48 protein-coding genes (2 of these 48 cut by a window edge) are annotated in these 57,671 nt (G+C 73.3%); 29 read left to right on the top strand and 19 right to left on the bottom strand.

Going from position 1 to position 57,671, the window contains the following annotated elements:
- The 4 genes from H7X46_RS20000 to H7X46_RS20015 all read right to left on the bottom strand — a co-directional run.
- Positions 1-574 carry the 5' portion of a VOC family protein gene (locus H7X46_RS20000; protein ID WP_186360851.1) on the bottom strand. The gene continues 68 nt to the left of window position 1, outside the view, so 574 of the gene's 642 nt are visible here — the first part of the coding sequence; the start codon lies at positions 572-574; its stop codon lies off the left edge, out of view.
- Positions 575-729: 155 nt separating this feature from the next.
- Positions 730-1,443 carry a TetR family transcriptional regulator gene (locus H7X46_RS20005; RefSeq protein ID WP_186360852.1) on the bottom strand — a complete coding sequence of 238 codons (714 nt, stop codon included), beginning with the start codon at positions 1,441-1,443 and terminating at the stop codon, positions 730-732.
- A gap of 46 nt (positions 1,444-1,489) precedes the next feature.
- A complete protein-coding gene (locus H7X46_RS20010; protein ID WP_186360853.1) occupies positions 1,490-3,166 on the bottom strand; it encodes a (2,3-dihydroxybenzoyl)adenylate synthase in 1,677 nt (558 codons plus the stop codon).
- Positions 3,163-4,710, bottom strand: a complete 1,548-nt coding sequence (locus H7X46_RS20015) for an FAD-dependent monooxygenase (protein WP_186360854.1) — start codon at positions 4,708-4,710, stop codon at positions 3,163-3,165. Before H7X46_RS20015 ends, H7X46_RS20010 begins: the two co-directional genes overlap by 4 nt.
- A 215-nt stretch (positions 4,711-4,925) precedes the next feature.
- Between H7X46_RS20015 and H7X46_RS20020 the strand changes: the two genes are divergently transcribed.
- The 9 genes from H7X46_RS20020 (at position 4,926) to H7X46_RS30405 (ending at position 19,486) form a co-directional block, all read left to right on the top strand.
- Positions 4,926-7,082: a hydantoinase/oxoprolinase family protein gene (locus tag H7X46_RS20020; RefSeq protein WP_186360855.1), complete on the top strand. Its 2,157-nt coding sequence runs from the start codon at positions 4,926-4,928 to the stop codon at positions 7,080-7,082.
- Positions 7,079-9,382, top strand: a complete 2,304-nt coding sequence (locus H7X46_RS20025) for a hydantoinase B/oxoprolinase family protein (RefSeq protein WP_186360856.1) — start codon at positions 7,079-7,081, stop codon at positions 9,380-9,382. The genes H7X46_RS20020 and H7X46_RS20025 overlap by 4 nt, the downstream gene beginning before the upstream one ends.
- Positions 9,383-9,597: 215 nt before the next feature.
- Positions 9,598-11,238, top strand: a complete 1,641-nt coding sequence (locus H7X46_RS20030) for a cytosine permease (RefSeq protein WP_186360857.1) — start codon at positions 9,598-9,600, stop codon at positions 11,236-11,238.
- Positions 11,239-11,377: 139 nt separating this feature from the next.
- Positions 11,378-12,967: a hydantoinase/oxoprolinase N-terminal domain-containing protein gene (locus tag H7X46_RS20035; RefSeq protein ID WP_186360858.1), complete on the top strand. Its 1,590-nt coding sequence runs from the start codon at positions 11,378-11,380 to the stop codon at positions 12,965-12,967.
- Positions 12,964-14,088, top strand: a complete 1,125-nt coding sequence (locus tag H7X46_RS20040) for a DUF917 domain-containing protein (RefSeq protein ID WP_186360859.1) — start codon at positions 12,964-12,966, stop codon at positions 14,086-14,088. The genes H7X46_RS20035 and H7X46_RS20040 overlap by 4 nt, the downstream gene beginning before the upstream one ends.
- Positions 14,085-14,957: an FAD binding domain-containing protein gene (locus H7X46_RS30820; protein ID WP_222131369.1), complete on the top strand. Its 873-nt coding sequence runs from the start codon at positions 14,085-14,087 to the stop codon at positions 14,955-14,957. Before H7X46_RS20040 ends, H7X46_RS30820 begins: the two co-directional genes overlap by 4 nt.
- Positions 14,954-15,430, top strand: coding sequence for a (2Fe-2S)-binding protein (locus tag H7X46_RS20050; RefSeq protein ID WP_186360860.1), 477 nt, complete (start codon positions 14,954-14,956; stop codon positions 15,428-15,430). The genes H7X46_RS30820 and H7X46_RS20050 overlap by 4 nt, the downstream gene beginning before the upstream one ends.
- Complete coding sequence (locus tag H7X46_RS20055) at positions 15,427-17,751, top strand: xanthine dehydrogenase family protein molybdopterin-binding subunit (protein ID WP_186360861.1); 2,325 nt, start codon at positions 15,427-15,429, stop codon at positions 17,749-17,751. The genes H7X46_RS20050 and H7X46_RS20055 overlap by 4 nt, the downstream gene beginning before the upstream one ends.
- Before the next feature lie 13 nt (positions 17,752-17,764).
- Entirely contained in the window at positions 17,765-19,486 is a 1,722-nt protein-coding gene (locus H7X46_RS30405) for a CdaR family transcriptional regulator (RefSeq protein WP_186360862.1), read from the top strand.
- A 9-nt stretch (positions 19,487-19,495) separates the two neighbouring features.
- Here H7X46_RS30405 and H7X46_RS30825 read toward each other — a convergent pair whose 3' ends face one another.
- From H7X46_RS30825 to H7X46_RS20085, 5 genes are read right to left on the bottom strand one after another with little or no spacing between them, the layout of a single operon-like run.
- Positions 19,496-21,049, bottom strand: a complete 1,554-nt coding sequence (locus H7X46_RS30825; RefSeq protein WP_186360863.1) for a helix-turn-helix domain-containing protein — start codon at positions 21,047-21,049, stop codon at positions 19,496-19,498.
- Positions 21,046-22,101: a DUF917 domain-containing protein gene (locus H7X46_RS20070; RefSeq protein WP_186360864.1), complete on the bottom strand. Its 1,056-nt coding sequence runs from the start codon at positions 22,099-22,101 to the stop codon at positions 21,046-21,048. The genes H7X46_RS30825 and H7X46_RS20070 overlap by 4 nt, the downstream gene beginning before the upstream one ends.
- A 20-nt stretch (positions 22,102-22,121) precedes the next feature.
- A complete protein-coding gene (locus H7X46_RS20075) occupies positions 22,122-22,616 on the bottom strand; it encodes a (2Fe-2S)-binding protein (protein WP_186360865.1) in 495 nt (164 codons plus the stop codon).
- Complete coding sequence (locus H7X46_RS20080) at positions 22,613-23,497, bottom strand: xanthine dehydrogenase family protein subunit M (RefSeq protein ID WP_186360866.1); 885 nt, start codon at positions 23,495-23,497, stop codon at positions 22,613-22,615. Before H7X46_RS20080 ends, H7X46_RS20075 begins: the two co-directional genes overlap by 4 nt.
- Complete coding sequence (locus H7X46_RS20085) at positions 23,494-25,896, bottom strand: xanthine dehydrogenase family protein molybdopterin-binding subunit (RefSeq protein WP_370588871.1); 2,403 nt, start codon at positions 25,894-25,896, stop codon at positions 23,494-23,496. The genes H7X46_RS20080 and H7X46_RS20085 overlap by 4 nt, the downstream gene beginning before the upstream one ends.
- A 210-nt stretch (positions 25,897-26,106) precedes the next feature.
- Here H7X46_RS20085 and H7X46_RS20090 point away from each other — a divergent pair, with 210 nt between their 5' ends.
- Together H7X46_RS20090 and fgd are read left to right on the top strand one after the other, a co-directional pair.
- A complete protein-coding gene (locus H7X46_RS20090; protein ID WP_186360868.1) occupies positions 26,107-27,105 on the top strand; it encodes an LLM class flavin-dependent oxidoreductase in 999 nt (332 codons plus the stop codon).
- Positions 27,102-28,127: a glucose-6-phosphate dehydrogenase (coenzyme-F420) gene (gene fgd, locus H7X46_RS20095; protein ID WP_186360869.1), complete on the top strand. Its 1,026-nt coding sequence runs from the start codon at positions 27,102-27,104 to the stop codon at positions 28,125-28,127. The genes H7X46_RS20090 and fgd overlap by 4 nt, the downstream gene beginning before the upstream one ends.
- Before the next feature lie 53 nt (positions 28,128-28,180).
- On the opposite strand, the gene H7X46_RS20100 is transcribed toward fgd, so the two are convergent.
- Complete coding sequence (locus tag H7X46_RS20100) at positions 28,181-30,814, bottom strand: LuxR family transcriptional regulator (RefSeq protein WP_186360870.1); 2,634 nt, start codon at positions 30,812-30,814, stop codon at positions 28,181-28,183.
- 91 nt (positions 30,815-30,905) lie between these two features.
- Between H7X46_RS20100 and H7X46_RS20105 the strand changes: the two genes are divergently transcribed.
- From H7X46_RS20105 to H7X46_RS20145, 9 genes are all read left to right on the top strand, one after another.
- Complete coding sequence (locus H7X46_RS20105) at positions 30,906-32,147, top strand: NAD(P)/FAD-dependent oxidoreductase (RefSeq protein ID WP_186360871.1); 1,242 nt, start codon at positions 30,906-30,908, stop codon at positions 32,145-32,147.
- A gap of 106 nt (positions 32,148-32,253) precedes the next feature.
- A complete protein-coding gene (locus H7X46_RS20110) occupies positions 32,254-33,012 on the top strand; it encodes an ANTAR domain-containing protein (RefSeq protein ID WP_186360872.1) in 759 nt (252 codons plus the stop codon).
- 118 nt (positions 33,013-33,130) lie between these two features.
- Positions 33,131-34,750, top strand: coding sequence for a formate--tetrahydrofolate ligase (locus H7X46_RS20115; RefSeq protein ID WP_186360873.1), 1,620 nt, complete (start codon positions 33,131-33,133; stop codon positions 34,748-34,750).
- Between the two features lie 65 nt (positions 34,751-34,815).
- Positions 34,816-36,006, top strand: coding sequence for an alanine--glyoxylate aminotransferase family protein (locus tag H7X46_RS20120; protein WP_186360874.1), 1,191 nt, complete (start codon positions 34,816-34,818; stop codon positions 36,004-36,006).
- Between the two features lie 54 nt (positions 36,007-36,060).
- Complete coding sequence (folD, locus tag H7X46_RS20125) at positions 36,061-36,903, top strand: bifunctional methylenetetrahydrofolate dehydrogenase/methenyltetrahydrofolate cyclohydrolase FolD (RefSeq protein ID WP_186360875.1); 843 nt, start codon at positions 36,061-36,063, stop codon at positions 36,901-36,903.
- Between the two features lie 213 nt (positions 36,904-37,116).
- Positions 37,117-38,010, top strand: coding sequence for a glutamine amidotransferase (locus H7X46_RS20130; protein WP_186360876.1), 894 nt, complete (start codon positions 37,117-37,119; stop codon positions 38,008-38,010).
- A complete protein-coding gene (locus tag H7X46_RS20135) occupies positions 37,998-38,720 on the top strand; it encodes a glutamate synthase (RefSeq protein ID WP_186360877.1) in 723 nt (240 codons plus the stop codon). The genes H7X46_RS20130 and H7X46_RS20135 overlap by 13 nt, the downstream gene beginning before the upstream one ends.
- Entirely contained in the window at positions 38,720-40,039 is a 1,320-nt protein-coding gene (locus tag H7X46_RS20140; protein WP_186360878.1) for an FMN-binding glutamate synthase family protein, read from the top strand. Before H7X46_RS20135 ends, H7X46_RS20140 begins: the two co-directional genes overlap by 1 nt.
- A 93-nt stretch (positions 40,040-40,132) precedes the next feature.
- Positions 40,133-40,816 (top strand): XRE family transcriptional regulator, encoded by a 684-nt coding sequence (locus tag H7X46_RS20145; protein ID WP_186360879.1) that lies wholly within the window; start codon positions 40,133-40,135, stop codon positions 40,814-40,816.
- A gap of 6 nt (positions 40,817-40,822) precedes the next feature.
- On the opposite strand, the gene H7X46_RS20150 is transcribed toward H7X46_RS20145, so the two are convergent.
- The 7 genes from H7X46_RS20150 to H7X46_RS20180 all read right to left on the bottom strand — a co-directional run bounded on the left by H7X46_RS20150 (position 40,823) and on the right by H7X46_RS20180 (position 45,099).
- A complete protein-coding gene (locus tag H7X46_RS20150; protein ID WP_186360880.1) occupies positions 40,823-41,104 on the bottom strand; it encodes a hypothetical protein in 282 nt (93 codons plus the stop codon).
- The gene (locus H7X46_RS20155; protein ID WP_186360881.1) at positions 41,104-41,775 is read right to left on the bottom strand and encodes a hypothetical protein; all 672 of its coding nucleotides are present in this window, start codon (positions 41,773-41,775) and stop codon (positions 41,104-41,106) included. Before H7X46_RS20155 ends, H7X46_RS20150 begins: the two co-directional genes overlap by 1 nt.
- A gap of 1 nt (position 41,776) precedes the next feature.
- Positions 41,777-43,210, bottom strand: coding sequence for an APC family permease (locus H7X46_RS20160; protein WP_186360882.1), 1,434 nt, complete (start codon positions 43,208-43,210; stop codon positions 41,777-41,779).
- On the bottom strand, positions 43,207-43,413 hold the full coding sequence (locus H7X46_RS20165) for a hypothetical protein (protein ID WP_186360883.1): 207 nt from the start codon (positions 43,411-43,413) through the stop codon (positions 43,207-43,209). The genes H7X46_RS20160 and H7X46_RS20165 overlap by 4 nt, the downstream gene beginning before the upstream one ends.
- Positions 43,410-43,844 carry a hypothetical protein gene (locus tag H7X46_RS20170; protein WP_186360884.1) on the bottom strand — a complete coding sequence of 145 codons (435 nt, stop codon included), beginning with the start codon at positions 43,842-43,844 and terminating at the stop codon, positions 43,410-43,412. The genes H7X46_RS20165 and H7X46_RS20170 overlap by 4 nt, the downstream gene beginning before the upstream one ends.
- Positions 43,841-44,146: a hypothetical protein gene (locus tag H7X46_RS20175; RefSeq protein WP_186360885.1), complete on the bottom strand. Its 306-nt coding sequence runs from the start codon at positions 44,144-44,146 to the stop codon at positions 43,841-43,843. Before H7X46_RS20175 ends, H7X46_RS20170 begins: the two co-directional genes overlap by 4 nt.
- A 227-nt stretch (positions 44,147-44,373) precedes the next feature.
- Entirely contained in the window at positions 44,374-45,099 is a 726-nt protein-coding gene (locus H7X46_RS20180; protein WP_186360886.1) for a FadR/GntR family transcriptional regulator, read from the bottom strand.
- Between the two features lie 342 nt (positions 45,100-45,441).
- Between H7X46_RS20180 and glnT the strand changes: the two genes are divergently transcribed.
- From glnT to folD (H7X46_RS20215), 7 genes are all read left to right on the top strand, one after another.
- Positions 45,442-46,794, top strand: a complete 1,353-nt coding sequence (gene glnT / locus H7X46_RS20185) for a type III glutamate--ammonia ligase (protein WP_186360887.1) — start codon at positions 45,442-45,444, stop codon at positions 46,792-46,794.
- 65 nt (positions 46,795-46,859) lie between these two features.
- Positions 46,860-48,167: an FAD-dependent oxidoreductase gene (locus tag H7X46_RS20190; RefSeq protein WP_370588872.1), complete on the top strand. Its 1,308-nt coding sequence runs from the start codon at positions 46,860-46,862 to the stop codon at positions 48,165-48,167.
- Positions 48,168-48,330: 163 nt separating this feature from the next.
- Positions 48,331-48,582, top strand: a complete 252-nt coding sequence (locus H7X46_RS20195; protein WP_186360888.1) for a sarcosine oxidase subunit delta — start codon at positions 48,331-48,333, stop codon at positions 48,580-48,582.
- Positions 48,579-51,470, top strand: a complete 2,892-nt coding sequence (locus H7X46_RS20200) for a 2Fe-2S iron-sulfur cluster-binding protein (protein WP_255426179.1) — start codon at positions 48,579-48,581, stop codon at positions 51,468-51,470. The genes H7X46_RS20195 and H7X46_RS20200 overlap by 4 nt, the downstream gene beginning before the upstream one ends.
- The gene (locus H7X46_RS29930) at positions 51,463-52,137 is read left to right on the top strand and encodes a sarcosine oxidase subunit gamma family protein (protein WP_186360889.1); all 675 of its coding nucleotides are present in this window, start codon (positions 51,463-51,465) and stop codon (positions 52,135-52,137) included. The genes H7X46_RS20200 and H7X46_RS29930 overlap by 8 nt, the downstream gene beginning before the upstream one ends.
- Positions 52,134-53,039, top strand: a complete 906-nt coding sequence (gene purU, locus H7X46_RS20210) for a formyltetrahydrofolate deformylase (RefSeq protein ID WP_186360890.1) — start codon at positions 52,134-52,136, stop codon at positions 53,037-53,039. The genes H7X46_RS29930 and purU overlap by 4 nt, the downstream gene beginning before the upstream one ends.
- Positions 53,040-53,052: 13 nt before the next feature.
- Entirely contained in the window at positions 53,053-53,895 is an 843-nt protein-coding gene (folD, locus tag H7X46_RS20215) for a bifunctional methylenetetrahydrofolate dehydrogenase/methenyltetrahydrofolate cyclohydrolase FolD (protein WP_186360891.1), read from the top strand.
- A 32-nt stretch (positions 53,896-53,927) separates the two neighbouring features.
- On the opposite strand, the gene H7X46_RS20220 is transcribed toward folD (H7X46_RS20215), so the two are convergent.
- Both H7X46_RS20220 and H7X46_RS20225 read right to left on the bottom strand, forming a co-directional pair.
- Complete coding sequence (locus tag H7X46_RS20220; RefSeq protein WP_186360892.1) at positions 53,928-54,896, bottom strand: Ldh family oxidoreductase; 969 nt, start codon at positions 54,894-54,896, stop codon at positions 53,928-53,930.
- 34 nt (positions 54,897-54,930) lie between these two features.
- Positions 54,931-55,746, bottom strand: coding sequence for a GntR family transcriptional regulator (locus tag H7X46_RS20225; protein ID WP_370588873.1), 816 nt, complete (start codon positions 55,744-55,746; stop codon positions 54,931-54,933).
- A gap of 324 nt (positions 55,747-56,070) precedes the next feature.
- On the opposite strand from H7X46_RS20225, the gene H7X46_RS20230 reads away from it, so the two are divergent.
- Positions 56,071-56,763, top strand: coding sequence for a hypothetical protein (locus H7X46_RS20230; RefSeq protein ID WP_186360894.1), 693 nt, complete (start codon positions 56,071-56,073; stop codon positions 56,761-56,763).
- Positions 56,760-57,671 carry the 5' portion of an FGGY-family carbohydrate kinase gene (locus H7X46_RS20235; protein ID WP_186360895.1) on the top strand. 615 nt of this gene lie beyond the right edge of the window, so the window shows 912 of its 1,527 coding nt (coding positions 1-912); its start codon is at positions 56,760-56,762; the stop codon falls past the right edge of the window. Before H7X46_RS20230 ends, H7X46_RS20235 begins: the two co-directional genes overlap by 4 nt.

The following is a 57,671-nucleotide window of genomic DNA, read 5'->3' on the forward strand; positions in this document are numbered from 1 at the left end:
GCAGCGCGCCGAAGGTCGCCGGCTCGGGACCGCCGACCACGTCGAGCAGCGCGTCGATCGTGAGGTTCGCGTCCAGGTCCTCCTGCGGGGTCACCGCCCGCATCGCCCGGGTGATCTCGAACATGTAGCCGTTCGGATCGTGGGTGTAGATCGACTCGATGGTCTCGTGCTTGATCTGCATCTCCACCGGCCACTCGCTGTCGTCGAGGCGGCGCCGGTACTCCAGCAGGTCCTCCTCGCTCTCGACGTGGATGGCGAGGTGGCGCGACCGCACGAAGTACTCCGGGACGTCCGCGCCGAACCGCGCGTAGTCGTCGCCCTTCTGCCCCTCCGGTCCACCGACGGAGCGGTCGGTGCCGAAGTAGTAGAAGAACGCGATCCGGTCGTCGTTGCCGATGTCGAAGAAGAAGTGGATGAAGTCGGGGTGGTCCTCCGGCCCCCAGCCGGCCGCGCAGATCGAGTGCACGACCGGGAACCCGAGGACGTCCCGGTAGAAGCGCACGGTCGCCGCCGGGTCGAAGGTCGGGAACGCGACGTGGTCGACGCCCCGCACCCGGTGGTCCAGCTCGGTCATGTCCTGCCTCCGTCGTGCTGCGTCACGTGCGACCGATGCTAGAGCAGGCTCAACGAGTGAGTCAATTGTTTGACGGATCCGATGAAGACGCGGAGGGCCCGGACACGCGACCGCCCCTCCACCACGGGGCGGAGGGGCGGTCGGTGGGGTCGGGCTCAGCCGTCGAGGAGCCGTTCGAGGTGGTCCAGGTCCTGCCGGAGCAGCTTGAGCGCCGCGGCCGGGCTGTCCCCGTCAGGCACCCGGTCGGGCGCGCGCTGCAGCGCGCCGACGGCCATGTCGGCAAGCTCGTCCACGACCGCGCCGGCGTCGTCGCGCCCGCCGGGGTGGAACCACCAGGCGACCCAGTTGCACATGCCGAGCACGCCCAGGGCCGCGGTCCGCGGGTCCACCGGCCGGAAGCGGCCGGCCCGCACTCCCTCGTCGATCACCCCCGACACGGCGCGCAGCACCGCCCGGCGGCTCTCGGCGTGGGCCGCGGCCAGCTCCTCGGGCAGCTCGGCCTCCGAGCGGATCAGCAACCGGAACCGCTCGGGCTGGCGTGTCTGCCGCCCGACGAACACCTCGACCATCGCGCGCAGCTTCTCCACCGGGTCGAGTCCGGGCCGTTCGACGAACTGGGCGATGTCGGCCAGCGGGCCCTCGGTGACCTCGATGACGAGCTTGGCCAGCAGCTCGTCCTTGCTGCGCACGTAGTAGTAGAGCGCGGGGCGGGTGATCCCCATGGCGTCGGCGATGTCCTGCAGGCTGGTCCCGGCGAACCCGCGCTCCGCGAACAGCCGCGTCGCATGCTCGTAGATCTCGTTCTCGACGAGCTCGCGGCGTGCCGTGTTCGCCCGCGGAGCCCCCTTCCGCGACGGGCTGGCACTCATGGCAGCCGATGGTAGAGGCGGGCGGCGGGGCCGGCCGGTGCGGCGCTCACGAGCGGGCACCCGCGCCGGTCGAGCTTTCGGCGCCCACCTTGGCGGCGACCTCGGCCTGCAGGCGCTTCTTGTCCGTCTTCCCGACCAGGGTGCGCGGGATCTCGTCCACGTGCTCGATGCGCTCGGGCCACTTGAACTTGGCGACGTCGAGCGCCGCGAAGTGCCGGCGCACCTCGTCGAGATCCAGCGGCGCGCCGTCGGTGACGACGACCGCGCAGGTCCGCTCCCCCAGCCGCGGGTCCGGCATCGCCACGACCGCCACCGCGGTCACCCGGGGATGGCGCAGCAGGAGCAGCTCGACCTCCTCGGCGTTGACCTTCTCGCCGCCGCGGTTGATGAGGTCCTTGATCCGCCCCTCGATCGAGACGTACCGCTGCCCGTCGATCGTGCGGATCGCGGCGAGGTCGCCGGTGCGGTAGAAGCCGTCCGAGGTGAACGCGCGGGCGTTGTGCTCGGGGGCGGCGAAGTAGCCGGGCAGGGTGTACGGGCCGCGGCAGCACAGCTCGCCGACCTCGCCGTCGGACACCTCGGTCTCGGTGCCGGGCTCGAGGACGGCGATCTCGTCGTAGGGGGACAGCGGGGTGCCGACCGTCTCGGCGCGGGCGGCGCGCGGGGCGCCGGGCCGGGTGGTCAGCAGGAGCCCCTCCCCCATGCCGAACAGCTGCCCCGACCACAGCCCCAGCCCTTCCAGGTGCGCGAACAGGGCGGGCGGCACCTTCGCACCGGACAGCACGACCTGGGTGAGCGACGCCGCCGCGGCGGGGAACCCCGGATGCTCGACCGCGCCGAAGTGGCCGTGCCCGAGCAGGACGTGGGTCGCCCGCTCCCGCGCCATCAGCGGCAGGGACACGTCGAGGTCCGGCGGTCCGAGCACCAGGCACGCCCCGAGGCTGTGCGCGGCGTGCAGCGCGCAGGCGATCCCGGCGTTGTGGATCACCGGGATGAGGTGGGCCACCCGGGTGCCGGGGGTCCACCCCCAGCTCCGGGCGTAGGCGGCGGCGTTGTACCAGTACTCGGCGTGCCGGCGCGGGATGACCTTGGGAACACCGGTGGTGCCGCCGGAGAGCTGGAAGACCGCGACGTCGTCCGGGTCGATCCCGGACTGGATGCCGTCGACGAGCGCCCTGGCCCGCGCCGGGTCGGCCCCGGCCGCCAGGGTGTCGACCGCGGTCCCGCGCGGATCGTCCCCGACGACGAGCACGTGCCGCAGGCTGGGATGGTCGCTCCCCTGGTCGAGCGCGAAGCCGACGAGGTCGAACCGCCTGCCCGCCTCCACCAGGTGCGCGGCCGCACCCACCCGCCGGCTGATCTCGCCGATCTCGTGCCCGCGGTGCGCGGCGAGGGTGGCGACCGGCACGAGTCCCGCCTTGAGCACCCCATACCACGCGACGACGGTCGCGAGCGTGTTGCCCGTCTGGAACAGCACCGGCTCACCGGCCCGGAGACCGAGCCCGGCCAGCCCGGCGGCGAGCGCGTCGCTGCGCGCGTCGAGCTCTCGGTAGGTCGCGCGCCCGTCCGGCGCGACGACCGCGTCCCGGTCCGGGTGGGCCAGCGCCGTCCGGTGGAACTCGTCGGCGATCGTGGCCGTGCCCCACAGCCCCGCCTCCCGGTACGTGCGGGCCCGCTCCGGCGGGAAGTCGACCAGTGCCCCGCCCCGTCGCGTCGTGCTCATGCCTGCTCCTCGATCAGTTCCACCAGGTCGGTCCGGCCGGAGACCAGCCCGGCCGCGAGATCGTCGCGCAGCCCGGCCGGGGCGTCCACGACGATGAGCCCGCCCACTTCCATGCGCACCCGTTCGGCCAGGTCCAGCCGGGTCAGGACGGCCGGGCGGTCCCCGGGGCCGGTGAACCGGAACCCGGGCGCCCCGGCCGCACGGGCGGCCCGGGCACGTTCGACCACCGCGTCGCCGTCGTCGCTCCACGGATCGGTGACGACGTCGGTGATCCCGACCAGCCCGGGCGGCGCCGCGGCGGTCCGGCGGCAGGCGTCGACGGTGCCGTGCCGCAGGGGCTGGGCGAGGACACGGTCGGTGACGCGGCCCCCCGCCTCGCCGACGGGCGGGTGCCCGGACTCGCGCGCGTAGGCCTCGACCGCGCCCGCGACGACGTCCGGCGCGGTCTCGGCGAACCGGTCCAGGGGCACGTTCCCGGCCCGGCTCATGTAGGCGACCATGAGCCGCTCGACCGGCAGGTGGGTCCGCGAGGGGAACGACTCCCACCACAGCTGGCTGCGCCGGGCCAGCTCCTGCAGGCGTTCCACGGCGGGCCTGCGGACCGCCTCGTACCGCCCGAACGCCGCCGCCAGGTCCGGTTCCTCGTCCAGGGCCGCGACCAGCTCGATCGCGTCCTCCATCGCCAGCTTGGTGCCCGAGCCGATGGAGAAGTGCGCGGTGTGCGCGGCGTCCCCCAGCAACGCCACCCGGCCGTCGGTCCAGCGGTCGCAGCGGATCGTGTGGAAGCGCAGCCAGCGGGTCCGGTTGCCGATGAGCGGACGTCCCTGCAGCTGCTCGGCGAACACCTGCTCGAGGTACCGCAGCGCCACCTCGTCGGACGCCTCGGGCGGGGTGGCCTCCGTGGTGGCGTCGAACCCGGCGCGGCGCCACGTCTGCTCGTCGGTCTCGATCAGGAAGGTGCTCCGCCCGCCGGAGTAGGGGTAGGCGTGCGTGACGAACGTGCCGTGCTCGGTGGGCTGCGGCACGAAGACCGCGTCCGGGATCGCGATCTCGCCGGCGCACCACAGGTAGAGCCCGCGGCCGACCTCGACGTGCTCCCCGAACGCCCCCTGGCGGCGGGTGGCGCTGTGGATCCCGTCCGCGGCGACCACCAGGTCGGCGTCGAGATCGTCGGCGTCGTGCCGCTCCCCGAACTCGAGGGCGACCCCCGCCTTCTCCGCGTGCCGCTGCAGGACGGCGAGCAGCTCGGTGCGCGCGATGCCGATCAACCGGTCGTTGTGCACCCGGACCGTGTTCCGGCCGACCTGCATCGTCATGTCGTGCCGGTACCCGGCCGCGACCAGGTCGCGCAGGCTGTCCGGGTCGGCGGCCTCGAGCTTGCGCTGGGTCCCCGCGGCCAGGCCGACGCCGAAGCCGAACGTGGCGTCGGCCGGACCCTGCTCGTACACCACGACCTCGCAGGACGGGTGGCGGAGCTTCAACAGTCTCGCGGTGTAGAGCCCGCCCGGGCCCCCGCCCAGCACCGCGGCTCGGCGTAGCTGCATCCCTACCTCCGGATCGTGGCGACCAGCAGCCGCGCAGTGACGGCAGCGTTGACGACTCAGTCAAGTATTTGACGCTCTCGGCAGTCGCGCGTCAAGCCGGTCCGGTCGACGCTTGACCGGTCGTCGCTTCCGTAGAATAGTCTACGCGTACGTCAGCGCCGGGCGTGTCTCACCGGGACCCGCCCCGGCTCCCGCCACGCGAAGGAGCGTGAGTCATGGCCTATGTCATCGGCGTCGACGTGGGCGGCACGTTCACCGATGCCGTCCTCGACGACGACGCCGGGACGGTGCTCGCCGCGAAGTCCCCCTCCACGCCGCCCGACTACTCCCGCGGCGTGCTCGACGTGCTGGGGCTGCTGGCCGAGCAGCTCGGACGGTCGCTGCCGGAGATGCTGGCGGACACCCACCACATCGCGCACGGCACGACCTCGTCGCTGAACGCCCTGGTCACCGGCAGCGTGCCGCCCGTCGGGTTCCTCACCACCCGCGGCCACCGCGACTCGATCTACATCATGAACGTCGAGGGCCGCTACCTCGGCCGCTCCCCGCACGAGCTGCAGGACGTGCTCGGCCAGGCCAAGGACCACCACCTGGTCCCGAAGCGGCACGCGCTGGAGGTGACCGAGCGGATCGACCGGGACGGCACCGTCGTCGTGGCGCTCGACGAGGACGGGGCCCGCGCCGCGATCCGGGCCCTGGTCGACGACGGCGTGCGGGCGATCGCGATCTCGCTGCTGTGGTCGTTCCGCAACCCGGTGCACGAGCAGCGGCTGCGCGAGCTGGTCGCCGAGGTCGACCCGGACGTCTTCGTCGCGCTGTCCTCGGAGGTCAGCCCGCGGATCCGGGAGTTCGCCCGTAACGCCACGACGATCATGAGCACGCAGATCGGCCCCGGCCTGCGCGACTACCTCACCACCCTGGAGACCGGCCTCCGTGAGAACGGGCTGGCCGGGCCGCTGCTGGTGATGCAGAGCAACGGTGGCGCCGTCGCCGCCGCCGAGGCACCGTCGTCGGCGATCAGCACGGTGGGCTCGGTGCTCACCGGCGGCGTCGTCGGTTCGGTCGCCCTGGGCCGGCAGCTCGGCCACCGCAACATCATCGCCACCGACGTCGGCGGCACGACGTTCCTGGCCGGCCTGGTCGTCGACGGCGAGCCGGTCCGCGCCACCACGACCGTCATCAACCACCACCCGATCAACGTCCCGACCCTGCGGGTGGAGGCCATCGGCTCCGGTGGCGGCGCGATCGCCTGGCTGGACGCCGGGCAGAACCTGCGCATCGGGCCGGCCAGCGCCCAGGCCGTACCCGGGCCGGCCTGCTACGGCAACGGCGGCACCGAGCCGACGAACACCGACGCGAACCTGGTCCTCGGCATCCTGCCCGAGCGCGGGCTGCTCGGCGGGCGCAAGCCGCTGTCGCTGGAGCTGGCCCGGGCCGCGATCGAGACCCGGATCGCCAAGCCGCTGGGCCTGACCGTCGAGGAGGCGGCCGCGGCGATCTACACCGTGCAGAACGCGCAGACCGGCGACCTGCTCCGCAAGACGGTCGTCGAGGCCGGCCACGACCCGCGCGACTTCGTGCTCTACGCCTTCGGCGGCGCGGGGCCCGCCCACTGCGCGGGCTACGCCGCCGAGGTCGGGGCGGGCGACGTGGTGGTCCCCCTCGGGCCGGTCGCCTCGGCGTTCTCCGCGTTCGGGCTGGCCTCGTCCGACATCGTCCTGTCGGCCGAGCTGTCCGACCCCACCACGGTGCCGTTCGACCCGGAACGCGCCGAGCAGAGCTTCGCCCGGCTGGAGACCCAGGTGCGCGACGGGCTGGCCCGCCAGGGTGTGCGGTACGACGGGGTGCAGCTGTACCGCGAGGTCGACATGCGGTACACGATGCAGCTCGCCGAGGTGACCGCACCGGTGGCCGCCGGACCGCTGGACATGGCCGCCGTGGAGGCCGCCGCGGCCGCGTTCGAGGACCGCTACGCCGCGCTGTTCGGCGCCGGCTCCGGCTTCCGCGAGGCCGGGATCCAGGCCATCACGTTCCGGGTCCGCGGCGTCGGGGTGCTGCCGTTCTCCCCCGAGCTGCCCGAGGTACCGCCCGCGACGTCGCCCGACCCGGCCGACGCCCGCACCGAAACCCGCCCGGTCTGCCTGGACGGGCGCACCGGGTACGTCGACACCGACGTCTACGACTACCGGCTGCTGCGCGCCGGGCACGTCCTCACCGGGCCGGCGATCGTGGAGGTCCCGACCACCACGGTCGTCGTCCCGGCCGGGGCCACCGGCACCGTCGACCGGCTCGGCAACCTCACCATCCGCCCGTCCGCCGGCACCACCCGCCCGGCCGCCGGCGTCGCCGTCACGGCAGGGAGCGCGTCATGACCATGCCCATCCCCGGCTCCGAGCTGTACTCGAGCCGCCCCGTCGACCCGGCCGAGCTGGCCCGGTCGCTGCCCTCGTCGCTGCCGGCGCACACCGTCACCCAGGAGCAGATCGACGCGCTCGACCCGCTCACCTACGAGGTGATCCGGCACCGGTTGTGGTCGGTGACCGACGAGATGGGCGAGGCGCTCAAGCGCATGTCCGGCTCCCCGATCGTCACGGACGCGAACGACTTCGACTTCGCGATCTCCGACGAGATCGGCCAGGAGGTCCAGGTCGGCCTGTACAACACGATGCTGGTCGGCGCCGTGGACCTGGCGATCTACTGGACGCTGCGGAACCGCGCGGACAACCCCGGCATCGAGCCCGGCGACATGTTCCTGTGCAACGACCCGTGGGTGGGCGGCGGCCTGCACCAGAACGACGTGATCGTGTTCCAGCCGGTCTTCCACGAGGGGAAGCTGTTCGCCTGGACCAGCGCCGTCGCCCACCAGCCCGACCTGGGCGGCGTCGGCCTGGGCTCCTTCTCCCCGGCCGCGCAGGACGTCTTCTCCGAGTCCCTGCCCACCCCGCCGGTGAAGATCGTCCGGGACGGCCGGCTGCAGCGCGACGTCGCCGACGTCTGGGTCCGGCGGTCCCGGGTGCCGATGCTGGTCGGGCTGGACCTGCGGGCGAAGATCGGCGCGAACAACGTCGGCCGGGAGCGGCTGCACGCGCTGATCGCGCAGTACGGCGCGGACACCGTCAAGGCCGTGATGAAGCGGATGATGGCCGACGCCGAGAGCCGGCTGCGCGGCAAGCTGGCCGGCCTGCCCGACGGGAGCTGGTCGGCGACCGGCTACCAGGACCAGTCGCACGAGGGCGACCGCAACCTGCACAAGATCACGGTCACCACCACTAAGGCGGGCGACCACCTGACGTTCGACTTCACCGGGACCGACCCGCAGGCCGGCGTCATCAACTGCACCTACGCCGGGATGCGCGGCGGCGTCATGCTCGCGCTGCTGCCGATCCTCGCCGGCGACATCCACTGGTCGGCCGGCGGGTTGATGCGGTGCTTCGACCTGGTCTCCGAGGAAGGCACGATCAACAACGCGACCTTCCCGGCCGCGGTCAGCCGCGGCCCGATCGGCCCGGCCTGGCTGACCGGCAGCCTGGTCGCCGAGTGCCTGTCCCAGATGCTCGACCGGGACCTCGAGCTCGGCAAGAACGTGCAGGCCACCTGCTGCGGCACCTGGGACACGGCGGTGATCGCCGGGCTGGACGAGCGCGGCGAACGGCCCGCCCCGTTCCTGTCGATCATCATGGAGCCGATGGCCGGCGGCTACGGCGCCCGCCCGCACGCCGACGGGATGGACACCGGCGGGCTGTTCGCGATCCCGATGGGCCGCATCCCGGACGTCGAGATGACCGAGTTCCTCTACCCGGTGCTCACGCTGTGGCGCCGGGAGGAACCCGACACCGGCGGGCCGGGCCGGCACCGCGGCGGGGTCGGCGCCTCGGTGGCGATCACGCCGCACGGGACGAGCCTGCCGATGGGTCTCGTGCTCGCCTCGGCGGGCAAGGCGGTGGCGCAGAACGTGGGGCTGTCCGGCGGCCATCCGGGCAACAGCGGCCTCGACGTCGTCGCCCGAGACGGGGCGGTGGCCCGGCTGTTCGCCGAGGGCCGGATGCCGGTGACGCTGGACGAGATCAGCGACCGGCTCGAGCCGGGACAGAACTACACCTCCAGCTACCTGGCCCCCGGCGAGGTCTTCGCGATGACCTGGCAGGGCGGTGGCGGCTACGGCGACCCGCTCACCCGCGACCCGGCGGCCGTCGCCCGGGACGTCCGGGAACAGCGGGTCACTCCCGAGGGGGCGCGTGAGGTGTACGGCGTCGTGATCGCCGGCGGTGGCGTCGACGAGGCCGCCACCACGGCCGAGCGGGACCGGCAGCGTGCCGCGCGCCGCGACCGGTCCCGGGTCGACGGCGTCCCCGGCGACCGGATCGACCTGACCGGCGCCCGCCGCCTCGACGACAACCTGGTCGAGACGACCGGGGGGCACGTCGCCTGCCGGCACTGCGGCACGTCCCTCGGCACGCCGGAGGACCGGCTCGCGGTCGGGGTGTACGAGGGCCCGAGCCGTGGTGCCGGGCCGCAGATCGTCGCCGACCCCGCCGACTACGTCGACGCCGACGTCGTGTTCCGGCAGTACAGCTGCCCGTCGTGCTGGACGGCGCTGTACGCCGGGGTGGTGCCGACCGACCACCCGAACACGCTGGCCACGCTCGGGCGCCCCACGGCCACGGCGGGATGAGACACCGGGCGGGCGAGTACGCGGCGCTGCTCGCCCGTCCGGACCCGCTCCGCCCGGCACCTGCCCGCGGTGGCGGCGCGGGTGGTCACATCGCACAGGTGCGGGGACCGGATTTCGGCCGAACCGGCAACGGCCGCTCCCGGACCGGTGACCCAGGCTTCACCTCGGCGGCCTCGTGCCGTCTTCGCCGATCCGAGGTTCACCTGGAGCCAGCCATGACAGTCGAGAAGAGTCCGGACCGGGGCCTTCCGCCGCTGACGGTCTCGTCGACCGACGATCCCCGAGTCGTCGACGAGGCCGCCCGCGAGGACTACACGCTGCACGTCACGCCGCGTAGCTGGCGGATGGGACGGCTCTCGCTGGCCAGCGCGTGGTGGGCGGTCGCCAGCGCCATGTTCTGGCTGATCCTCGGTGCGCTCGTCGCGCTGGCCGTCGGAACCGTCGACGCGATCATCGGCATGGTCCTGGCGGCAGCCGCGTACGGCGGCATCAACGCGGTCTTCTCCCGTTACGCCGCCCGCACCGGCCTGACCTCCAACCTGTTCTCCCGGGCGCTGTTCGGGTCCCGCGGCTCGATCCTGGCCCCGATCCTCGTCGCGGCCACCGCGGTCTACTTCGCCTGTTTCGAGGGATCGGTCATCGCGATCGCGCTGGAGGCGTACTTCGGGGTGCTCCCCCTGCCGCTGTGGTACCTGGTCGTGGTCCTCTACAGCGTCCCGCTGATCTTCGGCCCGTTGCGGCTGTTCCTCGACAAGTTCAACGGCGCCCTGTTCCCGTTCTACGTCCTGGGGCTCGCCGGCGCCGTCGGATGGACGATCGCCGAGTTCGGCTACGACGGCGCCTGGCTCACGCAGCGCCCGGAGACGGTGGCGGTCAGCGGGCCGGGCTGGTGGTGGGCGTTCACCGTCTACCTGGCCGACTTCGTGCTGATGATGGCGACGTGGGACTACGCCCGGCTCGGCCGCCCGACCCGCCGTGACGAGCGGTTCCACTCCTGGATCACGTTCGGCCCGGTCTTCTACCTGGTCACGATCGTCGTCAACGGTGTCGCGGGGATCTTCGTCGCGCTGACCATCCCGACCGAGGGCGAGCTCACCGAGGTGTCCGGCGTGCTGGGCATCGTGGGGCTGATGGGCCTGTCCGGCGTCGCGTTCGTCTGGGTCAGCCAGACCCGGATCAACACGACGAACTTCTACCTCTCGGTGATCAACCTGGAGAGCTTCCAGTCCCGCATCACCCGGGTGCGGCTGAGCCGGATCACCTGGGGCGTCGTCGTCGGCGGCATCGTCTACCTGATCATGTTGAGCAACGTGTTCGACTACATCCTCGTCGCGCTGCGCTACCAGGCCGTGCTCGCTGTGACCTGGACGGCCTGCGCGCTGGCCTTCATCTCGACGGCCAGGTGGACGGGTGCGGATCCGGCACGGGCGGAATGGCGTCCCGGCCGCGTCCCGCGCTACAACCGGGTCGGCCTCGCCGCCTGGGCGGCCGGCACGTTCACCGGGTTCGCGCTGCTGGCCTTCGGCGACCAGACGTCGTGGACCGGCACCTGGGCCCTGCCACTGGCGTTCGGGGTCTCGGCCGCCGTCCAGGTCGCCGGCTCCCTCGTCGACCGCCAGCGCGGACGCGCCGTGCTGCACCGCCCGCACGACCCCCGCGACGAGGTCGAGGACATGTGGGAGACACGCATCCGGTGCCACGTCTGCGACCGCTCGTACGTGGCGGTCGAGATGGACCGGGATCCCTCTGCCGGCCATGCCGCGATCTGTGCCGACCACGCGCAGGCCGACGCCGCCTTCGCGGCGGCTGCGCGCGCGGAGGCGCAGCGGCCCGTGCCGGGACCGCGTCCGGGCTGACCGGTACCCGCTCCCCGGTCGCGGCCGGTGACCGAGCTCCTCGCTCCGGTCACCGGCCGCAGCACTGTGCACTGATCGAACATCGAGTTGCAGCACTTTGTCTCGTGTGCTGGATCACCGGTCGCCGTAGGTTTCCGGCATGCGCATCGGAATCGACGTCGGCGGCACCAATACGGACGCCGTGCTGCTCGACGGGCCCGCGGTGCTGGCGGAGGTCAAGTCCGCGACGACTGCGAACGTCACGTCCGGGATCGTGGGGGCGCTGCGGGCGCTGCGCGAGCGACGCCGGTTCGACCCCGCGGACGTCACGGCCGTCATGATCGGCACCACGCACTTCATCAACGCGATCACGGAGGCGCAGCGGCTCGCCCCGACCGCCGCGGTCCGCCTCGGCCTGCCGGCCACCGCGGCCCTGCCGCCCTTCTGCGACTGGCCCGAGCGGCTCGTCCGCGCCGTCGACGGGCAGGCCTACCTCTGCCACGGCGGCCACGAGTTCGACGGCCGGGTGATCTCGCCGATCGACCGCAGCGAGCTGCGCCGCGCCGCGGAGGACATGGCCGGCCGCGGGATCCGGTCCGTCGCGATCTCCTCGGTGTTCAGCCCGGTCAACGCATCGATGGAGCAGGAGGCCGCGGCGATCATCGGTGAGCAGCTCCCGGACGCGCACGTCAGCCTTTCCCACGAGATCGGCCGGATGGGCCTGCTCGAGCGCGAGAACGCCACGATCATCAACGCCTGCCTGCGCGAGCTCGCCGAGCACATCTGCGACGGGCTGGCCGCGTCACTGGCCGGCGAGGGATTCCGCTGCGCGCTCTACCTCAGCCAGAACGACGGCACGCTCATGGACGTCGAGTACGCCCGGCAGTACCCGGTCGCGACCTTCGCGTCCGGGCCGACGAACTCGATGCGGGGCGCGGCCTTCCTCTCGGGGCTGGACACCTGCGCGGTCGTCGACGTCGGTGGCACCACCACCGACGTCGGCATCCTGCACGGCGGCTTCCCCCGGGAAGCCACCGCCGAGGTGAGCGTCGGCGGTGTGCGGACCAACTTCCGGATGCCCGACGTGCTGTCCGTCGGTATCGGCGGGGGCAGCCGGATCCGGTGCGACGGCGACGACGTCATGGTCGGGCCGGACAGCGTCGGCTTCCGGCTCCGCGAGGAGGCACTGATCTTCGGTGGGTCCACGCTCACGGCCAGTGACCTGGCCGTGGCCGCCGGGATGGCCGAGGTCGGCGACCGGGCGGCCGTCGCGGGTCTGGACCGGTCGAGCGTCCGGGCCGGTCTGGACCGCATCGCCGCCGAGACCGCGCGGATCGTGGACCGGATGCGCACGAGCGCGGCCCCGCTGCCGGTCGTCCTCGTCGGCGGCGGCAGCATCCTGCTGCCCGACGTGCTCCCCGGCGTCGACGAGGTGCACCGTCCGGAGCGGTTCGCCGTCGCGAACGCCATCGGTGCGGCCATCGCCCAGGTCGGCGGCGAGGTCGACCGCATCTTCTCGGTGGAACCGGGCCGGCGCGAGGCCGTCCTCGGCGAGGCCAAGGACGAAGCCCGGCACCGGGCCACCGCCGCCGGCGCGGACCCCGGCTCGGTGCAGATCGTCGACGTCGACGAGGTACCCATCGCCTACCTGCCCGGCAACGCCACCCGGATCCGGGTCCGTGCGGTCGGTGACCTGGTTCTGGCCCCGTCGACCACGGGAACCGTCGTGAGCGGAGGCACCCTCGCATGAGCTACCAGCTGGCCGCCGACGACCTGCCCGACCTGGTGCGCGGCGCCGCGCTGCTGGGTACGGGCGGCGGCGGCGATCCCCAGATCGGTCGCACGCTCGTCACCCAGGCCCTGCGCGGGCACACGATCACCGTGCTGAGCCCGGACGATCTCGACGACGACGCCCTCGTCATCCCGACGGCGTTGATGGGCGCGCCCAGCGTGCTGCTCGAGCGGCTTCCCCGGGGCACCGAGCCGGTGGCCGCCCTGCGCCGGTTGGAAACCCACCTCGGCCGGACGGCGACGGCGACCATGCCGATCGAGTCCGGTGGCATCAACTCGACGATCCCGCTGCTCGTCGCCGCGCAGGCCGGCCTGCCGGTGGTCGACGCGGACGGGATGGGCCGGGCGTTCCCCGAGCTGCAGATGGAGACCTTCGCCGTCTACGGCATCGACGGCTCGCCGCTGGCGATCGCCGACGAACGCGGGCACACCGCCCTGGTCGACACCGGATCGGACAACCGCAAGATGGAGGCGTTCGCCCGGGCCCTCACCATCCGCATGGGCGGGGTGGGCTACATCGCCGAGTACGCGATGAGCGGCGCGGACGTCAAGCGCACCGCCATCCCGGGCACCCTCTCGCTAGCGCTGCGCCTCGGCCGGACCCTGCGGACGGCCCGCGAGGAGCACCGCGACCCGATCGAGGTGCTCACCGGGACCCTGGCGGACACCCCCTACAAGCACGGTCGTGCCCTGTTCACCGGGAAGGTCGTCGACGTCGACCGCGGGACCGTCGAGGGGTTCACCCGCGGCGTCGCGCGGCTCGCGGCGTTCACCGGGGACCGGACCTGCGAGATCGCCTTCCAGAACGAGTACCTGGTCGCCCGCGTCGACGGGCAGGTGGCCACCGTCGTACCGGACCTGATCACCGCGCTGCACCTGGAGACCGGGGAGCCGATCACCGCGGAGGCACTGCGGTACGGCCAGCGCGTCTGCGTCTTCGCGATCGCCACCCCCGACATCATGCGCACCCCGGAGGCGCTCGACGTGTTCGGGCCCCAGGCCTTCGGGTTGACCGAGGAGTTCGTCCCGATGGAGAAGATCGCCCGGAGCCACGCCGTGCCCGCCGGAGGTGCGTCGTGACGTCCACACAGGCCCCACCCGAGGTCCGCCGGGTGGCGACGGTCGACGAGGCCGTCGCCCTGCTCGCCGAGCTCGGTCCGGACGCGGCACCGCTCGCCGGTGCCACCTGGGTCATGCGCGCCGGGCTGCGCGGTGAACCCGTCGCCCGCACCGGCGTCGCGCTCGACCGGATCGCCGAGCTGCGCGGGATCGGTGGGGACGGCCCCGTCACCGTCGGCGCGATGACGACGCACGCCGCGCTCGCGGACCGGCCGGCCCCACCGGCGCTCGCCGCCCTCCGCCAGGCCGCGGCGATGTCGGCGTTCCCGCAGGTCCGCAACGTCGCCACGGTCGGGGGGAACCTCGGTGCCCGCGGCTTCGCCGAGGCCGACCTCGTGCCCGCGCTGCTGGCATTGGACGCCCGGGTACGGCTCGCGGCCGCCGGCGGCCGCGCGGAGACCGACCTGGCGTCCTGGCTGGCCGGGCGGGCGACCCGCCCGGCCGGGGAGCTGATCACGGGCGTCGAGCTGGACGCGCCCGCGGCACAGCGCTCCGGTTACGCCCGGCTGACCGTGCGCGGCGGCGGCGAGTACGCGATCGCCTCGGTCGCGTTGGCCGTGGAGCTGTCCGACGGCGTCGTCACCGCGGCCCGGGTCGCGCTGGGCAGCGTGGAACCGGTGGCCTGCCGGTCCCCCGAGGCCGAGGAGGGCCTGGTCGGCGGTCCACTGGACGCCGGGCGTGCCCGGGCGGCCGGCGCCGCGGCGGCCGCTGCGTGCCGGCCGCGGGAGGGGCTCGACGCCCCGGGCTGGTACCGCACCGCCGTCCTGCCCGCCCTGTTCGAACGCGCCGCGGCACGCGCCGCCGGCGCCGGCCGCACGGAGGAGTCATGACCTACGAGCTCACCGTCAACGGCCGCCCGGTCGTCGTCGACGCCCCCGCGATGACCCCGCTGCTCGACGTCCTGCGGGACGAGCTCGACCTGCGCGGCGCCAAGCGCGGCTGCGGCGAGGGCCGCTGCGGGGCGTGCACCGTCCGGGTCGGCGGCCGCACCGTCGTGTCCTGCCTGCTCCCGGTGGCCCTCGCCGCCGGCGAACCGGTCGAGACCGTCGAGGGCGTCGCCGCGCCGGACGCGCCGCTGCACCCCGTGCAGGACGCGCTGCTGGAGTGCGGCGGGGTGCAGTGCGGTGCCTGCACCCCCGGCATGGTGATGAGCCTGTGCAGCTTGCTGGAGGCGCATCCCGACCCGGACGAGCAGGACGTGCGCGAGGCGTTGACCGGCAACATCTGCCGCTGCACCGGCTACCAGAAGATCATCGACGCGGCGCTGTCCGCGGCCGGCACCCTGCGGGAGGCACGGTCATGAGCCTGCACACCGACAACGGCGCCGCCACCCGGACGATCGGCCGGCGGGTGCGCCGCGCCGACGGCGACGCCAAGGTCCGCGGCACCTCGATCTACGGGATGGACCACGTCGAGGCCGGGATGCTGCACGCCGCGGTGCGCCGCGCGGACGTCCCGGCCGCGCGGATCGTGCGGCTGGACACGTCACGGGCCGCCGCGATGCCCGGCGTGCACGCCGTGGTCACCGCCGCCGACGCACCGGGCCGCTCCGGCATGCTCGTGGTCAAGGACCAGACCCTGTTCGCCGCCGACGAGATCCGCTACGTCGGCGAGCCCCTCGCGGCGGTCGCGGCCGACACCGCCGCACAGGCCGCCGCGGCCGCCGCAGCCGTCGAGGTCGAGCTCGAGCCGCTCGAGCCCGTGCTCGACCTCGAGACCGCGCTGGACGAGGGCACCCGGCTGATCCACCCGGACTGGGCGGGGTACGAGACGTTCGTCCCCGGACCGCGCGGTGGGAACCTCGCCTGGGAGGCGAGCGTGGAACGCGGCGAGGTCGACGCCGCGTTCGCCGCCGCCCACCGCGTGGTCACCGACGAGTTCCGGGTGCCGCGCCAGCACCAGAGCCCGATCGAGCCCCACACCGCGGTCGCCCGCTTCGAGCAGGGTCGCTTCGTCGTGCACACCCCCAGCCAGTTCCCCTACCTGGTGCGTGCCCGCGTCGCCGAGCTGCTCGGGGTCCGCCCCTCGGCGGTCCGGATCGTCGTACCGACCATCGGCGGCGGGTTCGGCGGCAAGCTCGACGCCCTGCTGGAACCGCTGGCCTGCGTGCTGGCCCGGCGCGCGGGCCGGCCGGTCCGCGTGCTCAACGACCGGGCCGACGAGCTCGGCACCGCCGGGCCGCGGGAGAACGCGGTGGTGCGGCTGCGCACCGCCGTCGACGCCGAGGGCCGGATCCTCGCCCAGGACGGGCACGTCGTCGCCGACAACGGGGCCAACTCCAGCGGTGAGACCGTCGCCTGCGCCGGCGTCGCCCCGCTCGTGCTCGGTGGCACCTACCGGATCCCGGCCGCGCGGTACCGCAGCCAGGTCGTCTACACCAACACGCCGCCGACTGCCGCCTTCCGCGGGGTCAACGGCGTGTACTGCGTCCACGCCCAGGAGCTCCACCTCGACCACGTCGCCCGGGAGGCAGGCCTGGACCGCCGGGAGTTCCGGCTGCGCAACGTGCTGCGCCGCGGGGACGAGATGGTCAACGGCCAGGTGCTCGACGACGCCTTCCTGGTCGAGGCGCTCGAGTCGGTGGACCGCCGCGCACCGTGGGCGGAGCTCACCGCGTCGGCCCGGCCGCTGCGCGGCGTCGCGGTCGTCCCGGTCACGTGGATCACCAACCCGGGACCGGCCGAGGCCGCCGTCCGCCTGGCCGAGGACGGCACGATCATGCTGACCTGCGCCGGGGCCGAGATCGGCACGGGTGCGGTGACCACCGGCGTGCGGCAGATCGTCGCCGAACAGCTCGGGGTCGACGTCGACGACGTGCTGGTCGCCGCGACCGACACCGACACCGGCGGCTACGACCACGGCGCGCAGGGCAGCCGCACGACCTACGGCATGGGCAGCGCGGCCAACGACGCCGCGACCCAGGTGCGCCGCCAGATCCTGCACACGGCCGCCGCGCTGCTCGAGGCCGACGAGGCCGACCTGGAGCTGACCGACGGCACGGTCACCGTGGCGGGCGCGCCGGACACCGCGGTCACCCTCGCCGCGGTCGCCGGCGCGGCGATGTTCTCCCACGGGCCGATCTCGGCGACCGGGCGGTTCATGGCCCCGCCGATCCCGTTCGACGCGAGCTGCCTCACCGGAGCGCTGTTCACGCACTTCACCGCCGCCTCCTACCACGCGCACCTGGCGGAGGTGGAGGTCGACCCGGACACCGGTCACGTGCGCGTGCTGCGCTACGTCGTCGCCCAGGACGTCGGGCGGGCGATCAACCCGACGATGATCGAGGGCCAGGTCCACGGCGGGGTCGCGCAGGGTCTCGGCTACGCGCTGTTCGAGGACCTGCGCATCGACGACGCCGGCCGGGTGCTCGACACCGGCCTGGAGACCTACCGGCTCCCGACCGCGCTGGACGTGCCACCGATCGACCTGGAGATCCTGGAGAACCCGTGCGAGTCCGGTCCGTTCGGGGCCAAGGGGGCGGCCGAACCGTCGATCCTCCCGGTCGCCGCGGTGATCGCGTGTGCGGTCGCCGACGCGCTCGGCCGGCCGGTCCGGGAGCTGCCGCTGTCGCCGTTCCGGGTCCTGGAGGCGATGGGCGCCCCGGAGACGGAGCGCCTCGAGTGAGGAGGAACCGACCATGACGCTCGCACTCGACGCGCGGTCCCCGCTCCGGCCGGTGGCCACCGACGACGAGCGCCGTCCGACGCTGGGACAGGTGCTCGCCGAGTTCGGCACGGACGCCCTGGACGTGCTCTGCGCACCGCCGGGCGGGCTCGCCGCGACGGTGACCCGTGCCCACATCTGGGACGCCTCCGACGCGGACACCGGTGACGCGGCCGACAGCACGCTGGCGACGGGCGACCTGGTGCTGGCCGTCGGTCTCGTGCCGGCGTCTCCGCAGCTGTCCCGGCTCATCGCCGCCGGGCGGTCCGCCGGCGTCGCCGCCGTCGCGATCCGCGGGCCGGTGAACCTCGCGTGGGTCCGGACCGAGGCCGAGCGGGCGGGGGTGACGGTGCTGGTCGCCTCCCGGGACCTCGGCTGGGACCAGGTGCACGCGCGGTTGCGGGTCGCGATCGACACCCGCCCGGGAACGGCGGGGTTCGCCGCATCGGCGGCCGAGGACCTGTACGCGGTCGCGAACACCGCCGCCGCGGCCCTCGGCGGACCCGTGGAGATCGACGACGCCGCTCTGCGCGTGCTCGCGTTCTCCAACCTGCCCGGGGAGCTCGACGACCTGCGCACCCGGTCGATCCTCACCCGCCTGCCGCCCGAGGACTTCCTGGTGTGGCTGCGCGAGACCGGCACCGCCGTGCGGATCCGCCACACCGACACGCCGGTCCGGATCGACCCTCCGGGGAACCGCTGCCGCCTGGTCATGCCGGTGCGGGCCGGGATCGACGTGGTCGGCTACGTGTGGGTGGCCGAGGGTGACGAGACGCTCGGCCCCCGCCACGCCCGGCTGCTCGTCGAGGTCGCCCGGGTCGCCTCGGCCCACCTGATGCGCGGCGGCGCGAGCCAGGACCCGGGCCGCCGGGCGCGGGCGGAGCTGCTCGCCCGCGCCCTGGACGGCCGCGCCGACACGGCGTCGCTCGCTGCCCACCTCCAGGTCTCCGCGGACACGCGCTTCGCCCTCGTCGGGTTCCGCCCCCGGCACGGCTGGCGGGATCCGCAGGTCGAGCCTCGGTACGTCCGCGACCAGCTGGAGCTGCGCGGGGCCGTCGCCGCCCGCCCCGGCGCCGGGACGGTGGTCGACGGCGGGCACGTGTACGGGGTCGTCCCGGTGCCGGCCGGCGGCACCCCTGCGGACGACGGCGCGGGCACGACGCTGGTCGCGACGGCCCGGGAGGTCGTGACGCTCATCGGCAACCAGCTCGGCGTCGACCTCGTCGCGGCCGTGGACACGCCGGGCCGCACGCTCGACGGGCTCGTCGACAGCCGCGGCGACGTCGACCGCGCATTGTCACTGCTCGCGGAGGACCGCAGCCGGACCGTGGCGACCTGCGGCGAGCTCCGCCCGCAGGTCACGCTCGCGCTCCTGCGCGAGCTCGCCCGGGACCGGCCCCAGCTCCTCTCCGGGCCGGTCGTCGCGCTCGCGGAGTTGGACCGCACGCGGCGGACCGACTACCTGGCGACGCTGCGGGCGTACTTCGACGCGGCGTCGGACCTGTCGGACGCGGCGCGGATCCTGTTCGTGCACCGGAACACGCTGCGGTACCGGCTGCGCCGCATCCAGGAGCTCAGCGGGCTCGACCTCTCCGATCCGGCGGAGCGGCTGGTCGCGGAGCTGCAGCTGCGGCTCCTGGAGGGCTCGGGTGAGCGTCCGCAGTGGACAGGGAACGAGCAGCGGGCGTCCGGCTAGCGGGAGCGGTCAGCCCGGCGTTCCGCCACCGGTCCCCCGGAGCACCCGGCAGGCGAGCTGCACGACCAGGCGGTCGTCCGGGAGGGTCAGGTCCACCGCCAGCAGCTGTTGCGCCCGTTCGACGCGCTGGTTGACCGTGTTGCGGTGGATCCCCAGCGCGGTCGCCGCCGAGGTCGCCGACGACTCGCGGTCCAGGTAGACGTGCAGGGTGTCCAGCAGGTCGGCGTGGTCGAGCAGCGGGGCGAGCAGCGTGCGGGCGTAGGAGCCGAAGGCGTCGGACTGGTGCCAGCGGGCCAGGTAGCGGCGCGCGCCCAGCCCGTCGACGTGCTCGACCCGGCCGGAGCGGGGCGTCACCCCGGCGAACAGGCTCGCTTCCCGGGCCTCCTGCAGGGTGCGGGCGACACCGTCGCGCCCCTCGTACGGGCGGCCGAGGCCGCCCACCAGCGGGATCTCGTCGTGCACCGCGTCGAGGGCCCGGGCGACCGCCTCCCGGGCGAGCCGGTAGTCGGTGGACGGGGGTTCGGTGTCCGCGGTGATCCACCCGGCCCAGCCGTCGGCCCGCTCCGCCAGCGCTCCGGCGACACCCTCGGCGCGCAGCGCCCGGTCGAGCACGGCCGTCGCGGTGGGGTGCGGTGACCCCTCCCCGCCCAGCCGCAGGTAGAACCCGGTGTGCCAGCCGTCGAGCCGCCAGCCGGCGCGCAGCGCCCGCTCCACGGTGGGCCGGCCGACCGCCTGGCCGCCGTCCATCAACTCGGTCAGCAGGGTGCTGCGGTCCCGCGCGTCGCGCTCACCCTCGACGCGCTGGCGGGCGGTGAGCGCGGCGACCGCGAACGCGACGACCCGCAGCAGCTGCACGGCGCCGTCCAGCCAGGCGGGATGCGCGGGCGGCAACCCGGCGGCCAGCCACAGTTCGGGCCGGACGGGGTCGTCGAGGACGACCGGGACGAGGATCCGGTGGCCGCCGGGGATGTCGGCGACGTCGGGGTGCGGGACCAGCGGCCACCCGGTGACGTCCGTCCCGGCGTCGCCGGCGAGCACCGTGCGGTCCCGGCCCAGCAGCGCGACCGGCACGCCGAGGGCCTCCCGCACCGGTCGCAGGATCTGGTCGGCATCGGCCGGGGCGCCCGGCAGCCGCCGGGTCACCGCCACCAGCCGTTCGACGGCGAGGTGGCGTGGCTCGTCGACGTGCCGTGCGATCGCGCCGGCGACCCGCAGCGGGTCGGCGTCGGCCAGCGCGAGCAGGGGGACCGCCAGCCGGTCGGACATCCGGCGGGTCGAGCCCAGGATCCGCCCGCGGCCGACCGCGACCAGGCCGGCAACGCCGCGCCGGTGGGCCGCGCGCACCAAGACGTCCAGCTCGTAACCGGCGGGCGCGCGGAACGCGGTGACCACCAGGGTGCCGGTCCGGAGCCGGTCCGCGTCGCCGAGGGTGTGCACCAGCGCGACGTCGGCGATCTCCTGTTCGAGCCCCGCCGCGCCGGCGACGAGGTCCACACCGGCGAGTTCGGTGAGCCCCAGCAGGTGGGCCGGGCGCAGCCGCCGGCCCGCGTCCGGGGCGCTCACCGGACGGTCCCGGGGACGGCGTAGTCGACGTCGTAGCTGAAGGCCCGCGGCCCGACCAGCCCCAGCCCGCGCCGGGTCCGCCACTGGGGCGCACCCGGCAGCGTCAGGACGTCCACCTCGAGCCCGAACCGGATCTCCTCGGTGGTGAGCGACCGGCCCCGTTCCCGGGCCAGGAGGCAGATCAGGTCCGGGACGGCGGCCCGGACCTCGCCGTCCTCCAGCAGCAGCAGGTTCTCGTTCTGGAACTCCAGCCGCGCGGTGCGCCCGTCGCCGTCCAGGCTCTCCAGGACGGCGCTGCCCATGCCGAACCGCCGCCCCGCCGACCGTTCCACCTCGACGATCCGGGCCCGCAGCAGGGTGCGGCCGCCGTACTCGGCGAGCATCCCGGCCCGGTCGCCCGCATCGAGCCGGCGGCCGATGTCCAGTGCACGCGAGATGCTGCGGCGGATCGCCGTCTCCGCGAGGGCGCCGGCACGCTGCGGGGCGAGCGCGATGAGCCCCCAGCCGCCGAGCGTCACGACGGCGGCCCGGGTCAGCCGCTCGGCCACGAGACCGTCGACGCCGTCGATCACGAGCACCGCACCCTTCTCGTCGGCCACCACCACCGGGACGATCGGGCTGCCGTGCAGGTAGAACGTCGTCTGCTCCAGCTCGGGGAACGCCCGGCCCATGCCGTCGGCGTCCACGAGCGGCAGCCGCAGCGTCGCGGCTGCCATCGCGGCGAGCAGCGCGTTCACCCCGGCCGCCTCGAACCCCACGACCGCGGTGCACGCGACACCGGTGTGCCGTTCCAGCGCGGCGACCGCCCGGGCGAACTCGCGGCCGCCGGCCGGCTTCTCCTCGAACACGGTGACCGAGCCGACGAGGCCCACCGGGACGGCGTGGGCGTCGGCGGGCAGCTCCGCCGGGGAGACGACGCGGACGGGCCCGCCCCGCTCGAGCTGGTGCCGCAGCAACGACGCGGCCGCCCGCGTGCTGCCTCCGCCACCGGATCCCATCAGCGCGGCGCCCCGCGCCAGCGACCCGACGTCGTCGGCCGTGAGCTCCCACACGACCCCGAACGGTAGCCCGGTCAGCCCGTGGCGTGGCCGTTCGTCTCCGCGCGCAGCACCGCGGCCGCCTCCCTGACCGCGTCGACGATGAACTGGTAGCCGGTGCAGCGGCAGATGTTGCCGGACAGCCCCTCGCGGATCTCCTCGTCGCTCGGGTCCGGGTTGTCGGCGAGCAGCTCCTGGACGGTGAGCAGGATGCCGGGGGTGCAGAACCCGCACTGCAGACCGTGGTGCTTCCAGAAGGCCTCCTGCAGCGGGTGCAGCCGCGTGCCGTCGGCCAGGCCCTCGACCGTGCCGATGTCGGTCCCGTCGGCCTGCACGGCGAGGGTGCAGCACGAGCGTGCCGTGCGACCGTCCAGCACGACCGTGCACGCGCCGCACACCCCGTGCTCGCAGCCGACGCGGACGCCGGCCAGCGCGCAGTCCTTGCGGAGGAAGTCCGACAGCGTCCGCCGCGGCTCGACGTGCGCGGTCCGCGGCACGCCGTTGACCCGGACCGTGATCTCCGTGCTCATGCTGCGGTGCTCCTCTCGGCCCGCGCGGCGGTCGCCTGCTCGAGACAGCGGCGGGTGAGCACCGCCGCGATGCGGCGCCGGTAGTCGGCGGGTGCGTGGATGTCGTCGGTCGGACGGGTGGCGGCCGCGACGGCGTCCGCCGCGGCCACCAGGAGGTCGGGGGTCGGTGGCCGGCCCGCCAGCAGCTCCTCCGCCGCGGCCGCCCGCACCGGCACCTGGTCGGCCCCGGCGACCGCGATGCGGGCGGACCGGATCCGCGCCGAGTCGTCCAGCTCGACCGCGGCGAACACGGCGACGATCGCGAAGTCGCCGTGCCTGCGGGCGAACTCCTGCACCGCGACCCGCACCCCGGCCGGCTGGGCCGGGAGCCGGACCGCGGTGAGGACCTCGCCCGGTTCGAGCGCGGTGTCGAGGAAGCCACGGAAGAAGTCGGCCGCGGCGATCGTGCGCCGCCCGCCCGGCCCGGTGGCGACGAGCTCGCCGTCCAGTGCCCGCAGGACCGCGGGCAGCTCGGCGGCGGGGTCGGCGTGCGCCGCGCTGCCGCCGATCGTGCCGCGGTTGCGGATCGTGACGTGCCCGACGTGGCGCAGCGCGGCCGGGAGCAGCGGCACGCGCCCGGCCACCAGGTCCGCGGTCTCCACCGTCCGCGCGCGGGTCATCGCCCCGATCTCCAGGTGGGCGCCGTCGGCCCGCAGGTAGGACAGCTCGTCCAGGCCGGCCAGGTCGACCAGCACGGTGGGCTGGGCGAGGCGCATCGCCAGCAGCGGCACCAGGCTCTGACCGCCCGCCAGGACCTTGGCGTCCCCGTCGTGCTCCGCGAGCACCGCCACGGCGTGGTCGAGGCTCGTGGCACGGACGTAGTCGAACGCGGTCGGCTTCATGCCCGCTCCTCCGGCTCGGTGCGGTGACGTTCCGGCGCGGCGTCGATCAGCGCCAGCAGCCGCGGTGGCGTCACGGGGATCTGGCGGATGTCGATATCGAGATCGTCGAGGGCGTGCTCGATCGCGGCGGTGATCGCCGCGGCTCCGCCGATGGCGCCGCCCTCCCCCATGCCCTTGAAGCCGCCCGGGATGTGGTCGGCGGCCGTGGTGAGGTGCAGGGTCTCGAACGGCGGGATCTCCGTCGCCGTCGGGAGCAGGTAGTCCATGAACGTCGTGGTGAGCGGCTGCCCGTCGGGGCCGTAGACGATCTCCTCGTAGAGCGCGCCGCCGATGGCCTGCGCGGCACCCCCGTGCAGCTGCCCGTCGACGATCGTGGGGTTGATGACCGTCCCGCAGTCGTGGGCGATGAGGTAGTCGAGCAGCCGCACGCCGCCGGTCTCCCGGTCGACCTCGGCGAGCACGGCCGTCGTCCCGTAGGAGAACGCCACGTTGTCCGGATCGAGGACGTCGCGTTCCTCCAGCGTGGGCGTCTCGCCCTCTGGCAGCCGACCGGCGAGCCGGCGGTACGTCGCGTCACCGACGTCGCGCATGGTCACCGACGGCCCGCTCGCCGCGCCGGCCACCGAGATCCGCCCGTCGGAGACGACCAGGTCGTCGGGGGAGGCCTCGAGGAGCTCCGCCGCGATGCGCAGCACCTTCTCCCGCAGCCGGGTGCTGGCCCGCAGCAGGGCGCCACCGCCCAGTGCCGCCCCGCGGCTGGCGCCGGTCCCGTACCCGGTGAACGGGCAGTTCTCGGTGTCGCCGGTGAGCACGGTGACGGTGTCGAGCGGCACGCCGAGGGTCTGGGCGGCGACCTGGGCCAGCGCGGTCTGCACCCCCTGGCCCATCGCGGAGATCCCGGAGCGGACCGTGACCCCGCCGGTGGAGTCGATCCGCACGACCTCCTCGTCGAACGAGCCGTGCTGCAGGCCCGCCTGGTTCATGATGCGGGTCGGACCGAGCGCGGTGATCTCGATGTGGAACGAGTAGCCGACGCCGAGCGAGCGCCCCTGCTCGGCCGCGGAGGTGCGACGCTTCGCCCAGTCCCGGTCGGCGACGGCCCGTTCGGCCGCCGCGAGGCACGCCTCGTAGTTGCCGTTGTCGTAGAAGAACACCGGGCTGACGTACGGGAAGGCGTCCGGCGCGATGAGGTTGCGCCGGCGTACCTCGTTGGGCGGCAGACCGAGGCGGCGGGCGAGCTTCTCCACCATCCGCTCGTGGACGAAGTTCGCCTTGGGCTGGCCCCATCCCCGGTAGGAGCCGTACGGCGACCGGTTGGTGACGACCCCCACCACCGTGCCCTCGACGTTCGCGATGTCGTAGGGGCCGGCCAGCAGTGCCATGGTCAGCCAGCACGGGCCGATGCCGACGGTGGCGAGCTGCCCGCCGAGGACGGCGTACACGGTGCCGCGCAGGCCGGTGATGGTGCCGTCGGCCGATGCGGCCAGCTCGACCTCGATGCGCTGCTCACGCGAGTGGGCGTTCGCGACGAAGCTCTCCAGGCGGTCCTCGATGATCTTCACCGGGCGTCCGGTGCGCTTCGACAGCAGCGCGGCGACGACCTCCTCGCCGTAGAAGTCGAACTTGTTGCCGAACCCGCCGCCCACGTCGGGCGTCCGCACCCGGATGTGGTCGACGGGCAGCCCGAGCACGTCGCCGAGCAGGTCGCGTGCCAGGTTCGGCGACTGCGTGGACAGCCATACCTCGAGCTTGTCGGTGAACGGATCCCAGGTGGCGACCACGCCGCGGGTCTCCAGCGGTGTGCCCATCTGGCGTCCGTAGTCGAACGTGTCCGAGACGACCACGTCGGCCTCGGCGAACGCGGCGGCCACGTCGCCCTTCGGGATCGTCTGCCGGCAGCTGACGTTGTCCGGCCAGTCCTCGTAGAGCCGCGGCGCGCCGTCGGCCATCGCCTCGTCGAGGGTGGTCACCGCGGGCAGCACCTCGTAGTCGACCTCGATGAGCCCGAGCGCGTCCTCGGCGACGTACCGGTCCACGGCCGCGACCGCGGCCACCCCCTGCCCGACGTAGCGGACCTTGTCGACGGCGAGGGCGTACTGGTCGGTCATCCGCTGGTCCGGGATCATCCGCCAGACCACGGGTTGCGGTGCGGCGCAGGCCTCGTGGACCTCGGCCCCCGTGATCACTGCGAGCACGCCGGGATGCTCGAGTGCCGCGCTCACGTCGATCCCGCGGATGCGGGCGTGCGGGTGCGGGCTGCGCAGGACGGCGGCCTCCACCATTCCGGGCAGCACGACGTCGTCGACGTACTGCGACCGTCCGGTCAGCAGTCGGGGGTCCTCCTTGCGGCGCACCCGTGCGCCGATCAGGCCCGGTGGTACGTGTTGCTGGGTGGTCACGACCATCCCTCCGGTGGTGGGGCACCCGGCGGGGCCGGGACGTGCGACGTCAAGATCGGTCGTCGCCAGCGTCGGGGCCCGGCCCGCCGGCGTCCATTGGCAGATCTGGAGAACTCGGGTGCGTGACTTCGTCACCTCCGGCAGTTGCTCCGTCCGGACGCCCGGACGAAGACTCGTGCCGAGAACTGTTGGGCGACCCCGGGAGAGTCCGTGTCCGATTCCGTGCCGGTCGGCGTGTTCATCGCGACGTCCACCCCACCGGAGCAGATCGCGCCGCTCGCCGCGGCCGCCGAAGACCTCGGTTACTCCGAGGTGTGGGTGGCCGAGGACTACTTCTGCTACGGCGGGTTCACCGGGGCGGCCCTCGCCCTGGGGGCGACACGGACCGTCACGGTGGGCCTCGGCGTCGTCGCCTCGGTCGTCCGCCATCCCGCCGTGACCGCGATGGAGATCGCGACCCTCGCCCGAGCCCACCCCGGACGGTTCCTGCCCGGGATCGGGCACGGCGTCCCCGTCTGGACCGACCAGATGGCGCTCACGGCGCGCTCGCCGCTCGCCGCCCTCACCGAGTGCGTGAACGGCGTCCGCACGCTGCTCGCCGGCGACACGGTGGACGCCGAGGGGAAGCAGTTCACCTTCCGCTCCGTCGCCGCGACACACCGGCCGGACGAGGACGTTCCCCTCCTCACCGGCGTGCTCGGGCCGAGGTCGCTGAAGCTCTCGGGGCGGATCGCGGACGGCACCGTGATGAGCGTCCTGGCCGGCACGAAGTACCTCGAGTCCGCGTGGGGCCACATCCGGGAGGGCATGGCCGAATCCGGCCGCACCGAGCACCTGGTCCCGACGTTCGCGTTGTTCAGCGTCGCCGAGGACGGGAAGGCGGCCAGGGCCGCCGTCCGGCCCGCGCTGGCGTCGTACCTGGTGGCCGTGGGGCCGCACAACGCGCTCACGGCGCCGTACGGGTACAACGACCAGCTCGCCGAGCTGATCGGCGCGGGCCGCGGCGCGGACCACGTCGCGCGGGAGATGCCCGAGGAGTGGGTGGACGAGCTCGCGGTGGCGGGGGACCCCGGCGAGGTCGCCGACCGGATCTCCGCGCTCGGCGCAGCCGGCGCGACGAGCGTCGTGCTCTCGCCGGTCAACGCGGCGACCGCGCTGGACGAGCTGACGCTGCTCGCGACCGCCGTACCGCGGCTGACGAACGCATGACCGGACCGGGTTCCCCGCCGCTGCGGATCGGGTACAAGGCCTCGGCCGAGCAGTTCGGTCCGCGCGACCTCGTCGAGTTCGCCGTCCGGGCGGAGCACGCCGGGCTCGACTCCGCCGTGATCTCCGACCACTTCCTGCCCTGGCGGAACACCGGTGGGCACGCTCCGTTCTCGCTGGCCTGGATGGCGGCGGCCGGCGAGCGCACCTCCCGGATCCGGATCGGCACCAGCGTGCTCACGCCGACGTTCCGGTACAACCCCGCGGTGATCGCCCAGGCGTTCGCCACGCTGGCGGTGCTGCACGGCGACCGGGTGATGCTCGGGATCGGCACCGGCGAGGCCCTCAACGAGATCGCGGTGTCCGGGCGGGAATGGCCGGAGTTCCGGGAGCGCTTCGCCCGGCTGCGCGAGGCCGTCGACCTCATGCGGCTGCTGTGGACCCGCGACGAGGTCGACTTCGACGGCCGGTACTACCGCACGGTCGGCGCGACCGTCCACGACCGGCCCCGGCACCCGGTCCCGGTCTACATCGCCGCTGGGGGGCCGGTGGTCGCGAAGTACGCCGGCCGCGCCGGTGACGGGTTCATCTGCACCTCGGGCAAGGGCATGGAGCTGTACACCGACGCGCTGATGCCCGCCGTCGCCGAGGGCGCCGCCGCCGCGGGCCGCAGCCCGGACGACCTCGACCGAATGATCGAGATCAAGCTGTCCTACGACCGCGACCCGGACCGGGCGCTGGAGAACTGCCGGTTCTGGGCGCCACTGTCGCTGTCGGCGGAGCAGAAGCACAGCGTCAGCAGCTCACGGGAGATGGAACGGCTCGCCGACGCGCTGCCGATCGAGCAGGTGACCCGGCGGTGGATCGTCGCCGCCGACCCCGACGAGGCCGTCGCGCAGATCAAGCCCTACGTCGACGCCGGCCTCAACCACCTCGTGTTCCACGGGCCCGGCCACGACCAGGTGCGGTTCCTCGACCAGTTCGCCGAGGACGTCCTCCCCCGCCTCCGCGCCCTCGCCGGGTGACCGCCGGGCGGCGGGGTCCCGGTCGACGGCGACCCCTGCGGTGCCGGTCTCGCTCACCGGGCGGTCGCCGTCGGTTCCGGACCGAGCAGCGCCGCGAGATCGACGCGGCTGCCCACCCCGAGCTTGCGGTAGGCCTGGTGGAGGTGGGTGTGCACGGTCCGGACGGACACGTGCAGCCGGTCGGCGATGTCCTTGTCGGACAGGCCACGGGCGGCGAGGCCCGCGATCTCGTGCTCGCGCGGGGTGAGGATCCGCGGCTGGTCGAGCAACGCGAGGAGCGGCGTGCGGACCCCCGGGCACAGGGTGGCCTGCTCCCGGGCGCGGGCCTGGGCCGCGAGCGCCGGACCGGGCCGGCCCGCCTGCCGGTGCGCCGCGGCGGCCGCGGCGAAGGCTTCGGCGGCCCAGAGCGCGAACCCGCGCGCGGCGAACGCGGCCCCGGTCTCGCCGAGCAGGGCGGGGTCGTGCGCGGCGAGGGCGGCGGCGTTGCGCGCCCACAGCCCGGGCAGCTCGCCCTGGCAGCGCGCGGTGGCGTCGGCGAGGTCGGCCGCGACGTCGGTGGCGCCGAGGCGGGCGGCGTCGTGCAGCAGCCAGGCCCGCTGCATCAGCGCCCCCACCTCGTCCATCCGGTCGGCGTGCTCCCGTGCGAGATCCTGCGCGCGTGACAGCTCGCCGCCGGCGGCGACGGCCCAGACCGTGCCGGTCCGGGCGAGCGCGCGGAAGCCGGCCGGGAGGACCGCGTCGAGGCGGGCGACCGCGGCGGCGGCCCCGTCGGCGTCACCGAGCAGGGCGCACGTCTCGGCGAGCCCGTCCAGCCCCCAGAGCTGGTGGCTGGTGGGGAGCGCGCCGGTCGAGGTCGTGCCGAGCATGTCCCGGAAGGCACGCCGGGCCTCGCCCACCCGGCCGACCATGCGCAGGACGTGGGCGATGTCGAGCGACCAGTACGGCAGGCGGGCCGGGTCGTCCCCGGCCCGGCACCGGCCGGCCCGGCGCTCGCCGAGGGCGAGCGCCTCCAGCGGCCGGCCGGCGTAGGGCAGTGCCTGGAGCCGGGTCATCGTGAGGTCGGCGGCCCGGGCGGCGGCCCGCGGCTCGTGCGCACCGGGCTGGTCGACCAGGTCGAGCGCGCGGTCGGCCAGGTCGAGGCCGTCGAGGGGCCGGCCCGCGCAGCACAGGGCCCGGACCCGGGTGGTCGCGAGCAGGGTGACGGCGACCGGGTCGGGGGCGGGCCGGTCGAGCACCGACCCGCCGAGCCGCAGTGAGCGGTCCACGTCACCGCGGGAGAACGCCTGGTTGGCCTGGTACACCCGGAGCCAGTCCACCTCCTCCGGGTCGGTGGCCCGCCGGACCGCGGCCGCCAGCACGTCGTCGGCGATGGCCGCCTCACCGCGGACCAGGTGCAGGTCGGCACGTAGCTGCGCGAGCCGCACCCGGTCCGTGGCGGAGGCACCGGCCTCGAGCGCGTCGAGCCGGCGCACCGCCTCCTCGGCCCGTCCCAGCAGGGGCAGCTGGCGGATCAGCACGAGCTCGGCGGGGACGCCGCCGCCGGCCGCGACGGCGACGGCGGCCAGCCGCGCCGCCAGTGCGTGGTCCCGGGCCGCCGACGCGTCCCGGGCCGCGCCGAGGAACAGGCCCGGGTCCTCGTGCCGGCCCGCGTCCAGCCGCCACACGGCGACCTGGATCCGGTCGCCGCGCCGTCGCATGCCGGTCGCCCGCACCGCGTCGGCCAGCCTGCGCCGGTGCTCGCGGGCCCGCAGCGGTGGCACGGTCGCCCGGAGCGCCTCGGCGTACAGCGGGTGGACGAGCCGGACCTGCTGGCGGCGCCGGTCGGGCACCGGGGCGATCAGGCGCTCGTCCTCGAGCGCGGCGATCGTGCCGGCCGGCAGCAGGGCCTCCACGACGGCGGCGCCGACCGGCTCGCCCAGCGCGACGAGCTCGGCGCCCGCCCGCACCCCGGCGTCGAGCCGGTCCAGCCGGCGCGTGATCATCGCGGGCAGCGAGTCCGGGGCGAGCAGGGGGCCGGTCGTGCACCACACCCCGTGCCGCCTGCCGATCCCCCCACCGGCGACGCCGGCGCCGACCAGCTCGTGCAGCAGGAGCGGGTTGCCCCCGCTCAGGGTCGTCAGCACGGCCAGCAGCCCCGGATCGACCGGTCCGCCCACTGCCTGGGTGATCACCTGCGCCGCATCGTCGTCGTCCAGCTCGGACAGCTCGAGCCGGTCGACGAGACCGCAGCGCCACAGCGGGGCCAGCGCGTCCGCCGCCGGGTCGCCGGACCGCACGGTGGCCACCACCGCGACCGTGCCGGCGGTGGCGAGGTGCTGCACCAGCGCGGCCGAACCGGCGTCCAGCAGGTGCGCGTCGTCGACGGCGAGCACGACCGGCCGGCGGCCGTCCCCCTGCAGGTGGGCCCGGGCCGCCGCCAGCACGGCCGCGAGGTCACCGCCCGCGCTGCCGGACGGGAGGAAGGGGGCGAGCGGGCCGAACGGGATCGACGCCGTCGCCGGGGTGGCGACCGCGAGATGCACCTCGGCACCGGCCGCGACCGCCCGCGTGCGGGCCTCGACCAGCAGCCGGGTCTTGCCCACCCCGGCCGCACCGGTGACGACGATGCTCGGGCGCCGGGTTCGCGACACCATCGCGCGCACGAGCCGGTCGAGGGCGTTCCGCCGCCCGACCATCGGGCCTTCCATGCCGTGAGCACGGTACTCGGCAACGACCGGCACCGGAACCACGCAATCCCGTACGGAGGGCGGGGCCGGCCGCGGGCCGGATCGTGCACCCATGGACACCGACGTCGTGATCGCGGGTGCCGGCATCGCCGGATGCACCGCGGCCATCCTCTACGGACGGGCCGGCCTGCGGGTCGTGCTCGTCGAGAAGCACCGCAGCGCGACGACCGCGAAGACGCTCTGCGGGCACTACATCCTGGCCGGCACCGAGCCGACGCTGCGCCGGCTGGGGCTGTGGGACCGGATGCTCGCCGAGGGCGCGCGGGCCGGGGTGCCCGCGGTCCACGGGGCGGCCGGCTGGATGGTCCCCACGGGTGCGGACCTGCCCGCCGCGATCAGCCTGCGGCGCAGCCGGCTCGATCCGATGCTCCGCGCCGCCGCGGCGACCACCCCAGGCGTCCGCGTCATGCTCGGGACGACCGTGACCGGGCTGCTCGACGACGGCGGGCACGTCCACGGGCTGGAGGTCCGGGAGCACGACGGCGCCCGGCACCGGGTGGGCGCGCGCCTGGTCGTGGGCGCGGACGGGCACCGCTCGGCCGTCGCGCGGCTCGCCGGCGCCCGCGAGGACGTCGCCGACAACCAGCGCTTCCTCTACTGGGCCTACTACCGCGGGGTCGTGCCGCGCGGCCCCGGGAGCGCGCAGATCTGGCGGCTGGACGACCACGTCGTGGTCGCGACCCCCACCGACGACGGCCTCACCCTGCTCGGGGCGTTCCCGACCAAGGAGCACCTCGCGGCGTTCCGGGCCGACCGGGTGGCGGCGCTGGAGTCGTTCCTGGCGCGCGTGCCGGACGGGCCGGACCTGTCCGGTGCCGAACGTGTCTCCCCGGTGATCGGCACCGCCGACTACCCGATCATCAGGCGGGACCCGGTGCCCCGCCCGGGCCTGGCGCTGGTCGGGGACGCGGCGATGGTCGGCGACCCGGTTCCCGCGGTCGGCTGCGGCTGGGCGTTCCGGAGCGCGGAATGGCTGGCCGACGCCACCACGGGTCCCCTGGCCGACCTGCGTGCCGGGACCGGGGGCGAGCGGGGCCTGGCGCGGGCGCTGCGCCGCTACCGTCGCGCGCACCGCTTCGCCGAGCGCCACGACCGGCTCGACCGCGACGACGCCCGCGCGCTGCCGCCCAACGCGGTCCAGCGGGCCATCCGCACCGCCGCCGTCCACGACCCGTGGGTGGCCCGGCGGGTCTACCGGTTCGCGATGCGCGCCGCCCCGGTGACCGGGCTGCTCAACCCGGTCGTGGTCGCGCGGTCGGCCTGGGTGGCGCGGTCGGCACCGGCCGTCCGGTGAGTGGCGGCGGGCCGGTGACCTCGCTACGTTCGGGTGCGTCCCCCAGAATCGCTCTCGAGGGCGTCTCGGCCCGGGACGGCCCACCGGTCCGACGGGAGTCCGCCCGATGTCGTCCGCCCCCTACGACAGCCTGGTCGCCGCGCTCCGGACCGCCGCCCAGGACCTGATCGCGCACCGCGCCGTGGAGGACCACCCGGACGGGGGGATGAGCCAGATCCTGGAGGCCGCGGTCGCCACCGTCCCGGGAGCAGCGGTCGGCGGAATCTCCATCACCGAGCACGGGGTCGTCGACTCACCGGCCACCACCAGCGACGACGTCCGGCTCCTCAACGAGCTGCAGACCCGCCTCCACGAGGGCCCGTGCTTCACCGCCGTGGAGGACCCGCCGCCCGACGGGGTCGTGGACGCCCAGGACCTGACCCGTGCCCCGGACGCGGCCCGCTGGCCGCGCTTCGCCGCCCAGGCCGTCGAGTACGGCTACCGGTCCCTCCTGTCCACCGAGCTGTCGTTGCAGGGAGCCCGGCGGGTCGGGATGACGCTCTACGCCCGGCGTCCCGGGGTGTTCGACGACACCGCGCGCACCCTTGCCGGGCTGTCGGCGGTGCAGGCCGCCCTCGTCATGAACGGCGCCGACCGGGCCGCGCACCTCCGCCGTGCGGTCGACAGCCGTGACCTGATCGGGCAGGCGAAGGGGATCCTGATGGAGCGCTTCGCGATCGACGCCGACGGCGCGTTCCGGATGCTCGTCCGGGCGTCCCAGGACACCAACGTGCGGCTCGTCGACGTGGCCCACCTGCTCGCCGAGGGCCGTCTGCGGTCCCCGCAGCTCGACGGAGATCCACGGAACGCCCGGACCCGGGCATAGCCGCGGGCCCCTCGGTGACCGGAGCCGGTCTCCCCCGACCCCTCCACCCTGTGAGGGAGGACCGGCCCCGCCTGCCCCCGTAGCGTCCGAGGTCCGGTTTCCCCGAGGAGAGGAACCCATGACCTTCCCATCGGATCTCGAGATCGCCCGCTCGGCCTCGCTCAAGCCCCTCCGCACGATCGCCGGCTCCGTGGGCATCCCGCCGCACCTGCTCGAGCCGCACGGCGACGACGTCGCGAAGGTCAAGCTCGGCGCGATCGAGGAGCTCGCCGACCGGCCCAGGGCGAAGTACGTCGTCGTCTCCGCGGTCACTCCCACGTCGCTCGGTGAGGGCAAGACCACCACGACGGTCGGCCTCGGGCAGGCGTTCTCGCACCTCGGCAAGAAGGCCACGGTCGCGCTCCGCCAGCCGTCCATGGGGCCCACGTTCGGCATCAAGGGCGGGGCCGCGGGCGGGGGCTACGCGCAGGTCGTGCCCATGGACGTGCTCAACATGCACCTCACCGGTGACTTCCACGCGGTGACGGCCGCCCACAACATGCTCGCCGCCGTGCTGGACAACCACCTGTACCAGGGGAACGCGTCCGGGCTCGGGCCGCACGACATCAGCTGGCGCCGGGTGATGGACGTCAACGACCGGGCGCTGCGCCACATCGTCGTCGGGCTGGGCGGACGCGTCGACGGCGTCACCCGGCAGACCGGGTTCGACATCACCGCCGCCTCCGAGGTGATGGCGATCCTGGCGCTGGCCCGCTCGCTGCCCGACATGCGCGAGCGCCTCGGCCGGATCGTGGTCGGCTACCGGCCGGACGGCACGGCGGTCACCGCCGAGGAGATCCGGGGCGCGGGCGCCATGGCCGCGATCCTCGTCCACGCGCTCAAGCCGAACCTCATGCAGACCCTGGAGAACACGCCCGTCCTGGTGCACGCCGGGCCGTTCGGGAACATCGCCCACGGCAACTCCTCGGTGGTCGCGGACCTGATCGGCATCCGGACCGGCGACTACCTGGTCACCGAGGCCGGCTTCGCCGCGGACATGGGCGCCGAGCGCTTCTTCAACATCAAGTGCCGGGCGTCCGGCCTGGTCCCCGACGCCGCCGTGATCGTCACGACCGTCCGCGCGCTCGAGGTGCACGGCGGCGAGAACCTGCGCAAGCAGATCGAGAACATCCGGCTGCACGGGGTCACCCCGGTGGTGGCGATCAACGCGTTCCCCGGCGACACCCACGCCGAGCACGCCGCCATCGCCGAGATCGCCGCCTCGGAGGGCGTGCGGTCGGCCGTCTGCAACCACTTCACCGAGGGCGGCAAGGGCGCGACCGAACTGGCCGAGGCCGTGGCCGAGGCGGCCGAGGAGCCGCAGGGGTTCCGGTTCCTGTACCCCGACGCCGCCCCGCTCCGGGAGAAGATCAGCACCGTGGCCACCCGGGTGTACGGCGCCGACGGGGTCGACATCGCACCGGCCGCCGAGGCGCAGCTGGACCGCTACGAGCGCAACGGGTTCGGCAACCTGCCGGTCTGCATCGCCAAGACCCACATGTCCCTGTCCTCCGACCCCACCCGCACGGGCGCCCCCACCGGGTGGCGGTTGCCGGTGCGCGAGGTGCGGGCCTCGGTCGGCGCCGGGTTCATCTACCCGCTGACCGGGGAGATGCGCACGATGCCGGGCCTCGGGGCGAATCCCGCAGCCCACGACATCGACATCGACGCCGACGGCAACATCGTCAACCTGTCGTGACGACCGGCGCCGTCGGACACCGCAGCACGCGACGACCCGGTCGTCCGGACCGAAAGGAAGCGACCATGCCAGGCGGCCACACCCACCTGTTCGTGCCGGGACCGACGAACGTCCCCGACGCGGTGCGTCGTGCCATGAACGTGCCGATGGAGGACCACCGCGCCCCGGACTTCCCGGCACTGACCCTGCCGCTGTTCGAGGACCTCAAGAAGGTCTTCCGCCTCGACGACGGCCGGGTCTTCCTCTTCCCGGGCTCGGGCACCGGGGCCTGGGAGGCGGCGATCCAGAACACCCTCGCCCCCGGCGACCGGGTGCTGATGGCCCGGTTCGGCCAGTTCTCGCACCTGTGGGTCGACATGGCCGAGCGGCTCGGCCTGGACGTGGTGTGCTGCGACGTCGAGTGGGGCGCCGGTGTCCCGCTGGACCGCTTCGCCGCCGTGCTCGCCGACGATCCGTCGATCAAGGGCGTGTTCGCCACGCACAACGAGACCGCCACCGGGGTCGCCTCCGACATCGCCGGCCTGCGCGCCGTCATGGACTCCGCCGGCTCGGACGCGCTGCTGTACGTCGACGGTGTCTCCTCGATCGCCTCGCTGCCGTTCGAGCAGCAGCGCTGGGGGGTGGACCTGGCGGTCACCGGCTCGCAGAAGGGCTTCATGCTCCCCGCCGGCCTGGCGATGCTGGGGGTCAGCGACAAGGCCCTCGACGCGGCCGCGGAGCGGCGCGGCAGTGCCCGCTGCTACTTCGACTTCGCCGACCAGATCCGCACCAACGACCTCGGCTACTTCCCGTACACCCCACCGGTGCCGCTGCTGCACGGGCTCCGGGCCGCGCTGGACCTGCTGTTCGCCGAGGGCCTGGACGCGGTGTTCGACCGGCACCACCGGCTCGCCGAGGGCGTGCGGCGCGGCGTGCACGCGCTCGGCCTGTCGCTGTGCGCGGTCGGCCCGCAGTGGTACTCCGACACCGTCACCGCGATCCAGGTCCCGGACGGCGTCAACGGCGTCGACGTCTGCCGGATCGGCTACGAGACCTACCGGACCTCCTTCGGTGGCGGCCTCGGCCAGGTCGCCGGCAAGGTGTTCCGGATCGGTCACCTCGGTGACCTCAACGAGGTGACCTGCCTGGCCGCACTGGCCGCGGCGGAGATGGTGCTGGCCGACGCCGGTGCGAAGGTCGAGTTCGGTGCCGGGGTCGCCGCGGCCCAGTCCTGGTACCGGGAGTCCGGCACGCGCCCGGCCGAGCGCGCCGCCTGACTCTGCTGCCCATCGACGACCCCGTCGACGCGACGTTGCAGGGAGGAGTTCCCGATGACCGCTGACATCATCGACGGCAAGGCGGCCGCCGCCGAGGTCCGCGCCGAGGTCGAACGCGGCGTCGCCGCACTCGACACCCCACCCGGCCTGGCCACGCTACTCGTCGGCGACGACCCCGCATCCGCCATCTACGTGGCCAGCAAGCGCAAGCAATGCACCCGCCTGGGCATGCGCGACCTGCACCAACACCTACCCGCCGACATCGGCCAGGACGAGCTGACCACCGTGATCGACGACCTGGCCACCGACCCCACCGTCACCGGCATCCTGCTCCAACTACCCCTACCCCGCCACCTCGACCCCGCCCCACTGATCGCCCGCATCCCCCCGACCAAGGACGTCGACGGACTCACCGAACTCAGCGCCGGCCGACTCACCCTCGGCCGCCCCGGCCTGCGACCCTGCACCCCCGCAGGAGTCATGCACCTGCTCGCCCGCGCCGGAGTCAAGCTCGAGGGCGCCAACGCCGTCGTCGTCGGACGCTCGGCGCTCGTCGGCAAACCCCAGGCCCAGCTACTGCTGGCCGAAAACGCGACCGTGACCACCTGCCACTCACGCACCCGCGACCTCACCGAAATCACCCGCCGGGCCGACATCCTCGTCGCCGCCGCCGGGATCCCCCGCATGATCGGACCGGACGCGGTCAAACCCGGCGCCATCGTCATCGACGTCGGCATGCACCGCCTCGAGACAGGCCTGTGCGGCGACGTCGACACCGACGCCGTCATCGACATCGCCGGCATGATCACCCCCGTACCCGGAGGCGTCGGACCGATGACCATCGCGATGCTGCTGCAGAACACCCTGCACGCCGCGGAACTCGCAACGGCGTCCTGAACGCCCGGCAGCAGGACGGCTCCGGCAAGCCCCATCGCCTCCAGCAGCGCACTGCACCGCGAGACCACCGCTCTGCGCGGTCCGTCCCCACGACCACTACGGATTCTCCGGCCGAAATCTGCGCACACCCTCGACGTTTCGTGAGAAGCAACGTAGTTTCTCCAGCAGAGCCTCTCGTCCAGGCTCGCCGATCGTCGAGGAAGGAGGATCCACATGTGCGGGATCATCGGACTCCACCTCCGGGACCCCGACCTGCATCCGCAGCTCGGGCGCCTGCTGGAGGAGATGCTGGCGGGGGTCACCGAGCGCGGCCCGGACTCCGCCGGGATCGCGGTCTACGGCGACCGACGGCGGTGCCCGGAGGGGCATGCGGCCGTGTCGGTGCTGGGCGCGCCGGCGGGACTCGCCGACGCCGTGCGTGACCAGCTGGCTCGACGTCCGGCAGTCGCCTCCGAGGTCGCCGGGGAGACGACCGTGCTGACGGCGCAGGTCGCCCCCGAGGAGCTCGCCACCGCGGTCGCCGCCGCCGCACCCGAGGCGCTGGTGGTCGGCTCCGGGACCGACCTGGTCGTCTACAAGGGCGTCGGGAACCCGAACGATCTCGCCGAGACCTACCACCTCCGTGACACCCACGGCTGGCAGGGCCTGGCGCACACCCGCATGGCCACCGAGTCGGCGATCACCCCGGAAGGGTGCCACCCGTTCTCGGTCGGCCGTGACCAGTGCCTGGTCCACAACGGCTCGTTCTCCAACCACGCGTCGATCCGGCGGGAGCTGCGCCGGCAGGGTGTCGTGTTCGACTCGGAGAACGACACCGAGGTCGCCGCCCGCTACGTCGCCTCGTCCCTCGCCGCCGGCGACGACCTGGAGAAGGCCCTCCGGCGCCTCGGCGAGACCTTCGACGGCTTCTACACGCTGCTGGTGACCACCGCCGACGGGTTCGCCGTGGTCCGCGACGAGATCGCGTGCAAGCCCGCGGTGATCGCCGAGCACCCTCGCTGGGTCGCGATGGCGTCGGAGTTCCGGGCCCTCACCGGACTGCCGGGCATCGACGAGGCCCGCATCTTCGAACCCGAGCCCGGGAAGGTGTACGCATGGCAGCGCTGAGCACGCCGAACGACGGCAGCACCAGGACGATCGACCTGGCCGGGGTCGGCGTCCGGGAACTCAACTCCGAGCTGCACGAGCCCGGTGCCACCCGCTACGTGGTGGACAACCCGCGGGGCGCGCACTCCATCGCGGTGGGCGTGAACGACGAGATCGAGGTGCACGTCCGGGGCGACGCCGGTTACTTCTGCGCCGGGATGAACCAGGGCGGCACGGTCCTGGTCGACGGTTCGGTCGGTCCCGGCGTCGCCGAGAACATGATGTCCGGGACCGTCCGGGTGTGCGGCGACGCCTCCCAGTCGGCCGGCGCGACCGCGCACGGCGGACTGCTGACCATCGAGGGCAACGCGTCGATGCGGTGCGGGATCTCGATGAAGGGCGTGGACATCGTCGTCGGCGGCAGCATCGGTCCGATGAGCGCGTTCATGGCGCAGGCCGGCCGGCTCGTGGTCTGCGGTGACGCCGGGGACGGGTTGGGCGACTCGATCTACGAAGCCCGCATCTACGTCGCAGGGAAGGTCGGCACCCTCGGTGCGGACTGCGTGGAGAAACCGATGCGCTCCGAGCACCGGGCCGAGCTCATCGATCTCCTCACCGCGGCCGGGATGGGCGAGAAGGCCTCGGACCCGGTGGTGCTGGACGGGTTCCGGCGCTTCGGTTCGGCCCGGTCCCTGTACCACTTCACCAGCGAGCAGTCGGGGAGCTACTGATGACCGATCCCGCACAGCGAGGACTGCGCGAGTCGGCGACGTTCGACCGCGCCACGATCGCCGCGATCCAGCACGCCGCGCAGACCGGCGTGTACGACATCCGCGGCTGGGGCGCCAAGCGCGCCGTGCCGCACTTCGACGACCTGCTGTTCCTGGGGGCGTCGATGTCCCGGTACCCGCTCGAGGGCTACCGGGAGCGCTGCGACACCGACGTCGTGCTCGGTGACCGGCACGCGCGCACCCCGCTGCACCTGGACACGCCCGTGACCATCGCCGGGATGAGCTTCGGGGCGCTCTCCGCGCAGGCCAAGGAGGCGCTGGGACGCGGGGCGAGCGAGGTCGGCACGTCGACCACGACCGGTGACGGCGGGATGACCGACGAGGAGCGCGGCCACTCCAAGACGCTGGTCTACCAGCTGCTGCCCAGCCGGTACGGGATGAACCCGGACCACCTGCGGGCCGCCGACGCGATCGAGGTCGTGCTCGGTCAGGGCGCCAAGCCCGGCGGCGGCGGGATGCTGCTCGGGCAGAAGATCTCCGAGCGGGTCGCGGAGATGCGGACCCTCCCGGCCGGGATCGACCAGCGCAGCGCGTGCCGGCACCCGGACTGGACCGGTCCGGACGACCTGGCCATCAAGATCCACGAACTGCGGGAGATCACCGACTGGGAGAAGCCGGTCTACGTCAAGGTCGGCGCCACGCGGACCTACTACGACGTCAAGCTCGCGGTCGCGGCCGGGGCCGACGTCGTCGTCGTCGACGGGATGCAGGGCGGGACGGCCGCCACCCAGGAGGTGTTCATCGAGCACGTGGGCATCCCGATCCTGGCCGCGCTCCCGCAGGCCGTGCAGGCGCTGCAGGAGCTGGGGCTGCATCGCAAGGTGCAGCTCATCGTGTCCGGTGGGATCCGTACGGGTGCCGACGTGGCCAAGGCGATGGCGCTGGGCGCGGACGCGGTCGCGATCGGGACCGGCGCCCTGATCGCGCTCGGGGACAACGACCCGCGGCTGGCCGCCGAGTACGAGGCGATCGGGTCGGCCGCGGGCTACTACGACGACTTCCAGGACGGTCGCGACCCGGCCGGCATCTCCACCCAGGATCCGGAGCTCGCGGCCCGGCTCGACCCGGTCGAGGGCGGCCGGCGGATCGCGAACTACCTGCGCGTGCTGACCCTCGAGGCGCAGACGCTGGCCCGGGCCTGCGGCAAGGCCCACCTCCAGCACCTCGAGCCGGAGGATCTCGTGGCGCTCACGCTGGAGTCCGCGGCGATGGCGCGGGTTCCGCTGGCCGGGACGACCTGGGTTCCCGGTTCCGGCTGACCGGCACACCCGAGTGCGGCCGTGGCCCCGGCCACGGCCGCACACCGGCGCGCCCGATCCGGGCGGGACTAGGCTGCTCATGTGGGGCCAGACATGACTCGTGATCAGCCCGAGCGCGGCGAGGACGCCCCCAGGGAGGGGCCGGCCGCGCGCGAGGTGGCCGTACCGGCGCCGCGCGAGGGCTGGCTGGAACGTGCGATCGCCACCCGGGTGCGGGAGCTCCGCCGCCGCGAGGGCCTGACGGTCGCCGAGATGGCCGCCCGGGTCGGCGTCTCGAAGGCGACGCTGTCCAAGATCGAGAATGCGCACATCTCGTGCAGCCTGACCGTGCTGGCGCGGCTGGCCGCCGCGCTCGACGTCCCGGTCACCTCGTTCTTCCGGGGCGCGGACACCCCGCGCGAGGCCGTCCACACCCCGGCCGGGGCGGGTGCGCGCATCGTGGCGCGCGGGACGCGCGTCGGGCACGACTACAACATCCTCGGCGGGCTGCGCGGCCCGCACCAGCGGATGGAGGCGCACCTCGTCACGCTCTCCGAGCGCAGCGAGGTGTTCCCGCTGTTCCAGCACCCCGGCACCGAGCTCATCTACATGCTCGAGGGGTCGATGGTGTACGGCCACGGGGACGCCAGCTACACGCTGCACCCCGGCGACGCCCTCCAGCTCGACGGGGAGGGCGTGCACGGCCCGCAGGAGCTGCTGTCGCTGCCGATCCGGTTCCTGTCGGTGGTCGCCCACGAGAACGCGCGGGACAGCGGCCACGACAACGGGCACGCCTGACCGGGGTCACGTCACCTCTCGGGACGCCTCACCGGCCGGGACCGCCGTCCGGGCGCGGCGGGCGGCCCAGGTGTACGCGTCGAGCACGCTGATCGCGTAGATGAACAACCCGCCGGCGTACCGGCCGACCAGCGAGTGGTCCGGGGTGGTCAGCTGGTAGGTGATGGTGCCCAGCAACACCATGTAGAACACGAACACCAGGCCGCGTACCGGGAGCCGGGTCAGGACGTGCCCGACCCCCGGCAGGACGATCGCGGCCACCAGCACGACGAACGGATGGCGGAGCATCAGCAACGCTCCACCGTGGACGCCGCGTGGTCGCCCACTCCGGACAGGGCCGCCAGCGTGCCGGCGAGCTCGGAGCGGGCGACCCGGACCCGGTGGAAGACGGCCCGCCGCCCGACCCGGTACGCGTTCTGGTCGCACTCGGCGAGCAGCCGGACCGCCCGCACCCCCGCCGTACCCAGCGCGACCTCCTTGGTCGGCGCCTCCCGCAGGAATCCCAGCCCGGGGTCGAGCACGGACAGCGGCGGTGCGCGGTCCGGGTCCGGGGTCGCGACGCGCGCCGGCCGCGGGAACCCCTCCGGGGTGTCGAGCTCGTGCGCGAACCGGCCGTTCGGCGAGAAGAACTCCGAGCCGGACGGGCGGAGCAGCACGCTCAGCGACGCGCCGACCGGCAGCGGGCGATGCAACGTGACCTCCAACCACAACGCCGGCAGCTTGCGGACGGCCAGCGAGTCGACCACCGCGCGGATCGTGACCGGGTACCCGCCCGCCAGACCGGTGAGCGTGGGGTAGCCGACGCCGTCCCGGTGCAGGCGCGGCGCCTCCAGCAGGTCCCGGACGTCGTCGAACAGCCCGGACCGGTCGCGCGCCGCCGACCGCCGGGCGACCAGGTGCAGGTGGACGGCCACCGCGGCCAGCGCCGCGGTGGCCACGAGGATGAGGGTCCCGGTCATCTCAGTACCCCTGCGGCCGGGGGAGGTCGGCGGTGAACTGGGCACCGCGCCGGACGAACTTGTACCGGCGGGCGACGAACCAGATCGAGGCGAACAGGTAGAACGCCAGCATCGACAGCAGGGCGACGCCGTAGCCGAGGAAGGTCGCGAAGAACACGATGCCGGACAGGCAGAGCAGCGCGATCGCCGGGACCGGGTGCAGCGGCAGCGTGTAGGCCCGCTTGATCGACCCGATCGGCCACAGCCGCCGGAACCGGATGAAGTTCGGGCCCATGAAGCTGTACATCAACAGCCCGGACAGGATCGAGAACGTGATCACGGTCGAGAGCAGCGTCGGCTGGTCCAGCAGGACCGGCAGGACCGCGAACGCGATCGCGACCGGCACCAGGAACACGATCGCCCGGAACGGCGTGTGGTAGCGGGGATGGATCGCCCCGAACCACTCCGGCAGGTAGCGGTCGCGGCCCATCGAGAACCAGGCCCGGGAGGCGTCGTTGATGCATCCGTTCGCCGACGCCAGCGTCGCGCACAGCGTCCCGAGGAGCAGCAGCACGACCAGCACGTCACTGCCGCTGAGCCGGGCGGCGTCGAACAGCGGGGTGATCGCCGTCCCGAGGTAGTGCCACGGGAGCGTCCCGGCGCAGACGTACCAGGTCAGGGACGCCGCGATGATCAGGGTCATGATCCCGGCCATGCTCCCCAGCGGCACCGACCGCGGCGCGGACCTGCACTCCTCGGCGGCCTGCGCGGTGCCCTCGATCCCGAGGTAGAACCACATCCCGAACTGGAAGGCGGCGATCACGCCGAGCCAGCCGTACGGCAGGCCGTTGCTGATCTCGCCGGTGAGACCGGACAGGTTCAGCTCCCCCGACGGGTCCCACCCGCGCACCCCGAGGAACAGCAGCACCAGGGTGAGGAACGCGAACCCGGTGATCACGAAGTTGAGGGTGAGCGTGCCGAACACGCCCCGGTAGTTCAGGAACGCCAGTGCGAGGATCGCGAGCACCGCGAACGGATAGGGCGACAGCTCCTCGGTGCTGCCCATCAGGCCGGACAGGGTGGTGAGCAGGTAGCTCAGGACGTTGGCGTTCGCCGCCTCGAGCATGGTGTAGCACAGGGTGAGGTAGAGGCCCACGTTGAACGCCATGAGCGGGCCCACCGTGTGCTTCGCCTGGGCGTACTGGCCGCCCGCGGCCGGGATCGCCGACGTGATCTCCGAGTTGATCATGACGATGCAGGTGTAGAGCAGGCCGACCACCCACCCGGCGATGAGCGCGCCGTACATCCCGCCCTTCTCGACCGCGAAGTTCCAGCCCATGAACTCCCCGACCAGGACGATCCCCACGCCGAGCGCCCAGATGTGCAGTGGGGAGAGCACCTTGCTCAGTGCCGGACGGTGCTCCGGCGGGGCGGCGGTTCCTTCCGCGCTGCTCATCGGCCGGTCCCGTCGCCGCCGGGCGGCGTCGCCGCGGCCACCGCCCCGGTGTCGGCCGGCCCGCCCTCGAGCGGGTCCGGTGCGTTGACCAGTGTCGCCTCGTCGTACCGGCGGCCCACCCGGACGACGTCCAGCACGATCCATGCGGCGATGACCGCGCTGAGCAGCCACGCAATGGTCTCGATGATCGCGACCACACTCATGACGTCCCCTCCCCGGGTCCGAACTTCTCCTCGATCACCTCGCGGTACTCCCGGAACGAGACCCGGTAGACGAAACCCAGGTACACGGCCAGCAACACCGCGGTTCCGATCAGCGCCAGGACATCGATCTCGTACTTGTCGGCGGCGGGCTGGTTCGCCGCCACACCCGCCGCGATCGTCTCCCGGTCCGCGACGCCCGCATCGATCATCTTCTGGTACTGCTCCCGCTCCCCCGGCGTCAGCGCCAGCTCGGCGAGCTGCTGCGCGGATCCGGTGGCGGCGCCGGAATCCGGTTCCTCGGTGCTCAGATAGGTGGTCGCGAACAACGTCGCGAAGATCAGGACGAGGACGACGGCGGCGTCGAGGAGCTGGCCGCGCACCGACTGCTGGGGCGGCTCGTACGGCGCCGGCCGGACCGGCCGGCCGGTCACGCGGCGCTCCGACGCCGGGCTGCCTCGGCCCGCTGCAGGGCGAGGTTCTCGATGTCCGGCTGGTACACCTGGTACTTGGCCAGCCGGTAGCGGCGGATCAACGCGAACATCGACGCCGTGTTGAGTCCGCCGAGGGCGGCCATGGCGAGGACCAGGGCCACCGCGATCCCGGCACTGGGTGCCGCAGCCACCGCGGTGACGCAGACGAACACGAGGACCGCCCACATGACCACGGCGAACGCCACGGCCAACAGGCGGTCCCGCCGCACCAGGGTGTCGATACGTGATTCGAGATTCTTCACCGATGCCTCCGTTTCGCTCGTCGCCGGCGACCGGCTGACCGAGCCATGACGGAGCACCTGCGCTCGTCGGCACGGGCGTCGGACGCCGCGAGATCGCACCGGTGCCGGACGGGCACAGGGCGGGTCGATCACGGGCGATCGCGCTTTGGTTCTCGGTCCAGACCAAGAACCTTCGGAAGCATATGCGGCACCGGGGACGGTGTGTCAACCGTCACGCCAGGATTCGATCAGGTCGCGGTCCGGGCCTGCTCCGGCTCGTCCTCGCCGCCGAACACGATGAATCGCAGCTGCTCACGGGTGTGCTCGAGGTGCTCGCGCATGGCCTCGGCCGCCCGGTCGGCGGCGTGCACCCGGACCGCGTCGTAGATCCGTTCGTGGTCCTGCAGGGTCTCCTGGACCGGTTCGTCGAAGGGCAGCAGGTCGTGCGGACTGAACAGCTCGCCGCGCGAGGTCTGGATGGCGTCAGCGAGTCGCTCGCTGCGCGCCGCCCGGGCGAGGGCGAGATGGAACCGCGAGTCGGCCTGGCGGAACGCGGTCCGGTCGTTCACACCGTGCAGCGCGTCGATGGCCACCCGCAGCGCCGCCAGGTCGGACGCGGACCGGCGGCGGGCCGCGAGCACGGCGGTCTCGGTCTCCAGCGCGATACGGAAGTCCAGGATGTCGTCGATCTCGCCGACCTGGGCCCGCATCCGCGCCCGCCAGGCCTCGGCGGGGCGGCGGAGCTCGGTGACGTAGGTTCCGCCGGATGCGCCCCGGCGCACCTCGACGTAGCCGTCGGCACGGAGCTGCTTGATCGCCTCACGGAGGCTGATCCGGGCCACCCCGAGCTGCTCGGCCAGTTCCCGTTCCGCCGGCAGCCGCTCCCCGGGCGCCACCTCGCCGCGGTGGATGAGCTTGCGCAGGTGGTCGGCGACCGCCTGGGCGAGAGTCGTCGACGTCACCACTCGTTGCATGCCGCGGAGGGTACCCGGAACGGCCAGGGCCAGGCCCTCGCTCGGACGCCGGACGGCGCCGGCGCAGCGCGCAAGCCCGCGGTGACCGGCCAGGTGTGACGGGGTTGACATCCGGGCCCGTGGCGTGTTGCCTCTCAATGGTCCTAAGACAACACCTTGCAATCGACCGACCGACCGACCGCTCCGCGTGGAGCGCCGGCCGATGCGGATGCGGAACGTCGGACGGGAGCCACCGGCGCCCGACGGCGACCGCTCGCCCCGGGCCGGCGGGGTCGCGCGGACCGGGCCTCGACCGCCCGTGACGACGGGGCCGCGGAACCGAAGCGAGACAATGGAGTTGGCATGGGTGATCCGCGCGAAGAGTTGAGGGAACGGGCCACGGCGGACGGCATCGAGTTCTTCCTCGCGATGTTCGTCGACCTGCACGGCAAGCCGTGCGCCAAGGCGATCCCGTTCTCCGCCTTCGACATGCTGATGGACGGTGGCGCCGGGTTCGCCGGCTACGCCGCCGGCGACCTGGGCCAGTGCCCGTCCGATCCCGACATCTGCGCGGTGCCGGACCCGGCGTCGTACACGCCGCTGCCGTGGAAGCCGGGCGTTGCCGTCCTGCACTGCGACCCGCACGTCGACGGCTCGCCGTGGCCGTACTCGCCGCGGGTGATCCTCCGTCGGCAGCTCGAGGAGCTCGCCGAACAGCGCGGGTGGGTGTTCAAGACCGGGATCGAGCTCGAGTACTCGCTGCTGCGCCGGGGCGCAGACGGCCGGCTGGAGTTCGCCGACCCGCTGGACACCTCCACCAAGCCGTGTTACGAGGTCAAGGGGCTGACCCGCATGTGGGATCACCTCTCGACCGTGTCCCGGCATCTCAACACCCTCGGCTGGGGCAACTACGCGAACGACCACGAGGACGGCACCGGACAGTTCGAGAACAACTGGCACTACGCCGACGCGCTCACCACCGCCGACCGGGCGATCTTCTTCCGGTACATGGTGCACATGCTCGCCCATGACGCCGGCATGGTCGCGACGTTCATGCCCAAGCCGTTCAGCAACGTGACCGGCAACGGCCTGCACCTGCACCAGAGTGTGTGGACCCGGGCCGGCGAGCCGGTGTTCGCCGGCGACGACGACCCGCACGGGTTGTCCGGGACGGCCCGCCACTTCCTCGCCGGCCTGCTCGAGCACGGCCGGTCGATGGCCGGGCTGATCTGCCCGACGGTCAACTCCTACAAGCGGATCGGCGTCGGTGCGCCGACGTCCGGGTCGACCTGGGCGCCGGCCTACGTCGCCTACGGCGGGAACAACCGCACGGTGATGCTCCGGATCCCGGAGGGCGGTCGGATCGAGCACCGGGGCGTCGACGGCTCGGCGAACCCCTACCTGGCGTCGGCGGCGTTGCTGGCGGCCGGGCTGGACGGTGTCGACCGCGAGCTCGACCCGGGCCCGCCGGTCGACGACAACCTCTTCACCCTCGACACCGACCAGGTGCGCGAGCGCGGCATCCAGCACCTGCCCAAGACGCTCGACCGCGCGGTCGAGGAGCTCGTGCAGGACGACGTGCTGCGGACCGCACTGGGCAAGATCCCGGGCGGGGACTTCATCGACTACTTCGCGGCGGTCAAGCAGCAGGAGTTCGACGACTACCACGCCGCGGTCTCGGACTGGGAACTCCAGCGGTACCTCACCCAGGCGTAGCCACCCGCCACGACCCGTGAACCCGGCCGTGCCCCGCGGCTCGGACGATCAGCAGGAGGAACGACGTGGTCACCTCGACCAACGGCGCCCACGGACAGAACGGCAACGGTCACCGGCCGAGCCGGCTGCGGGACTACTCGGCGTGGACCCTGTTCCGCCGCGGACTCGACGGGTCGGACTGGCCTCGGGCGTGGCACGACCACGACCTGCGGTCCAGCTACGACGCCGTCATCATCGGCGGCGGGGTGCACGGCCTGGCCACCGCCTACTACCTCGCCAAGAACCACGGCATCCGCAACGTCGCCGTGCTGGAGAAGTCCTACATCGGCGGCGGTGGATCCGGGCGCAACACCGCGATCCTGCGCTCGAACTACCTGACCCCCGAAGGTGTCCGGTTCTACGACCGCTCGGTCAAGCTCTACGAGCACCTCGCCGCGGACCTGAACTTCAACGTGATGTTCTCGCAGCGGGGCCATCTCACCCTGGCGCACAACGACTCGTCGCTGCGGACGATGCACTGGCGCACGGAGGTGAACAAGCTCCAGGGCGTCGACTCGGAGGTCATCGGCCCGGACAAGATCAAGGAGCTGGTGCCCTACCTGGACACCTCGGAGCGCACGCGCTACCCGATCCTCGGTGCGCTCTACCACCCGCCGGGCGGGATCATCCGACACGACGCCGTGGTGTGGGGATACGCCCGCGGCGCCGACGCCCACGGGGTGCACATCCACCAGAAGACCGAGGTCACCGGGATCGACGTCGAACACGGCCGGGTCACCGGGGTGCAGACCACCCGCGGGCGGATCGCCACCCCCATCGTGCTCAACGCGACCGCGGGCTGGTCGACGCTGATCTCCAACATGGCCGGCGTCAAGATGCCGGTGCAGACCTTCCCCCTGCAGGCGGCGGTGACCGAACCGGTCAAGCCGTTCCTGGACACGGTCGTCGTGTCCGGCACGTTGCACGTCTACGTCAGCCAGAGCGACCGGGGCGAGCTGGTTTTCGGTGCGAGCGTCGACCCGTTCGCGTCGTACTCGATCCGCGGTTCGCTGGAGTTCACCGAGGGGATCGCCGGGCACGTTCTCGAGCTGATGCCCCCGCTGTCCAAGATGCGGTTGCTGCGCCAGTGGGCCGGCCTGTGCGACATGACCCCTGACTACTCGCCGATCATGGGACCGACCGATGTGGAGGGTTTCTACGTCGACGTCGGCTGGGGCACGTACGGGTTCAAGGCGGGGCCGGTCGCCGGCGAGGCCATGGCCGCCTGCATCGCCGACCGGCGTCCACCGGAGATCATCTCGGCGTTCGGCCTCGACCGGTTCCTCGCCGGACGGCTCGTCGGGGAGAAGGGCGCGGCCGCCGTGGGCCACTGAGGCCGGGCGGCCGACGGCCGAAGCACCAGCACTGAGGCCGGGCGGCCGACGGCCGAAGCATCAGCACTGAGGCCGGGCGGCCGACGGCCGAAGCATCGGCACCGAGCTACCCCGCCACCGCTGAAACCATCCGTACTCCTCCTCCAGAGAGTGACCGACAGACATGATGTTGCTGCCCTGCCCGTGGTGCGGACCGCGCAGCGCCGGCGAGTTCCGCTTCACCGGTGAGTCCGGTCCCCGCCCCGATCCCACCACGACCACGACCGACGAGTGGCGGAGCTACCTCTACCTGCAGGACAACCCGTGCGGGTGGTCCCGCGAGGGCTGGTACCACGGTGCCGGCTGCCGACGGTTCTTCACCGTCGAACGGAACACGCTCAGCAACGAGGTCCGCGCGACGGGAGGCCCACGATGACGGTGAACCCGACCACCCGGTCCCGGGGCACGGCGACCACGGCGCCGACTCCGATGCGGATCGGCGCGCACGACGGGCAGGTGATCGACCGCAGTCGATCGGTGCGGTTCCGGTGGAACGGCAAACCGTACTCGGCGCACCCCGGCGACACGATCGTCTCGGCGCTCGCCGCGGCCGGGGAGCGGATCTTCTCCCGGAGCTACAAGTACCACCGTCCCCGCGGCCTGCTCACCGCCGACTACCTCGACCCGGGCTGCATGGTCCAGGTCGGCGACGAGCCCAACGTGCGCGGTGCGCACCGGCTGGTCACCGAGGGGATGGACGTCCGCTCGCAGAACACCTGGCCGTCGCTCAAGTTCGACGTCAAGGCCGTCAACGGGCTGGCGGGCCGGTTCCTGGCCACCGGGTTCTACTACAAGACCTTCATCAAGCCGGAACGGCTCTGGCCCACCTACGAGAAGGTGCTGCGCCAGTTCGTGCACGCCGGCGAGGTCCCGCCGGACACCGAGCACGGCTACTTCGACAAGCGCTACGCCCACCCGGACGTCGTCGTCGCCGGCGGTGGTCCGGCCGGTATGGCCGCCGCCGTGGCCGCCGCCCGCGCCGGCGCCCGGGTGCTGCTGGTCGACGAGCAGCACGAGCTCGGCGGCCACCTGCGCTGGGGTGGGCCCGCCGACCAGGCGGTCCTGCGCGAGCTGCGGGCCCAGGTCGCCGCGGAGCCCGGGATCGAGGTGCTCACCGACTCGGTGGCGCTGGCCCGCTACGACGACAACTGGGTCCCGATCGTGCAGCGCAACGTCCCCGGGGTGCACGAACGCCTGATCAAGGCCCGGGCGAAGACGCTCGTGGCGGCGCCCGGGCTGATCGAGCGGCCGTACGTGTTCGCGGGCAACGACCTGCCCGGGGTGATGCTCTCCGGCGCGGCCCGGCGCCTGGTCAACCTGTACGGCGTGCGGCCCGGGCAGCGGGCCGTGGTCCTCACCGCGAACGAGCAGGGTGATGCGGCAGCCGAGGACCTCGCCCGTGCCGGGGTCGAGGTCGCCGCGGTGGTCGACGCCCGCCGCGGTGAACGCGTCGCCCGGGCGCACGGCCGCTCCGGGCTCCAGGTCGTCGAGCTGGCCGACGGCCGGCGGATCGAGTCCGACCTGCTCGTGACCGCGGTCGGGTGGACGGCCCCGACGTCGCTGCTCAACCAGTCCGGTGACAACCCGGTCTACGACCCCGGGGCGGCACGCTTCCTCCCCGACCCGGCCCGGCTCCCGGACTCCGTGCTGCCGACCGGTGGCATCGTCGGAGACGGTCCGGCCGGGGCGCTGGTCGAGCACGCCACCGCGGTCGGCCGCGAGGCCGCCCGCCGGGCCGCCCGCATCGCCCGGACCCGGTCGGAGGTCCCGACCGCGCCGTCCCCCGCCCCGGAGGCCGCTGCCGGTCCGGTGCCGATCCCCGACCTGCCGCCCGCCCGGCACCCGGAGCTGTTCTCCGCCGGAACCGGTGGGTTCGTGGACTTCTCCGAGGACGTCTCGGCGAAGGACCTGCACACCGCCGTCCGCGAGGGGTACGACTCGGTCGAGCTGGCCAAGCGCTACACGACGGTGACCATGGGCCCGGCCCAGGGCAAGCTGGAGACCGTCAACACGGTCGCCATCCTGGCGGAGGCCACCGGCCGGACGATCGCCGAGACCGGCACGACGACCTGGCGGCCGATGTACGCGCCGGTCACGCTCGGGGCGCTGGCCGGCCGTCCGATGGAGCCGGTGCGGTACTCCCCGATGCAGAGCTGGCACGAGGACCGTGGCGCCACGCCGCTGGTGGCCGGGCAGTGGATCCGCCCGGAGCACTACGGCGACCCGGCCGCCGAGGTGCGGACCGTGCGGTCGGCGGTCGGGATCATCGACGTGACACCGATCGGCAAGCTGGACCTCCGCGGGCCGGATGTGCCGAAGCTGCTCAACCTGCTCTACACGAACAAGTGGTCCAAGCTCGACATCGGGAAGGTCCGCTACGGCGTGATGTGCGCCGAGGACGGCGTCGTCATGGACGACGGCGTGACCGGCCGGCTGGGCCCGGACCACTACCTGATGTCCACGACCTCCTCCGGCGCGGCCACTGTCTGGGAGTGGGTCGAGAGCTGGCTGCAGACCGAACACCCGGACTGGCAGGTCCACGTCACCCCGGTCACCACCGCCTACGCGAGCATGAACATCGCCGGGCCGAAGTCGCGCGACCTGCTGGCGCGGCTCACCGACGTCGACCTCTCGCCGGAGGCGTTCGGCTACATGCAGGTCCGCACCGGCACCGTGGCCGGCGTCCCGAACTGCGTGCTGTGGCGGATCGGGTTCACCGGCGAGCTCTCCTACGAGGTCCACGTCCCGGCCGCCTACGGCCTGCACGTGTGGGAGCAGCTCATGGAGACCGGGGCCGACCTCGGCGTCGCCCCGTTCGGGGTGGAGGCCCAGCGCATCCTGCGCCTGGAGAAGGGCCACTTCATCGTCGGCCAGGACACCGACGGTCTCACCCAGGGCTTCACCGCGGGCATCGACGGCCTGATCAAGCTGGACAAGGACGACTTCGTCGGCAAGCCCGAACTCGCCGAGCAGGCCCGGCGGGGCGGCTACCCCCGGCTGGTCGGGCTGCAGCCCGTGGACGGTTCGATCGTCCCGGCCGAGGCCAGCCAGATCATCCGGTCCGACGGCCGGATCGCCGGCCGGATCACGTCCAGCCGGATGTCACCGACCCTCGGCCGCTCCATCTGCCTCGGCCAGGTCGACCCCGACCTCGCCGCGCCCGGCACCACGGTGACCGTGCGCATGCTCGACGGCAGCGACATCACGGCCACGGTCACCGCACACACCCACGTCGACCCCGAGGGGAAGCGTCAGCGTGTCTGAGCAGAACTCCACCGGCGGCACGACCGTCGTCGCCCGCAGCCCGATCGCCCCGCCGGACCCGCACCTCCGCGACGGCTGGGAGGTCAGCGCCCGGGTCAGTACCGCCGCCCTGACCCTGAGCGACGAGACGCCGCTGGCCAAGGTGACCGTGCGGGCACCGTTCGGCGGCGCCACCGACACCGCGCTCGGCACCGGCTTCGGCCGCACCGCCCGGATCGACACCCCCACGGGCACCGTCCTCGTCGTCGGGTCCGGCCCCGGGGAGTGGCTCGTGCTGGGCGCCCCCGGCACCGGGGACGCCCTGCGCGACCACCTCGAGGAGACCCTCGCGAGCTCCGGGGAGTTCGTCACCGTCCTCGACCTCACCCACGGCCGGGCGCTCGTCCGGATCCGTGGCCGGTCGGCTGCCGCGATGCTCGCCAAGGTGTGCGGGATCGACCTGAGCGAGCAGGTGACCCCGGACGGGGCCGCGCTGCGTACCTCGGTCGCCAAGGTGGTCACCGACGTCGTTCGTGACGACCGGGGCGGCGAGGTCTCCTACCTGCTGCACTGCGAGCGTTCCTCCGGCCGCTACCTGTGCGAGGCCCTGCTCGACGCCGGGGCCGAGTTCGGCATCGAGGTCACCGGGTTCGACGCCATGACCGTCCGGCAGGAGGTGGCCCGATGAGCGAGGGCACTCCGGTGCGCCCGGCCTCCTGGGACCAGGACGACTCGTCCAGGGACCACTGCCGGCTGCTGATGTCCTGCCAGGACGGCCCGGGCATCGTCGCGGCAGTGACCGCGTTCCTCCACGGACGGGGCGCGAACATCGTCCAGTCGGACCAGAACACGTCCGATCCGCTGGGCGGGCGGTTCTTCCAGCGGATCGTGTTCCGGATCGACGGGCTGGCGGAGCGGCTCCCGGTGCTGCGGCGGGAGTTCGCGGGCGAGGTCGCCGGGCGGTTCGACATGGCGTTCGAGATGCGCTCCGCCGAGGTGCCCAAGCGGGTCGCCCTGTTCGTGTCCAAGTTCGACCACTGCCTGCTCGACCTGCTCTGGCGGTGGCGGCGCGGCGAGCTTCCCGTCGACATCGTCCAGGTGGTGTCCAACCACCCGGACCTGGAGAAGGACGTGGCCGGGTTCGACGTGCCGTTCGCGCACATCCCCGTCACCAAGGCGACGAAGGCGGCCGCCGAGCAGCAGCAGCTCGAGCTTCTCGACGGCCGGGTCGACCTCGTCGTGCTGGCCCGGTACATGCAGGTGCTCAGCGGTGACATGCTGGAACGGCTCGGCGTGCCCGCGATCAACATCCACCACTCGTTCCTGCCGGCTTTCGCCGGGGCCGGCCCCTACGAGCGGGCGAAGGAACGGGGCGTCAAGCTCGTCGGGGCGACCGCCCACTACGTCACCGAGGACCTCGACGAGGGCCCGATCATCGAGCAGGACGTCGCCCGCGTCACGCACCGGGAGACGGTGCGGGAGATCAGGCGGCGCGGCGCGGACATCGAACGGCTCGTCCTGGCCCGTGCCGTCGCCTGGCACTGCGACGACCGCGTCCTGCTCGACGGCAACTCGACGATCGTGTTCTAGGAGCGAATCCCCGATGACCGCTGACATCATCGACGGCAAGGCGGCCGCCGCCGAGGTCCGCGCCGAGGTCGAGCGGGGCGTCGCCGCGCTCGACACCCCACCCGGCCTGGCCACGCTGCTCGTCGGCGACGACCCCGCATCCGCCATCTACGTGGCCAGCAAGCGCAAGCAATGCACCCGCCTGGGCATGCGCGACCTGCACCAACACCTACCCGCCGACATCGGCCAGGACGAGCTGACCACCGTGATCGACGACCTGGCCACCGACCCCACCGTCACCGGCATCCTGCTCCAACTACCCCTACCCCGCCACCTCGACCCCGCCCCACTGATCGCCCGCATCCCCCCGACCAAGGACGTCGACGGGCTCACCGAACTCAGCGCCGGCCGGCTCACCCTCGGCCGCCCCGGCCTGCGGCCCTGCACCCCGGCAGGAGTCATGCACCTGCTCGCCCGCGCCGGGGTCAAGCTCGAGGGCGCCGACGCCGTCGTCATCGGACGCTCGGCCCTGGTCGGCAAACCCCAGGCCCAGCTACTGCTGGCCGAAAACGCGACCGTGACCACCTGCCACTCACGCACCCGCGACCTCACCGAAATCACCCGCCGGGCCGACATCCTCGTCGCCGCCGCCGGGATCCCCCGCATGATCGGACCGGACGCGATCAAACCCGGCGCCATCGTCATCGACGTCGGCATGCACCGCCTCGAGACAGGCCTGTGCGGCGACGTCGACACCGACGCCGTCATCGACATCGCCGGCATGATCACCCCCGTACCCGGAGGCGTCGGGCCGATGACCATCGCGATGCTGCTGCAGAACACCCTGCGCGCCGCGGAGCTCGCCGCCGGCTCGTGAGGAGGCCTCGGCACGGGCCCGGTCGTGCCGGCCTACGCTTGTCCTGCGGCGTCCTCGAGCCGCCGGACGAGCTCGTCCGACAGGACCACCCGGTCCACCGTTGCGTAGTAGCGGCCGAAGTCGATCCCGTACCCGGTCCGCAGCCGGCCGAGATGCTCCTCGACCCGCTGCAGGTAGCCGGCGTCGAAGGCCGCCGGGTCGAGAGCGAGCAGGAACATCCCGAGCCGCGGGGGCCGGTCCCCGGACGCGAAGTCCGGCGAGTCCACGGAGAACAACCCGCCGGACAGGGCCGCCAGCAGCTCGATCGTGAGGGCGAGGTTGCTGCCCTTGACTCCCCCGAAGGGCAGCACGGGACCCTGCAGCGCGGCCCGGGCGTCCGTCGTGGGGTTGCCGTCGGCGTCGAGCGCCCAGTCGGCGGGGATCGGGCGGCCCTCCGCGGCGGCATCCCGGATCCGCACCCAGGCAACCGTGCTGGACGCCTGGTCGATCAATCGCACGGGGTTGCCGGGCAGCGCGAACGAGAACGGGTTCGTACCGGTCAGAGCGTCCCGCGCACCGAAAAGCGACATCAGAGCAGTGGAGTTCGCGCCGGCGAGGGCGATTAGCCCCTGCTCCGCGAGCGCGGCGGTGTAGTAGCCGAGCTCGCCGACCGGGTAGCTGTCGCTGATGCTGAGCACCGCGACCCCGCAGTCCCGGACGGCCTCGGTCAGCAGAGATCGCGCGGCCACGAACGCCACCTGGGCGACCCCGTCGTCCGCGGACACCGTGACGACCGCCCGGCGCCGGTTGTGGACGACGGGCTCCGGTGTGCCGTTGAGCCGACCGGCCCGCAACGCGTCCAGGTAGTCGACGAGATGGGCCACTCCGACAGGCGAGTTCCCGCGCCGCTCGGCGGCGAGCACCGCGTCGGTCAACGCCGTCGCCGTGCGCTCGTCGCCGCCGGCACCACGCACGGCCGCCAGGCACAACGACCTGAGCTGCTCGAAACCGAGCTCGATCACCTGAAGATCCTCCTGAGATGTCGGCGCCGGCCGGTTACCGGACCGGCGGCCGTTCGGACACGGCACGAGCACTCGCCGGACGTTGCCGGACGAGCCGGAACTCGAACGCGCTGGCGAGGTGGTACTCGATCGAGTACGAGACCGGGTGCTCCGCCGCGTCGTAGTCGACCTGCCGGATGACGCGGCACAGCTCGCTGGCGGCGACCCCGAAGACCGCCGCGTGGTCTCCGACGAACGCCGCTTCGAGGGTCGCAACGCCGAACGCGACGTCGACACCGCAGACCGTCGAGAGGAACTCGTAGAGCGACGGGCCGACGGTGATCGGCCGGTCGGGCAGCAGTGAGGCTGCGAAGTAGTCGTGCGAGACCGTGACCGGCGCGCCGTCCGCGGTGCGCACCCGCTTCAGGTGCACGACCGGGGCGCCGATCTCGATGCCCAGACGGTCCGCGACGTCCCGGTCCGCCCGTTCCTGACGCCAGGACAGCTCGGCGACCCCCGCGACGCAACCGCCAGAGGTGATCAGCTCGTCGGAACCGACGTTGTGATGCAGGCTGCGCACGAGCGGGCGGACCGAGTTGACGTAGGTGCCCGACCCGTGGCGCCTGCTGACCAGTCCCTCGCTCTGCAGTTGAGCCAGGGCAGCACGCACACTCACCCGGCTGACGCCGAGTTGCCGGGCCAACGCAGGCTCGGACGGCAGCCGCTCACCTGCCGACCAGGCGTCGTCCGACAACCACTGCCGGAGCACCCGGGCGGCCCGTGCGGCCGCACCGCCACACGGGCGCGCCCGCACGGTCCCCCGTGGGCGGTCCCGCCCGGCGGAACATGGCACCGGCATGTCCCACAGCATACATAGCTCAAGACAACTGAAGCGCCCGAAACCGGGGTATTGACACCTTCGTGCCGGTCACTCTACAGTCCTGCTCGCCAAGTTGTAGGACAACTTAGATCCGATGAGATCACTCGGACCACTTGGCGGAAGCCCCGGGCAACGTCGCAGAGGGAGGCACGGTGGACGGACGAGACCTGCTCCGCAGCCGGACGCACCGTGATCGGAGGGCGTCTCCACCATCCGGCCCCCACGGTCGCAGCGGTCGGACGACCGGCCGCTCCCGCTCCGGCGTCTCCTCGATCCACCCCAGCTGATTTCCGCAATCCGGAGAGTGACAACCCCGTGACACCGAACATCATCGTGATGCTGACCCACCACGACGTGACCGTGGCCGACGCGCGTGACCGCTTCCGCGCCTGCGCCGACCTCCCTGTCCAGTACTGGGGGTTCAAGGACGTCGGTCTCGAGCGCCGCGAGATGGAGCAGCTCGTCGCCGACTTCAGGGAGGCCGGCAAGACTCCTGTCCTGGAGGTCGTCCGCTTCGACGAGAAGGATCTGGCGGAGGCCGCGGCGCTGGCCGTCGACTGCGGTATCGAGTACTTCACCGGCGGCCGCTTCTCTCCCGCGGTCAGCGAGACCGCGCAGGCGGCGGGGATGCGCTACTTCCCGTTCTGCGGCCGGGTCGAGGGCTCGCCGATCGCGCTGACCGGGGCGCCGGCCGAGGTCGTCGAGGACGCCCGGCGGATCCGCGAGCTCGGCGCGGACGGCGTCGACCTCGTCGCGTTCCGCTACGCGGGTGCGGACCAGATCGGGCTCGCGAAACAGATCGTGCAGGAGCTCGGCGGCGAGAACGTCATCCTCGCCGGGAGTGTCAACTCGGTCGAGCGCATCGCACAGATGCACGAGATCGGCCCGTCGGGATACACGATGGGCGGCGCGCTGTTCGAGGGCGCCTTCCGTCCGGGTGGATCCTTCCGGGACAACCTCGAACACCTCATCAAGATCGATGCCGGAATCAGCGGAGGGAACCGATGACCTCGTACGTGCTGGGCGTGGACGTCGGCACCACAGCCATCAAGGCCGCCGTGTTCGACGACCTCGGAACGGAGATCTGCAGCCACACCGAGGAGTACTCCCTCCTCACCCCCAGGGCGGGCCACGTGGAGCTGGAACCGGGCACCTACACGACGACGTTCGCGCTCGCGGTGCGCCGGCTGCTGCAGGGCGGCGCCGTCCCCGTCGACGCGCTCTCGGCCCTCGGTCTCTCCGCGCAGGGCGAGACGCTGCTGTGCCTCGACGAGAACGACGAGCCGATCAGCCGGGCGATCGTCTGGATGGACAACCGGGCCACCGCGGAGTCCGACGACATCGAGGCGCACTTCGGACGTTCCACGATCCACTCGACGACCGGGCAGGTCGCGATGGACCCGATCTATCCGGCGGCCAAGATCCTCTGGCTGAAGCGCAACGAGCCGGACCTGTTCGCCCGCACGGCGAAGTTCGTGCTGCTCAAGGACTATCTCGTCCACCAGCTGACCGGTCGCCTCGTCAGCGAGGACTCGCTGCTGTGCTCGACGATCCTCTGGGACATCAACACCCGCGGCTACTGGCCGGAGATGCTCGAGTTCCTCGGCATCACCGAGGACCAGCTGCCCGAGATCGCAGCCCAGGGCGAGATCGTCGGGAAGGTCGGCCCGGCCGCGGAGGCCGAGCTCGGGCTGCCGGCCGGGCTGCCCGTGTCGGTGGGTGCCCTCGATCAGGCGTGCGGCGCCCTCGGCATCGGCAACGCCGTCCCCGGCATCTTCTCCGAGAGCACCGGCTCGGCGCTCGCGAGTGTGACCATCGTCGAGGAACTCTCGCTCGACCCCTCCGGTCGTGTGCCCTGCTTCGCCGCGGCGCTACCGGGCCAGTACATGCTGCACAACTTCTCCACCGGCGGCATG

Source organism: Pseudonocardia sp. C8, from assembly GCF_014267175.1.
In the GTDB taxonomy this organism is placed as follows: Bacteria; Actinomycetota; Actinomycetes; order Mycobacteriales; family Pseudonocardiaceae; genus Pseudonocardia.

Bases quoted from the DNA above. Each gene is read 5' to 3' on its own strand.
- H7X46_RS20155 (WP_186360881.1), bottom strand. From the start codon at position 41,775: ATGACCGGGACCCTCATCCTCGTGGCCACCGCGGCGCTGGCCGCGGTG.
- H7X46_RS20130 (WP_186360876.1), top strand. From the start codon at position 37,117: ATGTGCGGGATCATCGGACTCCACCTCCGGGACCCCGACCTGCATCCG.
- H7X46_RS20080 (WP_186360866.1), bottom strand. From the start codon at position 23,497: ATGAAGCCGACCGCGTTCGACTACGTCCGTGCCACGAGCCTCGACCAC.
- H7X46_RS20180 (WP_186360886.1), bottom strand. From the start codon at position 45,099: ATGCAACGAGTGGTGACGTCGACGACTCTCGCCCAGGCGGTCGCCGAC.
- H7X46_RS20075 (WP_186360865.1), bottom strand. From the start codon at position 22,616: ATGAGCACGGAGATCACGGTCCGGGTCAACGGCGTGCCGCGGACCGCG.
- H7X46_RS20025 (WP_186360856.1), top strand. From the start codon at position 7,079: ATGACCATGCCCATCCCCGGCTCCGAGCTGTACTCGAGCCGCCCCGTC.
- H7X46_RS20105 (WP_186360871.1), top strand. From the start codon at position 30,906: ATGGACACCGACGTCGTGATCGCGGGTGCCGGCATCGCCGGATGCACC.
- folD (WP_186360875.1), top strand. From the start codon at position 36,061: ATGACCGCTGACATCATCGACGGCAAGGCGGCCGCCGCCGAGGTCCGC.
- H7X46_RS20150 (WP_186360880.1), bottom strand. From the start codon at position 41,104: ATGCTCCGCCATCCGTTCGTCGTGCTGGTGGCCGCGATCGTCCTGCCG.
- H7X46_RS20120 (WP_186360874.1), top strand. From the start codon at position 34,816: ATGCCAGGCGGCCACACCCACCTGTTCGTGCCGGGACCGACGAACGTC.
- H7X46_RS20115 (WP_186360873.1), top strand. From the start codon at position 33,131: ATGACCTTCCCATCGGATCTCGAGATCGCCCGCTCGGCCTCGCTCAAG.
- H7X46_RS20015 (WP_186360854.1), bottom strand. From the start codon at position 4,710: ATGCAGCTACGCCGAGCCGCGGTGCTGGGCGGGGGCCCGGGCGGGCTC.
- H7X46_RS20005 (WP_186360852.1), bottom strand. From the start codon at position 1,443: ATGAGTGCCAGCCCGTCGCGGAAGGGGGCTCCGCGGGCGAACACGGCA.
- H7X46_RS20225 (WP_370588873.1), bottom strand. From the start codon at position 55,746: ATGCTGTGGGACATGCCGGTGCCATGTTCCGCCGGGCGGGACCGCCCA.
- H7X46_RS20195 (WP_186360888.1), top strand. From the start codon at position 48,331: ATGATGTTGCTGCCCTGCCCGTGGTGCGGACCGCGCAGCGCCGGCGAG.
- H7X46_RS20020 (WP_186360855.1), top strand. From the start codon at position 4,926: ATGGCCTATGTCATCGGCGTCGACGTGGGCGGCACGTTCACCGATGCC.
- H7X46_RS30405 (WP_186360862.1), top strand. From the start codon at position 17,765: ATGACGCTCGCACTCGACGCGCGGTCCCCGCTCCGGCCGGTGGCCACC.
- H7X46_RS20145 (WP_186360879.1), top strand. From the start codon at position 40,133: ATGACTCGTGATCAGCCCGAGCGCGGCGAGGACGCCCCCAGGGAGGGG.
- purU (WP_186360890.1), top strand. From the start codon at position 52,134: ATGAGCGAGGGCACTCCGGTGCGCCCGGCCTCCTGGGACCAGGACGAC.
- H7X46_RS20050 (WP_186360860.1), top strand. From the start codon at position 14,954: ATGACCTACGAGCTCACCGTCAACGGCCGCCCGGTCGTCGTCGACGCC.
- H7X46_RS20140 (WP_186360878.1), top strand. From the start codon at position 38,720: ATGACCGATCCCGCACAGCGAGGACTGCGCGAGTCGGCGACGTTCGAC.
- H7X46_RS20110 (WP_186360872.1), top strand. From the start codon at position 32,254: ATGTCGTCCGCCCCCTACGACAGCCTGGTCGCCGCGCTCCGGACCGCC.
- H7X46_RS20100 (WP_186360870.1), bottom strand. From the start codon at position 30,814: ATGGAAGGCCCGATGGTCGGGCGGCGGAACGCCCTCGACCGGCTCGTG.
- glnT (WP_186360887.1), top strand. From the start codon at position 45,442: ATGGGTGATCCGCGCGAAGAGTTGAGGGAACGGGCCACGGCGGACGGC.
- H7X46_RS20165 (WP_186360883.1), bottom strand. From the start codon at position 43,413: ATGAGTGTGGTCGCGATCATCGAGACCATTGCGTGGCTGCTCAGCGCG.
- folD (WP_186360891.1), top strand. From the start codon at position 53,053: ATGACCGCTGACATCATCGACGGCAAGGCGGCCGCCGCCGAGGTCCGC.
- H7X46_RS20040 (WP_186360859.1), top strand. From the start codon at position 12,964: ATGAGCTACCAGCTGGCCGCCGACGACCTGCCCGACCTGGTGCGCGGC.
- H7X46_RS20010 (WP_186360853.1), bottom strand. From the start codon at position 3,166: ATGAGCACGACGCGACGGGGCGGGGCACTGGTCGACTTCCCGCCGGAG.
- H7X46_RS20135 (WP_186360877.1), top strand. From the start codon at position 37,998: ATGGCAGCGCTGAGCACGCCGAACGACGGCAGCACCAGGACGATCGAC.
- H7X46_RS20160 (WP_186360882.1), bottom strand. From the start codon at position 43,210: ATGAGCAGCGCGGAAGGAACCGCCGCCCCGCCGGAGCACCGTCCGGCA.
- H7X46_RS20035 (WP_186360858.1), top strand. From the start codon at position 11,378: ATGCGCATCGGAATCGACGTCGGCGGCACCAATACGGACGCCGTGCTG.
- fgd (WP_186360869.1), top strand. From the start codon at position 27,102: ATGACCGGACCGGGTTCCCCGCCGCTGCGGATCGGGTACAAGGCCTCG.
- H7X46_RS20055 (WP_186360861.1), top strand. From the start codon at position 15,427: ATGAGCCTGCACACCGACAACGGCGCCGCCACCCGGACGATCGGCCGG.
- H7X46_RS20030 (WP_186360857.1), top strand. From the start codon at position 9,598: ATGACAGTCGAGAAGAGTCCGGACCGGGGCCTTCCGCCGCTGACGGTC.
- H7X46_RS20200 (WP_255426179.1), top strand. From the start codon at position 48,579: ATGACGGTGAACCCGACCACCCGGTCCCGGGGCACGGCGACCACGGCG.